Raw genomic sequence first — 57,671 nt, forward strand, 5'->3', positions numbered from 1 at the left:
AGGCCGGCGAAGGCCAACGGCAAAACGAACAGCGCCCCTAACGGCGGCAGGGCCGCAGCGGCCAGTGCCCCAGACAGGCAGCAAAGGCACCGCCTGCGCCACCCCCACGCCAGCAAGAACGTGTTCGGCACAACGGAAAGATATTGAGCGACCAATTGCATGCGATCCCGCACCCCTTCTTTTAGCGAAAAGGAGGGTTGGCGGAACCACACGGGCGGGTCAAGGCTGTTTGACCGTCATTCTTTTGTTTGAGTTGCAGACGGGTCCGGCTTGTCGTCTGCTGAAGCTGACTTTTGCGTCTCAGTTTCAGCACTGTCATCGGCCCGTTTGGGGCGGCGGCGTATGTCCTGCTGCCGGACTTCAGAGCGGCGGCGCCGGATCTTCAAGCGCTTAATCCGGCGCGGGTCCGCATCCATGATTTCGAACTCGAATCCATTCACATCAGATACATGCAACAATTCACCGCGCACCGGAACCCGGCCAACGGACACATAAAGAAGCCCGCCGAGTGTATCTACATCCTCCGACAAGCCACCTTCGATGAGCTTGGTGCCGAGCGCTTCATCAACGTCTTCCAGAGGCAAACGTGGATCCGCGATCCAAAGGCCGTCGCCAGCCGGTGCCAGCATGGCCTCCTCATCTTCATCGTGCTCATCCTCGATGTCGCCGACCACTTCTTCGACAAGGTCTTCGAGCGACACGAGACCATCCGTTCCGCCATACTCATCAATGACCAATGCCATCTGGATGCGGCCGGCCTGCATCTTGGCCATCAAATCTGTCGCAGGCATGGATGGCGGCACGAACAGGACATTTCGCAGCAGCTGAGTGTCTTTGAGCGATACCGATAAATCGACACAGGACAGATCTAGCGCTGGCAGGTTGTGTCCGGGCCGGCCATTTGCCTCTGGTATCTTTGCCTCGCCATCGTCTGGTTTTTCCACAGAGGTTGCAGGACGGCCTTCTGATGCCTTTTCGGCAATATAGGCCATAAGGTCCTTGATATGGACCATTCCGCGCGGATCATCGAGCGTGTCGTCATAGACCGGCATACGTGAATGGCCGCTGTCTTCAAACAGCTCCATGACCCGGCTCAGTGATGTGCCATAATCTACCGCGTCAATATCAGCGCGCGGGATCATCACATCATCGACGCGCAATTCGCGAAGCCGCAAGATATTGCCCAGGAGCAAACGCTCCTCGGGGGAAAACGCCGTATCGGTGCCGCCTTCGCGCGACAGCTCGTCTTCCAGATTCTCCCGCAAGCTTGTGGCGGGACGCCCCAAGCGCAACAGGCGTTTGAGATTTTCGAAAAGGGCCGCAGGTCGCGGCTTGGTCTGTTGCGGGTCTTCCCCGTCTTGTCCCTGACTCGAGGAGGCCGTCTCCGCCCCGCTCGCCGGACTCTGCGTTTCAACTGCGTTCATCATCGTTCAACAAAAGAACCCAATGCTTTATCATGCCACTTAATCGTAATCCGCCACAAGGGGCCGATCCGCATAAGGGTCGTCTATGCCGAGCTTGGCCAGTATGGCCTTCTCCAAGCTTTCCATAAGCTCCGCTTCTTCACTGTCCTGATGATCATAGTCAAAAAGATGAAGCATTCCGTGAACCACCAGATGGGAAAGGTGATCGGAAAATTCAATTCCCAATTCTTCCGCTTCCCGGATGACTGTCTGACTGGCTATCACGATGTCCCCCAGCAGCGGTCCATATAAATCACCTTCAGGATCACTGCCAGGAAAAGAAAGAACGTTCGTTGGCTTATCCTTCTCGCGCCAGCGCTTGTTCAACTGCCGTACCGCCTCATCGTCAGTAAGGACAAACGAGATCTCTGATCCGGGAACCGCCTTCAAGCCGGCTTCAGCAACGGCGGCCGACACAGCGCGCTCCAGGAGCCCTGTCAGTTGATCTTGAGGAGGCCAGTCACCTGCTTCAACGGCAAGATCAATCTCAAGATCAAAGGGCACTTCAGAAGACATGCACGTCGCGCCTCAGGAAACAGCTGCGGTGCGATCGGCAGATTGGCCGCCATCCGGATCGCGGCGGCGTTGCTCATACCGGCGTTCGCGGGCTTCCGATTCTTCACGCGCTGCGTTGTCATAGGCCGTAACGATACGTCCCACCAGCTCGTGCCGGACCACATCCGTTTCCGTGAACCGGATATGGCTTACGGCTTCGATCCCGGTCAAAAGCCCAAGCGCCTCCCGAAGACCAGACTTTTGACCAGACGGCAGGTCAATCTGGCTCGGGTCGCCGGTCACGATCATCTTAGACCCTTCGCCCAAGCGCGTGAGGAACATTTTCATCTGCATCGATGTCGTGTTCTGCGCTTCATCCAGGAGAACAACAGCATTTGAAAGTGTCCGCCCGCGCATGAATGCCAGCGGGGCGACTTCGATCATCCCGGACTGCAGGCCTCTATCCACTTTTTCCGCCGGCATCATTTCGTAGAGCGCGTCGTAAATCGGGCGAAGGTAAGGATCAACCTTGTCCTTCATCTCGCCCGGCAAAAACCCGAGGCGCTCGCCGGCCTCGACCGCTGGCCGGGACAAGATAAGCCGCGCAACATCGCCGCGTTCAAGCAGAGCCGCGGCATAGGCAACCGCAAGAAACGTCTTGCCGGTGCCCGCAGGTCCCGTTCCGAAAATGAGATCGGCCCGGTCCATGGCCCGGATGTAGGCGTCCTGCGTCGCCGTGCGGGCAACTATGGTTTTCCGCCGGGTCGCAATTTGCGCAAAAGCCAGACGAGACTTCGGCTCGAGCGTTGGCAAAGGCAATTGCGCCTCGGCCGCGGCTGCCATCCGCAAGGCGCCATCCACATCACCCGGGTGAATTTCCTGGCCCTGCAAGAGACGTTGATACATGGCTTCTAGCGCGGTGCGGGCCTGGGCACAGCTTGCCTGAGACCCTTTCAAGGTGACCTGATTTCCCCGCGCCATCGCATCGATACCAAGACGCTGCTCGATCAGCGCGAGGTTCTGGTCAAATTGTCCAAACAAATCGCCAATCAGCCGGTTGTCCTCAAACGCCAAAACGATGTGCGTCATGTCTGAAGCCGATGCAGCCGTGGCTGGCGCGTCCGGTTGCTTGCGGGAAGAAGATTGGCTGTCGCGCGTCAAATGACGTCTCCCTTAGGCCGCCGGGGTCGGGATGGCCACGGACTGGTCATCGCTATCTTGCCCCGCATTCAGCCGCCCGAACAGGGAATTAGATCCAATGTCAACGATTTCCACCGCTTGTATTGACCCAATCAGATCGATGGGGGCGTCCAGTTGAACCGGCTGCAACCAAGGCGACTTGCCAACCAATTGACCTGGATTCCGCCCCGCCTTTTCAAGCAAGACATCGCACACCATCCCCTTCCTGGAGGCGTTGAAGGCTTTTTGCTGCTCACTCAAAAGCGCCTGCAATACCGCCAGGCGTTCACTTTTGACGTCTTCTGGCACCTGCGCATCCATAGTCGCACCGGGAGTTCCCGGCCGCTGACTGTATTTGAATGAAAACGCGGATCCGTATTCTACTCTGCGGATGAGATCGAGTGTGTCTTCGAAATCCTGATCCGTCTCCCCCGGAAAGCCAACGATAAAATCGCCAGAAAGCGCGATGTCAGGGGATGCTTCACGGATGCGGTCCAGAAGACGGAAATACTCATCACGGGTGTGGCGGCGGTTCATCGCTTTCAGGATCTTGTCCGAGCCCGACTGCACCGGCAGATGCAGGTAAGGCATAAGACTTTTCAACTCACGATGCGCCTCGATGAGATCATCGTCCATGTCTCTTGGGTGGCTGGTCGTATAGCGGAGGCGGTCCAATCCATCGATTTCCGCAAGACGGCGCAGCAGGCGGCCGAGCCCCCAGGTGGCGCCGTCTTCTGCTTCCCCATGATAGGCATTTACGTTTTGCCCCAGCAAGGTGACTTCCCGCACGCCGGAGGCGGCCATTTGTTCAGCCTCGGTCACGATCTGGGATACAGATCTGGATACCTCAGCACCGCGCGTATACGGAACAACGCAGAAGGTACAAAACTTGTCGCACCCTTCTTGAACAGTTAGAAAAGCAGCGGATGGACGCTTTGAAACCGGTCTGGCCGCGCGCGCAGACAATTGGTCGAATTTCGCATCGATATCGAATTCGGTTTCAACAACTTTCTTGCCGGACCGTACTTTTTCAAGAAGCGCGGGCAACTGGTGGTAGCTTTGGGGCCCGACGACCATATCGACAATGGGCGCACGGCGGGAAATTTCTTCTCCCTCGGCTTGCGCCACGCAACCAGCCACACCGACCATCATGTCCTTACCGGCCTTGGCACGCGCCTCCTTGACCTTCCGGATACGGCCAAGCTCGGAATACACTTTTTCCGCAGCCTTCTCCCGAATATGGCAGGTGTTCAAGATCACCAGATCAGCGTCTTCCAGATCTCCCGTCGCCTCAAAGCCTTCAGGCGCCAAAACATCCGTCATGCGTTCACTGTCATAGACGTTCATCTGGCAGCCGTAAGTGCGCACAAAAACCTTGCGCTTATTGCTGTTTGCAACGACCTCGGGTGTCGCGGCATTCGTGACCGCGTCTTGTTCTGTTTCCGGGCGGCTTGTCATTCGCTCCTCGTAGCCTTTCCAGGCTGCCGGCTTTTATGTGTGTTGTGCGCAGACCGGACGAATTATCGTCTCTGATCACCACCTGATCCCGAATTTGGATCTTGAGCGCGGCACGGCCTTAAATCAGCGGCCAGCTTTAGCCGGTTTTTCCTCGTTTTGGAAGAACTTCACAGGTTCATTCGCAAGAGAGATATCTTGCGGTTCCTGCTTCTGGCGCAAAGATGCCAGTGTCATGGAGCGCACTTCCTGCTCCAAGTGCCGGGTGAGCGCTTTCCGGTCCGTTGCGGCGTTGATCAGAATTGGGTCGCCCCAGGAAACAATCACATCCAGCGCCCCCCGTCTGAAGATGCCCCAAAGGTGGCCAGCAAGCTCCATCTCACCATACCAGGCAACATGTGGCCGGTGCGCACGGCCCATCGGAATGCCGTAAAAGCCCTGATATGCAATCGAAACCGGTTGAACCCAAACCTGTGTGCCGGCCCTTCCATTGCCGGCAGCCCGGGTTGCAGCCCCAATGAGGGCTGAGCGGAACGGCAGGACAGAATTACCATCGTTGGAAGTTCCTTCCGCAAACAGCACCATCGCGTCGCCGGCAGCCATACGTTCGGCAATCTCGTTGGCCACATTGCCCGTTTCCGATCGCTTTTCACGATTTACAAAAACGGTGCGCTGCAACTTGGCAAGAAGGCCAAATACCGGCCAGCCAGATACTTCCGACTTCGCAATGAAAGACAAAGGCATGAGCGAGCCAAAAACTGCAATGTCCAGCCAGGATGCATGATTGGATGTCAAAAGGAGCGGCCTGTCCCGGCACGGTTCTCCCATCTGCTGGATCTTGATACCCACCATCCGCGCAGCAATTTTATGCCACACGCACGGCAAGACCTTCTGGATGGGAAGTCTCAGCTTGATGGCAAGCCACTGAAGGGGAATAAAAACGAGAGAAACAAGGGCCAAAACGATGACAATCGATACGGCCTTGATGTCAGCCATCGTTTTTGGATTCCTTGGCCTTGTCCAACGGCACTCCGTAGAGCTCCAGTCTGTGATCGACCAGTTTATAGCCCAGTTTCTTGGCTATGAACTCCTGCAGGGCTTCAATTTCCTCATTTCGGAACTCGATCACCTGCCCGCTCCGCAGGTCAATGAGATGATCGTGGTGCTCATCGGGAACGGTTTCATACCGGGACCGGCCGTCGCGGAAGTCGTGCCGTTCGATCATACCTGCATCTTCGAACAGCTTTACGGTCCGGTAGACGGTAGAAATTGAGATTTTCGGATCAATCGAAACAGAACGGCGATAGAGCTCTTCGACATCCGGATGTTCATCTGAAGCCTCTTCTAGAACCGAAGCAATCACGCGCCGCTGCTCGGTCATGCGCATGCCCTTTTCGATGCACATGTCCGCCAGCGTGGATTGACGCTCGTCTGTCATGAGACCCTTTTCCGCTTCCTGTTTTCAGTGCAACAGCGCTTAACCAAGATCGACGCGCATGACAAGCGCCGTTCCATTTCCCCGGCTGCTTGAATAATAACCTTTGCGTTGCCCTACTTCCCGGAAACCCAGGCTGCGATACAACAGCACGGCGGAGCGATTGGCGGCGTCGACTTCCAGAAACAGGCTTTTGCAGCGGTCGCCATACAGACGGAAAAGGCCGGATTGCATCAACTGTTTTCCAATTCCCCGGCCCCGCTGACGCGGATGAACGGCAATCGTTATGACTTCTGCCTCGTCCGCGGCGGTTCGCAGGATCAAGAATCCAAGCGGCGCGCGTGTGCCATAGGGGCTTGCGCGCCGTGCAACCAATATGCTTGTTCCGGTCTGGCCCTGCATCCGCGCCAGGTCCTCCGCATCCCAAGCTTGAGGAAAGGAGGCAGCATGTATTTCGGCAAGTTTCGGCAGATCTTCGTCCAATGCGTCTTCAACGACGGGCGGCTGTGTCCAGAACCACCAGAAACTCATTGCCTTACGTTCCTTCTATTTGCTGGGATCCACGGCCCCGCAGTCCGGCGCATCCTATGCAAAGCTGTCTGCTGACCGCAAGTTTTGCCTCCTTCCTCTCCCCAAGAGTCGCTCCCATTGACCGTCCATAAAAAAACCCGGCCAGGGCCGGGTTTTTCAAAGACTATTCGTGGAACTCGATCAGATCGGCCGCACTTCCTCAACTTCCGGCACAAAATGGCGCAGAAGGTTCTGGATCCCGTGCTGAAGCGTTGCGGTTGAAGATGGACAGCCCGCGCATGCACCGCGCATGGACAGATAAACGATACCTTCCTTGAAGCCCTTGAAGGTGATGTCCCCCCCATCCTGAGCAACGGCCGGACGCACGCGGGTTTCTAGCAGCTCTTTAATGGTCGCGACTGTTTCCTGGTCGCCTTCCTCAAAGAATTCACCCTCTTCAATGTCTTCGCTCTGGCCGGCATTCATGACCGGTTGTCCCGACATGAACTGCTCCATGATCACGCCCAGGATGGCCGGTTTCATATGCTGCCAATCCGTGTCATCCTTGGTGACAGTGACAAAGTCATGGCCGAAAAAGACCGCAACAACGCCAGGTACGTCAAAGAGCTTTTCGGCTAAAGGCGACGCGCCCGCGTCCGCCTTGGACCGGAAGTCGTAAGTCCCTTCGGACAAAACGATGCGGCCGGGCAGGAATTTAAGCGTTGCCGGATTCGGAGTGGCTTCGGTTTGTATGAACATTGTTTCGTCCTTGCGCTGCGTTATCGCGCCCATCTATCGGCGGGTGTCATGCGCCCTCTCTCCAACCGCAAAACACCCAAAAAAACTTGATACCTGATCCTCAGGCAGTTTGGAACCATTAAAAACTAGATAGGTTCGCCGTCTATGATATCAAGCCAGTGCTGCGATGGAATCGTCATCCAGATTGCCGGGCACGATCGTTACCGGAATCGGAAAAGTCGCCGCTGACTTGCCTGCAATCGAAGACACCAGAGGACCCGGTCCATCCGACCCTGTGCTCGCGGCCAGAACCAGGATGGCAATATCAGCATCGGCCTCGATCAGTTCCATGATCTCTTCGGCCTTGCTGCCTTCCCGGACAACTGTTTCCGGTTCTGTACGGGCGACAGAACGGACCCGTTCCGCTGCCTTTGCAAGTGTCGATTCTGCTTCTTCCCGGGCTTCCGCCCGCATGATCTCTTCCACACCGAGCCAGTGCTGGAAATCACCGGCGGCGATGATGAATAGCAGCGTCACCACACCACCTGTCCGCGCGGCCCGCTTTGCTGCATAAACGATGGCCCGGTCACATTCCGGCGTATCGTCGACCACCACCAGAAACTTCCGGCGGTGACCTTCTTCATTACTTTTTCGAATTGCTACCATAGGCGCATGCTGCCACCGGCCTTAAGATATCGCAAGCGGCAAGCTTGCCGCCCGCGAAGCCGGATTTCCTCAAAGGATAAACTTTGAAAGATCAACGTTCTTGGCAAGGTCACCGATGTTGTCGCGAACAAACTCGGCTGAGATTTCAACCGTGTCGCCAGAGCGATCCGGTGCCGTGAACGAGATTTCGTCGAGGATCCTTTCCATCACGGTCTGGAGCCGGCGGGCACCAATGTTTTCAACGGATGCATTGAGATCAACCGCGACCGACGCGATTTCTTCGATTGCATCTTCGGTAAAGGACAGGGTGACATTCTCCGTCTCCATAAGCGCGACGTACTGCTTGATCAAGCTCGCCTCAGGTTCGGTCAAAATGGCCCGGAAATCTTCTTTGGTTAGCGCCCGCAGTTCCACGCGGATGGGCAACCGTCCTTGAAGTTCAGGCAACAAGTCTGAAGGCTTGGCAACGTGGAAGGCCCCTGAGGCGATGAACAGAATATGGTCGGTCTTAACCGGGCCGTGCTTTGTGGACACCACCGTGCCCTCGATCAGAGGGAGCAGGTCGCGTTGAACCCCTTCGCGGGAGACGTCGCCGCCGGTACGGCCTTCGCGCGCGCAGATCTTGTCGATCTCATCCAAAAATACGATGCCGGAATTCTCGACCAGCGAAATCGCCTCTTCGGTGATTTTGTCTTCATCGAGGAGTTTGTCGGATTCCTCGTTGATGAGCAGCGAATAGGATTCACTCACCGTTGTCCGTTTGGTTTTGGTTTGCCCGCCGAACGCCTTGCCGAGAAGGTCCGATACATTCATGACGCCGACGCTTGCGCCCGGCATGCCAGGCAGATCAAAGCTCGGCATTTGCGCCTGTGCCCGGACTTCAACCTCGATTTCCTTATCATCCAACTCGCCGTTGCGGAGTTTTGTCCGGAAACTGTCACGGGTCGATGGGCTCGCATTCGCACCAACAAGCGAGTCCAGAACACGTTCTTCGGCCAGAACATGCGCTTTCGCTTTTACCGCTTCGCGTTTTTGTTCGCGGACCAGCGACAAACCGGCCTCAACGAGGTCCCGTACAATCTGCTCAACGTCCCGGCCCACATATCCGACTTCCGTAAATTTGGTCGCCTCGACTTTTGTAAACGGCGCATTGGCAAGCTTTGCCAGACGCCGCGAGATCTCCGTCTTCCCGACACCGGTGGGCCCAATCATGAGGATGTTCTTCGGCAGAACTTCTTCGCGCATCTGGCCTTCGAGCTGCTGGCGGCGCCAGCGGTTGCGCAAGGCAATGGCTACCGCCCGTTTGGCATCTTTCTGGCCAACGATGTAACGGTCGAGTTCGGATACAATTTCACGCGGAGAAAAGTCGGTCATTCAGGAGTGTCACTCGCACAGAAGTAGATGATGATTGCCGGTTATGTGGTCGCAGGAAGGTAGCGCAGCAAGGGCTGCCCTGAAAAGGGCGCCAAAAGCACGCGCCTCAACAGGCCCCAACCGGAGCCAATCAATAAGATGAAACCGCCCAGCAACAAGAGCGTTACGGCAAATGCGGCCTCTTCGGAAACGTTGGCTTCCAGGATCAGGTACCCGATTGCAAAGCCAAGGTAACTCATCGCGGAGACCAGAAGGGCACGCCGGTCAACAACCAGCGCGACGATTGCCAGGATTACAAACAGCGCGATAACGGCGATTGAGTATCCGACCGAACCTTGGCCTGAGTAATTGGAGACCAAGGCGAGAATCGAATGCACAATAAACGGTGCTGCCATCAGATGGAGCCAGAACGCCTTGTCAGAATTTAGCGTGACCCGGGCCGGGTCCTTGACATCGTAGCTCATGGCCAAAGCAAAAGTGACCAGCCCAAGGGCCAGGAAAAAGACAACGTTGTACTGGTCGATCAGGCCGGGCGCTGCCATTTCTATCAGCACAGCCACGATGAACAGGCACCCGCCTGTGATCCCGGCAATCCCGACCGGCACCTTGAAGCGCAGGTAAAACAAAACGGCACCGGCAAGGGCTACCAATGAGGTGGGGATTACCAGCCAGGTTTCATAGTTTTGCCGCCAGCCGCCAAGGCTCAAGCCCGTCAGGTCCTGATCAACAATCAGTCCGAAACAGGCCATGAAGAAAAAGGGGGTGAATGCCAAGCTCAGCAGGAAGGATGGCAGAGCCAGCCGCATGCGCTGGGAAAAAACCTCTGCCAGCCCCCAAATAGACACAGCGCCAACGGCGGAGATGGCCCAAGCAGGCAACAGATTCTGTAAACCATATATCAGCCCCACCATCAGGATTCCGATCCCCAGGCTGATGAATATGTCATGAAACCCGCGCACAAAGCGCACATCTTCGATGTCCGCATGCGGCAATGCTTCGGCCACTGGGCTGGTGACGCCACGGCGGGTCCAGAAATCAGTGAGCCTCTCAGCCTGGTCTTCGGTCAAAATGCCTTCGGAAACGGCGGCAGCTAAACGCACTGAATCCAGCGGGCTCTCTTTGTCGTTCGATTGTTGGCTCGCCTCGCTCAAGGATCCCTCCATCCGGCATACAAGAAGTCTATTAAAGCATCGGGCGTTTTGTTCGAAACGGCCAAAGCTGATCTCGTCCGCTTTTTTAGGCTCCCACCAGCCGGTCGTGCAGGCAAAGCGGTAGCACAGCAATCGGTTTTTTCGATTTCGCCCGATTGCTTGTGCGTTGCATTGATCTGGATCGTTCGGGAGGCTTGGAAGGCCAGCTTATTCAGCAGTTTCGAGCGTTTCGACCGTGACGCTTTCGTTTGTGTAGACACAGATTTCCGCAGCAACAGCCATGGCCTTGCGGGCTATGGTTTCTGCGTCAAAGTCGGTATCTACCAACGCCCGGCCAGCGGCCAAGGCATAATTTCCACCAGACCCAATGCCCATGACACCGCCCTCCGGCTCCAGGACATCGCCGGTTCCAGTCAGCACCAGAGAAATATTCTTGTCCGCTACGAGCATCATGGCTTCCAGCTTGCGCAAGTAACGATCTGTCCGCCAATCCTTGGCCAGCTCCACACAGGCGCGCATCAATTGGCCAGGATACTGCTCAAGTTTGGCTTCCAGGCGCTCGAACAAGGTGAAGGCGTCCGCTGTCGCGCCAGCAAATCCGGCGATGACATCACCCTTGGCAAGTGGACGGACCTTGCGGGCTGTGTGCTTGATCACTGTTTGCCCCAAGGACACCTGTCCGTCACCTGCAATCACGACCTTTCCGCCTTTGCGGACCATCATGATTGTGGTTCCATGCCAGGATGCCGGTTCATGCGTTTCGCTCATAAATGCCTCACTCGTCTGTCGATCCGCCCTATTTAGGCCGAGCCAGCTTTCATTCCAAGCGTTAGGTTGATTTCATGCCTGACACCGACCGAACCGTCCCTTGCCCCAAAAAGGACTCAGTGAGACAGCTCGATCCGTGTTGCCCGCAAGAGCGCATTGACCACGCCATCAAGCTGGGCGGCGGTCCGCTCGTCAACCAGATCGCCTTTGTCGTCAAATGCGCTGGAGGCCCTGGCAACGGAAACCATCTGCGGCAGGACCAGTGCACCGAGCCCGACCTCCAGGATTGTCCGTGTGCCGATGAGGCCCCGCATTCCGCCAAAGCCTCCGGGGGATGCCGCACCAACAGCAAATACCTTGCCCTTGAAGGCCTCCCCGCTTCCGCTAACGCGGCTGATCCAATCGAGCGTGTTTTTCAACAAGGGTGTGATACCGGCATTGTATTCAGGGCACGCTATGAAAACGCCATCGTTCTCCGAAAACAGCCGGTGCAGCTTGACAGCATTGTCCGGCTGGCCGTTTTTGTCTTCGTAATCTCCATCGTAAATGGGCAGCGGATAGTCCTTTAAAGACAATCGCGTCGTGCTTGCGTCCAGCAATGCGAGTTTTTTGGCGGCCAACGCCGCAAGTTTTCCGTTAATCGAAGCTGCGCGGGATGATCCCGAGAGAACAAGTATTTTCGGATTACGCATGAAGGACGCCTTTCAGATGAGCAACGGATCAACCAAGATTTCTTTGGACGTCATAGCCCATGCCACCCATACCTAATGTCCTTTGCGGAAAACCCAAACCCGGGCCGGCGGAAGATTTTTCCAGATCCACTCTGAACTGAAAATCGAGACACCGGCACCAACCGGTTTCACTGGGGTGGCAAATCCATAGGAGAACTGAATAAAGGGCGCGCCTGGCTTCAGAATATCCAGCGCTTCGGAGAGCAACTGTTGTCTTTCCGTTTCCGGGCGGGTCAGCAGCGGGAGCGAAGAAACGATACCGTCGAAAGCACCGAGGAGAGGCTTCTTAGGGCCGGTTTCATGATACGCCGCCGCCAATGTTGCTTGCAGGGAATAGGCGTCCCCTTGGATGACGTTCAGGCCAGGGTACCGTTTTGCCAAAAGAGTGCAAAATGCGGGACTGAACTCGACGGCGGTGATGTTTTTCTGAGCTATGCCCTGATCAAACAGGGCTTTGGTGACAACACCTGTCCCAGGGCCCAACTCAATCACATTAGTATGCGGTCCTGGCACCAGGTAGGATGCCATCTTAGCCGCAAGCTCAGGCCTTGATGGGCTCACGGCCCCGGTACGCAAGGGGTTCTGCGCCCAGGACCGCAGGAACTTCACCTCGTCAAGCATCTTGGAACGGACCAGGTTTGCCTTCACAAGTTTGCTTTTAACAAAGTCCCGCTCGGCACCGAACCGCTTCAACATCCACTGTCACTCCCAAATCCTTCTCACAGAATATAGGAGTGTTTATAGGAGGTTACCAGCACCACGCGCACATGTTGCACATCTATGCGCCGAGATTGTCGATGAAGTCTTTCACCTTTGAAAAGAACCCGGCAGATTCGGGGTGATTTTCGCCCGACGATTCTTTTTCGAACTCAGCCAGCAATTCGCGCTGGCGTTTGGTCAGATTGCTTGGCGTTTCGACTGTCACCTGAATGTACATGTCGCCATGCTGACTGGACCGCATGATCGGCATGCCCTTGCCGCGCAGCCGGAACTGCTTGCCCGCCTGGGTGCCTTCCGGAACCTTGACCCGGCTGGTTGCGCCATCGACCGTTGGAACATCGAATTGCCCGCCCAGCGCAGCTGTTGTCATTGAAATCGGCACCCGGCAATAAAGATCGGCACCGTCGCGTTGAAACAGATCATGCGGCTTAATCGACAAGAAGATGTACAAATCGCCGGTCGGACCACCCCGAACCCCGGCCTCACCCTCACCAGCAAGCCGAATGCGGGTTCCGTCTTCGATCCCAGCCGGAATGTTCACCGACAGCGTTCGTTCCTGAGTCTTGCGCCCAGACCCGCCGCAGCTTGTGCACGGATCGGAAATCACCTGTCCGCGGCCCTGACAGCTTGGGCAGGTGCGCTCGAGTGTGAAGAAACCTTGTGCGGCCCGTACCCGTCCGGCACCGCCACATGTACGGCAAGTGGTCGGGCTTGTGCCAGGCTTTGCTCCGGACCCATCACAGGTGTCACAGGTAACGCTGGTTGGAACCTCAATCTCGACCGTCTTGCCGACAAACGCATCTTCAAGCGAGATGTCGAGGTTGTATCTGAGGTCCGCTCCGCGCTCGCGGCCACCCGAACGGCGGCCACCACCGCCACCCATTCCGAAAAACTCTTCGAAGATATCGGACATGGTGGAGGAGAAATCGTGTGCACTGGCTCCACCGCCTCCGCCGCCAAAACCTCCGTTTTCGAAAGCTGCATGGCCGAAGCGATCATACGCGGCACGCTTCTGCCCGTCCTTCAAGGTGTCATAGGCTTCGTTGACTTCCTTGAACTTGGCTTCGGCTTCTGCGTCACCGGGATTGCGATCCGGGTGGAACTGCATGGCCATCTTGCGGTAGGCGCTCTTCAATGCCTTTTCGTCGGCATCACGGGCCACACCCAGAACATCGTAGAAATCACGTTTGGACATCAAGATCTCTCGGTCTTGCTGCACCGCTGGCTGCCTGGATTCTCCGGCGCCAAATACGGCGAAAGCGCCGGGTCCCTGAGCCCGTGATGATCGAGCGGATGGAAACCGGCGCCGGGACGTTAACAGCCAGCCGGTGGACCGGCTGGCTGTCAGGTTTCAGTTTAAGCGGATTTCTTGTCGTCGTCGTCTTTGACTTCTTCAAAATCCGCATCAACGACATCATCCTTGGCTTCTTCGGCGGCCTCTTCACCACCTTCTGCAGCCGCGTCGGCCTGTGCCGCCTGATACATGGCTTCACCAAGTTTCATGGACGCTTCAGCAAGGGCCTGGGTCTTGGCCTTGATGTCTTCAAGGTCGTCGCCTTCAAGTGACGTTTTCAGGGCAGCGAGTGCATCCTCGATTGCAGACTTGTCGTCACCCGATACCTTGTCGCCATAGTCGGCAAGAGACTTTTCAGTCGAATGGACCAGGGATTCGCCCTGGTTCTTGGCTTCCACCAGTTCCTTGCGCTTCTTGTCCTCATCCGCATGGGACTCGGCATCCTTGATCATCTGATCGATATCCGCATCGGACAATCCACCAGAGGCCTGGATGCGGATCTGCTGCTCCTTGCCGGTTCCCTTGTCTTTCGCCGATACGTTGACGATACCGTTCGCATCGATGTCAAACGTCACTTCGATCTGCGGAACACCGCGCGGTGCGGGCGGAAGGCCGACCAGGTCAAACTGACCGAGGACCTTGTTGTCCGCGGCCATCTCACGCTCGCCCTGGAAAACCCGGATGGTCACAGCCGTCTGATTGTCCTCAGCCGTTGAGAAGACCTGGCTTTTCTTAGTCGGGATCGTCGTGTTCCGGTCGATCAAACGTGTGAACACGCCACCAAGTGTTTCGATGCCGAGGGACAACGGCGTGACATCAAGCAGAAGAACGTCCTTAACATCGCCCTGCAAAACACCTGCCTGAATGGCTGCACCCATGGCAACCACTTCATCCGGGTTCACGCCCTTGTGCGGCTCTTTGCCGAAGAAGTTTTTGACGGTCTCCTGAACTTTCGGCATGCGTGTCATGCCGCCAACGAGCACCACTTCGTCGATTTCGCCAGCGGCCATGCCGGCGTCTTTCAAAGCAGCTTCCATCGGCTTGACGGTGCGCTTCACCAAGTCCTCGACCAGGGACTCGAATTTTGCCCGGGTCAGTTTCAAGGTCAGGTGTTTCGGACCAGACGCGTCCGCCGTAATGAACGGGAGGTTGATCTCGGTCTGCGAAGAAGACGACAGTTCAATCTTGGCCTTTTCGGCAGCTTCCTTCAGCCGCTGCAAGGCCAGCTTGTCGTTCTTCAGGTCGATGCCCTGCTCTTTTTTGAATTCAGAAGCAAGATAGTCGACCAAGACCATGTCAAAGTCTTCACCGCCGAGGAACGTATCACCGTTGGTCGACTTCACTTCGAACACGCCGTCGCCGATTTCCAGAACGGACACATCGAATGTACCGCCGCCAAGGTCATACACCGCGATGGTCTTGCCGTCGTTCTTGTCCAGACCATACGCAAGAGCAGCAGCTGTCGGCTCGTTGATAATCCGAAGGACTTCAAGTCCGGCAATCTTACCGGCGTCCTTGGTAGCCTGACGCTGCGCATCATTGAAGTAGGCCGGTACCGTGATCACTGCCTGGGTGACCTTCTCGCCCAAATAGCTCTCAGCGGTCTCTTTCATCTTCTGCAGGATGAAAGCAGACACTTGGGACGGTGAATATTTTTCGCCATCAGCCTCAACCCAAGCATCGCCGTTGTCCGCCTTGACGATGTTGAACGGGACCAGCTTCTGATCCTTCGCAACGGTAGGGTCATCGAACCGGCGGCCGATCAGTCGCTTTACTGCGAACAGGGTATTGGTTGGGTTGGTGACGGCCTGCCGTTTTGCCGGCTGACCTACGAGGCGCTCGCCATCGTCGGAGAATGCGACCATGGACGGAGTTGTCCGGGCGCCTTCTGCGTTTTCAATTACTTTAGAATCTTTACCGTCCATGACGGCTACGCACGAGTTGGTCGTGCCGAGGTCGATACCAATGACCTTTGCCATATTAAGCCTCTCTTTCTAGCAAACCGGAAAAACCCAATCAGGCGTTTATCCGGCTCCTTTCACATGTATTCCGGGAAGACCCGGACATTGCGGCCGAGCAGCCTGCTCGAGATTGGGTGCAACGCTTGCCCGCTATATAGGAGGATGAAACTTTGCCTGCAAGACATCTATCCAAGAGCAAATGCCTGATCTTAACAGCTTGACGCTCCTTTAATGATACGCCAATCGCGTCGTAAGCCAGACAAATAGCGAAACAATTAAAGCGTGGGCTCTTCCAGACGCTTTCTTGCGCAAAATAACTACACGATGTTAATTTAATAACGAGCTTAATGGAACAGGTCCTCATAATGTTGAAAACCTTTGGAACCGCCGCGGTTGCTGCACTGATACCCGTTGCGGCCGTTGCAGCTGACATCAACAGTATCAACACCCTTGATCTTGAGACCCAGACAACAAATTGGAGTGGTTTCAACGCTGCCATTCTTGCAGGCGGTGGCTACCTGAGGGCGACCGACAGCCTGGGGCTTGATACTGACAATCACTCTGCGGTGTTCGGTGCGTCGGTCGGATATGACTACCAGATCGACAGTTTTGTGTTCGGCGCTTCGTTCGAGGGATTTTACACCAACTTCCGTGAGACCACGAACTCCGGTTATGTCCATCAGCGCGCCCGCTGGCTCGGGTCGGCCACCGTTCGCGGCGGTGTCGATGTAGGCCGCTTCCTGCCCTACGTCTCGGTCGGTGCCGGCATTGGAACTTATGAAGTCGATATCGATATTCTCGATACCACAGAGAAATACACCGACTATTGGTTCGTTGCCGGTGCAGGCGTTGAGATGAAGGTCACAGACAACCTGTTCGCCAGACTTGATTACAAGCATTACCACTTCGCCGAGCGGGAGTTCGAAGTCTCGAACTTCACGAATTTTACCGCCCAAGGCGACACAGACGTAGTAACCGTCGGGCTTGGTTACCGGTTCTGAGAAGCTGACGGCTCTTTTGATCAGCGCCACGAAGCACAGAACCGCCTAACTCATGGTCAAAAAGCAATCGATGGAAATCAATGGCCTGACGGGGCTCGATTATTATCCGGCGTATTTAGACCGGACCGATCAATCGCGGCTCGTCGATACATTCCGTTCCATCGTAGAAAGCGCTCCGCTTTTCCAGCCGGTGATGCCCAAAACGGCCAAGCCGTTCAGTGTCAGGATGAGCAATTGCGGACCACTTGGCTGGGTCTCGGATGTGAACGGATACCGGTACCAGCCAGCACATCCGGTGACGGGCCTGCCGTGGCCGCCAATTCCCCAAAGCCTGATTGAACTGTGGAGCAGCTGCGCGCCCCAGGCTCCAGAGCCTGAAGCCTGCCTGATCAACTTTTATACGCCGGGCGCAAAAATGGGGCTTCATCAGGACAAGGATGAACAAACATTTGAAGCTCCGGTGGTCTCTGTTTCGCTTGGCGACACGGCCACTTTCCGGGTGGGCGGTTTGTCCCGCAAGGATCCCACCCGGTCCTTCAAGCTGGCTTCAGGAGACGTTGTAGTCATGGGCGGTGAAGCCCGGCTTTGCTATCATGGAATTGACAAGGTTCTGGAGGGGACGTCCACACTGCTCAAGAACGGCGGACGCATCAACCTAACTCTCAGGCGCGTCACACCTCCCAGCTCAAACTCCGGCTAAAGCATCTTTGGGCCGTCAATCGGGTCAGATTTTCGACCATTAATCTAAAGAGACTTTAATTCCAATTTTGCCAACGTTGCGCTTGGACAGGAAATCCTCCTGCGCAGCCCTCAGGTCTTTGAGATCGTAGGTGCGCGCAAGCGATGGCCGTATTTCACCGCGCTCGATATATCCAACCAGATCGGTGAACACCGAAGCCTTTTGCCGGGTGCATCCGAAAAATGAGATGTCTTGCAAATACAAAGTCCGCAGATCCAGCTCGACGACCGGTCCGGCTATCGCACCGGAAACAGCATAGCGCCCACCGGACACGAGACCTTCAACCAAGCCCGGAAACCCAGGACCGCCGACAAGGTCAAGCACCACATCGAACACTCTTTTCGGTACAACGTCATCCCGGTTGAGTGTAGCGTCAGCGCCAAGTGCGCGCAGGTCACCAGCTTTGCCGGGCGTTGTCATCGCGGTTACATGAGCCCCCCGGCGCTTCGCCAACTGGATCGCCGCAGAGCCGACACCGCCGGACGCCCCCGTAATCAAGACACTCTCTGCGCCAAGTCCGCTGCGCTGAATCATGCCTTCAGCAGTGGAATAGGCACACGGAAACGAGGCAAGCTCCACGTCGGACAATTCCGAAGTCACCGTGATCGCATCTTCTGCGTAGGTGACTGCAAATTGCGCAAACCCTCCGTCGTATTCCGACCCGAAAGTCACAAGAGGGAGATCCCCATGCTCTGCTTTCGGTGCCTGCATGGGCCGCACCAGGACCCTTTCGCCAACCCGGCTCGGCGCGACACCCTCTCCAACCTGGACGATTTCCGCGCAACAATCGGCACCTTGAATACGCGGGAAAGTCAAAGCGCTACCGCTCCAGCTCCCGCCCCCAGCCGCACGCGCCGCATAACCACCGCTAAGGCCTGATGCCGTATCACCCCGGACCGCCTTCGCGTACCAGCCAATGCGGGTGTTGACATCAGTGTTGTTCACCGCAGCGGCTTTCACCTTCAAAAGCACCTGACCAGGAGCCGGAGTTGGAACCGGCAAGTCCTCGCGCCATTCAAGGCATGACAAGTCTCCATGCCCGGTCAGGACCATGCCGCTCATAACGCCCGGAATATCTTGCATAACGCCCCACAAGTAGAATGACCATTCTACCTTTCGATATAGAAGCGCCGGACCGGCGTCAAGCAAGTCAAAGCCGGAACACCACAATAGATTACCTGTCAGGCAAGCCCTTGCAGACTATCTGCTGGCATGATCAGTTGGTCACCTCGGTAAACACTTCAACCGGCGTAAAGAAGAGATCCTGAGCGAGCGCCTCACCCAGACTCAAACGGCGCAGCGACCAGAACACCTGCTGCCCCATGGCATAGAAATTCTGCCCTACATTTCCTTGCGACAATCCCCACCGCAGGTATTCAAGCTGCACCTTCGATGCATCACCACTGATGATGACTTTCTTGCGGGAACGAAGGTCATATTTAAAAGGGTTGATTACCTCTGCATAGTGCCTCGATTTTTGTGGCCACCAACCCGCGGAAATCACAAGATCAACATGCGGGTTCAGCAAACCATACCTGAGCTGCTTCAGGGCAAGCTCATAGTCCCCTCCGGAATACAACGGTGACCGCCGGTCTTCAGACCATGGTGAGGGAGTACCGGCGCGCCCTTTACGATCGAGTATTTGCCGGACGCCAGCAATCCGATCCGCGATACTTTGATGACCTTCAGCCCCTGCCAAAATCAAGTATCGCCCGCCTTCCGGCAGCAACTGGTTCGCAAGACGGCCAAGCGCACGGCCCATTTCGAGACCGTTGGTTCCAACAAAACCGTCCCGAAGATGCCGGTACTGGGCAGGAAAATCAGATTCGAACAATACAACTGGAATTTGCCGGCGGATCAACTCCTGAAAAGCATGGCTTTTGATAATGGGCTCCGGATTCAGTGGGGCCAAGCCAACACCGTCTACGCCAAGTTCCAACGCCTCTTGTATCGCTTGAATCTGTCCGAGAGCATGAGCTGTTTCAGGCTTTCCGATAAATACAATATCGTATCCAGCCGCCTCGGCACCTTGCCGAGCGCCAGCAAAAGCTGCTTGGAAATTTTCATCGCTTGTACTGTGGGGAATAATTGCAAACCGCTTTGATTCAGCGGCGGCAAAACCATAAGAAAAAAGAGCAATAAAAAGAATTGCAACCAGGCGCAGCAAATGCATCACCATGACAATTCAACCCTTCTTTCCTATTCATTCAAAGGATATCCAACCATAGCAAATAAAACGAGTGGCTTCAAAACAACAGAACATTCGCTATTGGCTTTACCGCTGCCTGAACACCACGTGAAACCGTCCAGGAAGCCTGCCCGTGGCCAGTAGTCTAGCTCACTTGAACATAAAGCAAGGCAACTGAAGAAAGCGCTATTATCCAGAGCGCGATACGCCCGGAACGTGTATGGCGGGCTTCGGCCTTGCCGATCGCTTCTGCAGTCTCGGAATCGAAACGTAGACCCCGGCTGGTCATTTTCTCCAGTTCTTCTGACATACGTCCAATCCGGTCCGCGAAAAGGGGCATATCATTCGCAATACGGGCCAAAGACGAAATCGCATCGCCAGCGTCGCGCAACTTCCCGGCAGGACCGAGATGCTCTTTTATCCATGACCCGACAACCGGCTCGGCCGTCTTCCACATATCGAGATTTGGGTTGAGGGTGCGCGCAACCCCTTCAACAACAACCATGGTTTTCTGCAACATGATCAGCTGGGTTTGTGTGCGCATCTCAAAGAGTTCAGTCACTTCGAACAATTGCGTCAACAATCTCGCCATGGAAATCTCGCTGGCGTCGTGACCATGAATTGGTTCGCCAATCGCACGGATTGCCTGGGCGAACATGTCGACGTCCTGATGAGCGGGCACATAACCCGCCTCGAAATGCACTTCGGCTACTCGCCTGTAGTTGCGTGTGATAAAGCCGAAGAGGATCTCGGCCAGAAAGCGGCGCTCGCGCTTGCTCAGCCGGCCGGTGATCCCAAAATCGACCGCGACGAGCGTGCCACCCGGCTCAACGAACAAATTGCCCTGGTGCATGTCCGCGTGGAAGAACCCATCGCGCAGTGTATGCCGCAAAAAGCTCTGGATCACTGACGCCCCAAGCGCTTCCAGGTCCTGACCATCCGCGACCAGGCCAGGAACATCCGACATCTTGCGGCCGTCTATCCACTCCATTGTCAGAACGCCTTTGGCGGTCCGCAGCCAATCGACGTCCGGCACCCGGAAACCGGGATCCTGCGCGACATTCTCGCTCATTTCAGACAGGCCGGCCGCCTCCAGACGAAAGTCCATTTCCATGGCGACGGACTGAGCAAGCGTATCGACGACGGCAACGGGCCTTAGACGCCGGGACGGGGCATGGAACTTCTCGGCCAGCCGCGCAACGAGATAATAGCTTTCCAGATCCCGCTGAAACCGCCGCTGGACACCTGGCCGCAAGACCTTGACGGCCACACTGCGCTCCGACCCGTCTTTGTCCCGCACCGTGGCGGGATGCACCTGCGCAATCGAGGCCGCTGCAACCGCAGGCCCAAACTCAAGAAACACGTCTTCCACTGGTTGACCGAGTTGTTCGGCGACAACTCTTTTCGCTGTTTGCAGATCAAAGGGTGCCAACTGGTCTTGCAAAGCCGACAAGTCACGCGCCGCCTCCTTGCCGACCACATCCGCGCGCGTCGCCAGAAACTGGCCAAGCTTCACATAAGACGGACCAAGCCTGTTAAGCGCGTCGGACAGGCGAAGCTCAGCACTTTTGGTTTTTACGGACCGCCGCTCAAAGAGCCGTGCAAAACGAATGGCCAGTCTTGGGCCTGTCGGCAGATCCGGCAGATGGGCCAGGCCGAACACCCCTTCCCGCGCCATAACAAATCCCGCCCGTGCCAGACGGAAAAACGGCATGATCGCAAAGGCCATGAACTAGAACTTCCAACCTGTGTGCATTGCGGCGATCCCGCCGGAGTAATTGCGGTAGCTCACGCGCTCGAAACCGGCTTCGCGGATCATTTCCGCAAACCGTTCCTGGCTCGGGAATTTGCGGATGGATTCCACCAGATATTGATAAGGATCACCGTCGCCAGTTACCCACTTTCCCATTGCCGGGATCGCGTTAAACGAAAAACCATCATAGATCCGGTCAAGTCCGGGAACGTCGACCTCCGAAAACTCCAGGCACAGAAACCGCCCCCCACGCTTCAAGACCCGGCGCGCTTCGCGCAAGGCCTTGGGAATATCCGGAACATTGCGGATGCCGAAAGCGATTGTATAAGCGTCAAAGTGCTTGTCTGGGAAAGGGAGCTCTTCCGCGTTTCCGAGCGAAAAGGTGATTGCATCGGATAAGCCAGCCTTTTCGGCCCGGTCGCGGCCAACACTCAGCATGCTTTCATTAATGTCGCAAACGATCGCGCGGGCTGTCCGGTTTGATTTTTCAATAACCCGTGTTGCAATGTCGCCGGTTCCGCCAGCGACATCCAAGAGCTGCCAAGAGGACGCAGGCGATTTCGGCGGCGCCAGGAACGATACCATTGCATCCTTCCAAACCCGGTGGAGGCCGCCGGACATCAAATCGTTCATCAGGTCATAACGGCTCGCAACCTTATGGAACACATCGTCGACGAGAGCCTGTTTTTGCCCTTCGGCAACCGTTGTGAACCCGAAGCTGGTCGGCATGTCTTCTGGAGCCCGGTCTGCCGGGGCCCCTTGCCGCGCTGCTTCGTCCGTCATGTCACGTCTCCTGACCGCTGTCACGATTTCCATACTTGAACCGCCGACGGACCATAGTACATGCGTTGTCAAAGCGCTATCTATGGGCCACTGGCCATATGCCGCAGGCCTATAACGTGCCGCAACTCAGGAAACCAGCCCGAAATGCCAGAACTGCCGGAAGTGGAAACGGTCAAGCGCGGATTGGCGCCAACCTTCGAAAGCTCGATCATTACAAAGGTGGATCAGAACCGTCCGGATTTGCGCTTTCCATTTCCCGGCGAATTTGCAAACCGGCTGACAAACCGAAAAGTTACGGCCCTCTCCCGCCGGTCAAAGTATCTGCTGGCAGACCTCGACAATGGTGATGTTCTGGTCATGCATCTCGGCATGTCCGGATCCTTCCGTGTTGAAGCTGATTTGGACAGCCTGACACCCGGCACGTTTGCGCATGAGCGCAGCAAAGACCCAAAACATGACCATGTGGTGTTTCATCTCCAGACACCGGGCAAAGAAAGAGCACGGATTGTCTACAATGACCCGCGCCGTTTCGGGTTCATGACACTTATTCCCCGCGAAACGCTCAGCGAGCATCCGCTGTTTCGGGAACTTGGAATGGAGCCGCTTGGCAACAGCCTGGATGGATACGCAATCGCCCGCCTGTTTGCCGGCCGGAAAACACCGCTCAAGGCTGCACTTCTTAATCAAAAACTGATTGCGGGCCTCGGCAACATTTACGTCTGCGAAGCGCTATGGCGGACTGGCCTTAATCCGGAGAGGGCGGCCGGGAGCCTTGTCACCAAGTCCGGCCGGCCTACCAAAAAAGCAACGGAACTGGCCAACAACATCCGTGCAACCCTTGAAGAGGCCATAAGGGCAGGCGGCTCGTCATTGAGGGATCACGCGCAAACGGATGGCAGCCTTGGCTACTTTCAGCATTCGTTCGCTGTATATGACCGGGAGAACCAGCCCTGTAGTTCCGAGGGGTGCAAGGGAACCGTGGTTCGTGCAGTGCATTCAAACCGGTCAACTTTCTACTGCCCGTCATGCCAAAGGTGATTATTCAAGCACAAGTTGGATGCGCTGCCTTGCCAGACCGGCACGGGGTCGGCTACCCATGACCCGTTAGTCAAACATGTCCTGGCACTGGGAGCGGGCAAAATGGGATATGAAAACATTCGTGTCGAAAAACGCGGCAAGGTCGGCTGGATAACTCTTGACCGGCCGAAGGCACTGAACGCCCTCAATGCCGCACTCATCAATGAGCTCGGCACGGCGCTTGATGGATTTGATGCGGATGAGCGGATCGGCTGCATCGTCATCACGGGGTCGGAAAAGGCATTTGCCGCCGGCGCCGACATCAAGGAAATGCAACCGCATAATTTTTCTTCAGCTTACCAAAAAGACCTGATTACGCCATTTGATCGCGTTTCCCAAAACCGGAAGCCAATCATTGCGGCTGTTGCAGGTTATGCTTTGGGGGGCGGGTGCGAATTGGCCATGCTGTGCGACTTCATTATCGCAGCGGACACGGCCAAGTTCGGACAGCCGGAAATTACGCTGGGTGTCATTCCCGGAGCAGGCGGCACCCAGCGGCTGACACGCTTTGTTGGAAAGTCGAAAGCTATGGAGATGGTGCTCACCGGCCGCATGATGGATGCGGAAGAAGCTGAGCGCAGCGGCCTTGTGAGCCGGATCGTAGCGGCGGATGACCTTTTGGAAGAGGCCTTGAAGGCGGCAGAAAAGATCGCCGAATTCTCATTGCCGGTGGTCATGATGGCCAAGGAGAGTGTGGACCGGGCCTACGAGACAACCTTGTCTGAAGGGGTCCGGTTCGAACGCCGTGTTTTCCAGGCCATGTTTGCCCTGGAGGACCAGAAGGAAGGCATGACAGCGTTTATCGAAAAACGGTCACCGCAGTTCGACAACAAATAAATGTCGGACATTCCGGCACAAAGCCGTTGACGTCCCGGCCCTGCACGCTTATAAGCAGCGCCCAATCGGTGGCGGTTTTCCGCCGCCGTTATTGTTTGATCGGGCCGAGCAGATTATGTGTTCATCCCGATCGCCAACGGACACATGTCCCCCTTACCGATCAGGATTGAGCCCATGGCCAACACACCATCGGCCAAGAAGGCGGCCCGCAAGATTGCCCGCCGGACGGCCACGAACAAAGCTCGCCGGAGCCGCGTGCGCACCTTCCTCCGTACTGTCGAGGAAGCGATTGCGTCAGGCGACAAGAGCGCTGCAACAGAAGCCTTCAAGGCAGCGCAGCCGGAAATCATGCGCGCAGCCTCCAAAGGCGTGATGCACGCGAACACTGCATCGCGGAAGGTTTCCCGTCTCAATGCCCGCATTAAGGCAATCAGCGCTTAACCATTCCGCCATCGAAACGTTAATTAAACCCGGCCTCAGTGCCGGGTTTTTTTTAGCCGCGCAATTTTGTGGATGACCGGAAACATCCATCAGGCGCCGTGCAATTGGTAAAATTGCCACCCTGAGCAATGGCAAAAATTTTCTATATTTTTCAACATCTTATAAGCATGTAGCTTCCATCCAATTGCTTCAAACCGGATTCGATACGAGTCAAGATATCCCTTTCAAATTTTTTTTTAAAAGCTGCGTTTTTGCGGTGCTGCAGCGCTTCGAATGGCAAAAAGTTATTGCAGGAAAAAGCATTTGCTCGCTCACCCACAGCTGGCAAAAAGTTAATGACGCTAGGGCAGAAACCGCCATTTTGGATGCACCGCCAAATGACCCTGTTGAACCCAGCAGCTGGTCTGTATATGTTCAAACAGCTGGCGACGGAAAGACTAGCGAAACAACAAAAAATGGTGCTTGGATCAACAATGTATAAGTTAAAAGATAACATAGCTGGGCACACTCACCCCTGTCACCGCGACGAATACAGAAACGTATTCGATTTAAGACGCTCTTAGCGGCGTCAAAGTCTTTATAACCTTCCTATTTTCTAAGAATCTAATCAACAGCGGCTCGTCCGCTGCCGGGGGATTATTGTGCAAACGAACATTGGATACGCTAGTGACTTGACCGCTTTGGAAACGTACACGCGTCTTCAAGACAATAACCCGGCCGCTCTTGTTGATGTTCGCACTCAGGCCGAATGGACATTTGTTGGTGTGCCAGATCTTCGTTCGATCGCGGGCGAGCCGATTTTGGTGGAATGGCAGGGATTTCCGTCTTCTGGCCCCAATCCGTACTTCGTGCGGGATCTTTCTGAGCTTCTTGCGCAGAAAGGACTTGACCAAGACGCGTCAATCTATTTTCTGTGCCGCTCCGGCGCGCGCAGCCAAGCAGCGGCAATCGCGCTCACTCAAGCCGGTTATTCCCGTTGCTTCAATATATCAGATGGTTTCGAAGGTCCGCTTGACGGAGATGGCCACCGCGGAACCAATTCAGGCTGGAAGGCCGCCGGGTTACCCTGGATCCAAAGTTAAAAGTGCACCGGTAAAACCGGGCTTCGGCGAGAGAGTATTTCTGTCGTCAATCTAATAACCGTCCCAAAAGGGACATCATAAGCTGCAAAAGCAGCAAGGCGTAGAAGAGTGGCTGTGGCGGACCGTTCTTCTTATTGTACAGGAGGCAGATGATATGCAGGTTCAGGAGGCAGGCGGCTCCGAACAATGGAAGCGGGTCAAGAAGCAGCTCCGCGCAGAGCTGGGGGACGATGTGTTCACCAGCTGGTTTGCACGGGTTGACCTTGAAGAACATCAAGATGGAACCGTAAGGCTGTCCGTCCCAACCCGCTTTCTCAAGCAATGGATCCAGAACAACTACAACGATCAGCTCATGGGCTTGTGGCAACGCGAGTGTGATGATGTGCATCGCATCGAGTTGACAGTGCGCGGCGCCATCCGGCCGCGTCAGGCCCCGGTGGTTAAGCCAAGCCTTGCCGCTCCGGCAAATGTTGCGGCCGTTCAGCCGGATGCACGCGGGGACACCCTGGCCGATGTATCTCCAGTAGCACGTGCGCAAGCAGCAACGGCTGCTCTGGGGCGCGGTGACAGCAACACCGGCGACAGCGCGCGCGATGTCCTACAAGGCGCTGCGCTGGATCCCAAATATACGTTCGACACATTTGTTGAAGGCGAGTCTAACAACCTTGCGCTTGCCGCAGCACGCCAAGTTGCCTCCGGCGGTGCGGTGACATTCAATCCGCTTTATCTGCATGCCTCCGTCGGCTTGGGCAAAACCCACCTGATGCAAGCCGTGGCCGCAAAGGCGCGGGCGAGCGGCCGGAAAGTCCTGTACCTGACGGCCGAGCACTTCATGTATAAGTTTGTTGCGGCGCTAAAATCTCAATCGGCCCTTGCGTTTAAGGATACGCTTCGCACAATCGACCTGCTCCTGATCGATGACATGCAATTCCTGCATGGGAAGCAGGTCCAACAAGAATTCTGCCATACGCTGAACGCATTGATTGACGGTGCACGTCAAGTAATCGTTGCGGCAGACCGGGCTCCGTCTGAACTGGACACACTCGATGACCGGGTCCGCTCGCGTCTGTCCGGCGGTCTTGTGGTTGGCATACAGGAACCGGATTTTGTTCTGCGCCGGAATATCCTCACCTCCCGCGTGGAACAGGCCCGAAAATCCTACCCGCAATTCGATGTGCCTGATGGGGTGCTGGACTATATCGCCCGTCACGTTGCGTCTTCCGGCCGGGATCTTGAAGGTGCCTTGAACCGCCTGATTGCGCACAATCAGCTGACGAACCAGCCGATCACCCAGGAAATGGCCGAGATGACCTTACGGGATCTCGTCCGGTCCAGCGAACCGCGGCGGGTCAAGATCGAGGACATCCAGCGGGTGGTTAGCAAGCATTACAATGTGACCAAGGCTGATCTGCTGTCTGCCCGCAGGACCCGCACGATTGTTCGGCCCCGCCAGATAGCAATGTATCTGGCAAAGGTTATGACCCCGCGGTCTCTGCCGGAAATCGGACGGCGATTTGGCAACCGGGACCACACCACAGTCCTTCATGCAGTGCGGAAAATCGAGGAAATGGCCCGTGCAGACTACGCACTTGCGCAAGAGCTTGAGCTGCTGAAGCGTATGCTCGACGCCTAAAGGATACAATACCCGATTTTCTACGGTTTTTGGGGGCGTTCTGAATGGACGCCCCCTTGCTTTTGACAGCTGTTAAGGGCAGTGTCGGTGCCCCGCTTACGAGCGGAAAAACAGCATTATTTGCCGGACAGTTCTGTCCGGCCTTTCATCAGTACGGAACGAGTGTATGAAAGCGACCCTCGAGCGGACCGACCTCCTCAAGTCCTTGACCCACGTTCACAGGGTGGTCGAGCGCCGAAATACAATACCCATTCTGTCAAACGTTCTGCTAAGGGCTGACGGCGGAGCACTGAACCTCAAGGCCACGGACTTGGATCTCGAAATCATCGAGACGGTGCCGGCCTTGGTTGAAATGCCAGGAGCCACTACGGTTCCCGCCCATATGTTTTACGATATCGTCCGGAAACTGCCCGAGGGTTCACAGGTGGTTCTGGAAACAACCGGTGATGAAAGCACGCTGGAAATCCGCGCCGGCAGATCCCGGTTTACGCTGCAGATGTTGCCAGAAGCCGATTTCCCGGACCTCACAGCCGGTGAGTTCAGCCATGGCTTTTCATTGACAGCTGCAGATATCCGCAAGCTGATCGATACCACGCAGTTTGCGATTTCGACCGAAGAGACGCGCTATTATCTGAACGGTATCTACCTGCACACTGTTGACGGGACAAACGAACAGCAGTTCCGCGCTGTGGCAACAGATGGCCACCGCCTGGCCCAGGCTGAGGTGCCCGCACCTTCCGGATCCTCTGGAATGCCGGGCATAATTGTGCCCCGGAAAACAGTCGGCGAGATCCAGAAGCTTCTGGAAACGCCGGACGCCGACGTTCAGATCGAGCTGTCGGACACAAAGATCCGGCTGACGACAGGTCCGATTATCCTGACCTCGAAACTCATCGACGGCACATTTCCCGACTATGGCCGCGTTATCCCGCAAGGCAATGACAAGGAAATGCGGGTCGACCGGGACGAGTTCAAGGAGGCTGTTGATCGAGTTTCGACGATTTCCTCCGAACGTGGCCGCGCGGTGAAGATTTCGTTGTCCGATGGCCGCATGGTCTTGACGGTGAACAATCCGGATTCCGGCAGTGCGACCGAAGAATTGGCGGTTGAGTATGGGTCTGACTCACTCGATATCGGGTTTAACTCCAAGTACCTTCTGGATATCGCCAATCAGCTCAGCAGCGATACAGCTCTGTTCCGTTTGGCAGATTCAGGATCGCCCACGCTCATACAGGACAATACGGTCGATGATTGCCTGTTCGTCCTGATGCCAATGCGCGTGTGATCTGCGCGAACGCTCAAACTGTTCTGGAAACAGGCTCATGACGGACTTCCGGTCGGCGCAGCTGAGCCGTTTGACACTGACCGGCTTCCGAAACTACGAGACGCTCACGCTTTCAATGGCGGCAAAACTGATCGCCTTTGTTGGTCCCAACGGCGCAGGTAAAACCAATATTCTGGAGGCGGTGTCATTTCTGACCGCCGGCCGGGGCCTGCGCCGGGCGGCCCTGGCCGATATCGCAAGAAGTGGCGGCGACGGGGGCTGGAGTGTTGCCGCGACCGTTCTCCTGGACGGTCTCGAGACAAAGATCGGCACCGGGCTGATTTCCGGCACCTCGGGCCGGAAAGTCCGCATCGACGGACAAGATGTCAAAGGCTCCGAAAGCCTGCTGGATTACATGCGGGTTCTCTGGCTGGTCCCATCCATGGATGGCCTGTTCACCGGCGGGGCCTCTGACCGGCGGCGTTTTCTCGACCGCCTGACGCTCGCACTCGACCCCGGCCATGGCCGCCGTGTTGGCGACTTTGAAACGTCCCTGCGCCAAAGAAACCGGCTTTTGGAAAACGGCGGAGACGATGCCTACCTAACGGCACTTGAACAGCAGGTGGCCGAACTGGGCGCAGCAGTCTCTCTGGCCCGGCTTGAGACCGTCGATTTGCTTGGCAAAATGCTCAAAGCCCAAGCAGAAGAGGCCTGCACGCCGTTTCCCACAGCAGCAGTCACTCTCGAAGGGGCCTACGAAACCGAAATGGCCGGCCTTCCCGCCTCTGACCAGGAAGACCACTACAGACACCTCCTGCGCTCTGGCCGGTACCGGGACCGCGCTGCCGGACGGACATTGACTGGCCCGCACCTGAGCGACCTGAAAGTGGTCCACTTGGCCAAGAACATGCCGGCGGCTCAATCCTCGACCGGGGAACAAAAGGCTCTCTTGATAGGGCTGATCCTTGCCCATGCGGAACTAACGGCAAAGGTATCGGGCATGACGCCGGTGCTGCTGCTGGACGAAGTTGCCGCCCACCTCGATCCGGACCGGCGGGCGGCGCTTTTTGACAAGCTTGATGTATTGGGTGGTCAGGTCTTCATGACCGGGACAGACACCGCTCTTTTTGAAGCCCTGCCGGGCGGGTCGGAGCTGTTTGAAATACGCGATCATTCCGCCCAGCGCTTGTGAACCGCCAGCACCCCTTAAATCCGCCAGAATCTTGTGGTTTTCCACCATATTCCCTTCGCCGGCTTGGCGTTGGCACGCCGGTGGTTGAACCCCCGCTGGAACCCCGTATAACGGGGAGAAACAGATAAACCGATTGGTGATTGATTCGCATGAGCGACACGTCCACGTCCGAACCGACCCTCACTCCGGAACAGACTGCCGGTGGTGAGTATGGCGCAGATTCGATCAAGGTCCTGAAAGGCCTCGATGCGGTGCGCAAACGTCCTGGAATGTATATCGGCGACACCGATGACGGTTCTGGCTTGCACCACATGGTCTACGAGGTGGTTGACAACGCGATCGACGAGGCGCTCGCCGGACACGCGGACCATGTGACAGTGACGTTGAACCCGGACGGGTCTGTAACCGTTTCAGACAATGGCCGCGGCATTCCGACCGACATGCACGCCGAGGAAGGCGTTTCAGCGGCCGAGGTCATCATGACCCAGCTTCATGCCGGCGGTAAGTTCGACCAGAATTCCTACAAGGTTTCCGGCGGGCTGCACGGCGTCGGCGTTTCCGTTGTGAATGCGCTGTCCACGCAGCTGGACCTGAGAATCTGGCGGAACGACCAAGAACACCACATGACTTTTGCCCACGGTGACGCGCAAGGTCCGCTGAGCGTCGTCGGCCCCGCGAACGGCAAAAAGGGGACGGAAGTTACCTTCCTGCCCTCCCCTCAAACGTTCACCAAGACCGAGTTCGACTTCAGCACGCTGGAGCACCGGCTGCGGGAACTCGCCTTCCTGAATTCAGGCGTCCGTATCATCTTGACCGACAAGCGCGGTGTCGAGGATGTGGTCGAAGAGCTCTTCTACGAGGGCGGGCTTGAAGCCTTTGTTCAGTATCTGGACCGCGCCAAGCATCCCCTGATCGAAAACCCCATCAGTGTGCGTGCTGAAAAGGACGGGATAACGGTCGAAGCCGCCATGTGGTGGAACGACAGCTACCACGAGCAGGTTCTGTGCTTTACCAATAACATTCCGCAACGCGATGGCGGCACACACCTGGCCGGCTTCCGGGCAGCGCTCACGCGTCAGGTGACAGGCTATGCTGAAGCCACCGGCCTGATGAAAAAGGAAAAGGTCTCTCTGTCGGGTGACGATTGCCGCGAGGGCTTGACCTGTGTCCTGTCAGTCAAAGTGCCGGACCCGAAATTCTCCTCTCAGACCAAAGACAAACTCGTCTCGTCCGAGGTGCGTCCGGTGGTCGAAAACCTGATTTCGCAGACGCTCAGCGAATGGCTTGAGGAAAATCCGGCACCTGCCAAAACGATTGTCTCCAAGGTTGTCGAGGCCGCATCCGCACGTGAAGCCGCCCGGCGGGCCCGTGAACTCACGCGGCGGAAAGGGGCGCTCGATGTTGCCTCGCTGCCCGGCAAACTGGCCGATTGCCAGGAGCGGGACGCCTCCAAAGCCGAACTCTTCCTGGTGGAGGGTGACTCTGCGGGCGGCTCTGCGAAACAGGGCCGCCACCGCGAAAACCAGGCTGTGCTTCCCTTGCGGGGCAAGATCCTGAACGTTGAACGCGCCCGTTTTGACAAGATGCTGTCCTCGAACGAGATCGGCACCCTGATTACGGCACTTGGAACCGGAATCGGCAAAGAAGAGTTCAATATCGAGAAGTTGCGCTATCACAAGATCATCATCATGACCGATGCTGATGTCGATGGTGCACACATCCGCACACTGCTTCTGACTTTCTTCTTCCGGCAGATGCCGGACTTGATCGAAAACGGTTACGTCTACATTGCTCAGCCGCCGCTTTACAAAGTCAAACGCGGCCAATCGGAACAGTATCTGAAGGATCAGAAGGCGCTAGAGGATTATCTGATTGGCCAGGGCCTCGACGATGCTTCGCTGACCCTTTCCGGCGGCGAAGTCCGGACCGGCCAGGACCTTCTGGCGGTCGTTGAAACGGCACGGACCATTTCCGATATCTTCGACGGACTCCACTCGCGCTACAACCGCGATGTGGTTGAGCAGGCGGCGATTGCAGGGGCTCTCAACACAGACATCCTCGATGATCAGGAAAAAGCGAATGAGGCCGCCGCTTACATTGCCCGGCGGCTGGATATCCTCGCAGATGAGTTTGAACGCGGCTGGACCGGTGAAGCGCGGGACGATGGAAGCCTCGTCTTCAAACGCACCGTGAGAGGCGTCGAAGAGGCCGCAACGATTGACCCAGCCCTGCTGGGCTCCTCTGACGCGCGCCGGCTTGCAGCTCATGCGGAACACTTGAACGAAGTCTATGGCAAGGCGGCAATTTTGCGCCGCAAAGACACACCAACGGAAATCCGCGGCCCGCGGGCCATGCTGCAGCAAGTCTATGCGTTCGGGCAGAAGGGGATCTCGCTACAACGCTATAAAGGGCTGGGTGAGATGAACCCTGATCAGCTCTGGGAAACGACCCTTGACCCGAACGTCCGGTCGCTTCTGCAGGTCAAGGTCAAGGAAGCCGATGACGCGGATGACATCTTCACAAAACTGATGGGTGATGAAGTGGATCCGCGGCGTGAGTTCATTCAAGACAACGCGCTGTCTGTGGCTAACCTGGACATCTGACACACATGTAATCAAGCGATCAAAAAAAGCGGCGAGATTTTCGCCGCTTTTTTATTACCAGAACCGCTTCGCTACGACGCCTCTGGCCAAGGCTCGGGACGTCCGAAATAGAAACCCTGCGCGGCTTCCACATTCAGCTCTTTCAACAAGGATGCTTCTGCTGCTGTCTCAACATGCTTGGCAATCACCTTGATCCCAAGCTCATGGGCTGCGCGCACCAAACCACTCAAGATTGCGGTTTTCGCTGGCGCTTCTACCACTTGCTGCGTGAGACTGGCTTCAAGTTTCAACCAATCCACCCGCAATGCGGTCAGGCGGGACAAGACGGGCCAATGTCCTGCAAAATCGTCGATGGCTGTTTGACACCCGAGATCCGAAACAAACTGGAAGAAGTTCTCAACAGTCACAGGTTCACGCAGGAAATCCTTCTCAGCGATTTCCAGGCATAGTTTCGAGGCAAGCAGAGGATTGGGGCTCAGCCGGTTAAACAAACAATCCCTGAAATTCGGATCCCGCGCTGATTCAGCTGAAACATTCATGGTCAACAAAGACCGCACTGGACTGCGTTCAGCGACATCAAGTACCTTGTCCAGGGTCCACGCGTCCACTTGGGCGATGAAGCCCGAGCGTTCCGCAGCAGAGATCCACGCACGTGACGACAATCCCTCTGCCCGCTCGCCCTGCAGGCGAAGCAATATTTCCGATCCGCAAAATTGCTGCCGCCGCAAACAGACGATCGGCATTGAGTAAAGTGCCAACTCATTTGCCCGGAAACTCCCCGGTTCCGGCAAATCCCGCAGGGCCATTTCATTTGCGGCGCAGTCGCCGGAAACGACGGAATGGACCTGCACAGACCGGCCGCCGAATCGTTTTCCGCGTAGGCAGGCTCTGTCCGCTATCGCCAGCAAGGATGCCGGGTCGGTATCATCCAAGGAAATGCCGGGGGCCAAGTACGCGACACCGATCGATCCACCAATCGTAAAGACACGATCGGCGATCTCCAGCCGGATCCTATCAAAGCCGTCGAGGATCCGTTCAGCGATCTCGTGCGCCGCCTCCTTGCTGGCAACGGGCAGCATACCCGCGAACTCATCACCACCGATCCGGGCTGCCGTTCCAAACTCACCAAGTGTCAGTGTCAGGCATGCGGCAACCCGCAAAAGCATGTCATCGCCTGCATCGTGACCCCCGAGATCATTGACCTTCTTGAACTCATCCAGATCGATATAGATGATCGCAAGCCCGGACTCAGGTTCAAGGCGCAGGCGCTGCAGCTCCTGGTCAAGTGCCCGGGTTAAAGACCGGCGGTTGGCAAGACCGGTCAGGGGATCCTGATAAGCAAGGCGCCGGTTTTCCGCCACTTCATAAGGGCAGTCCACATTTCTCCTCAAGATCGCCATCATGGGCGCATCCTGATCACGGCCCGATCCGGTTTGGGGCAGGGGAGCAAGACGGATTTCACACATCCTGCGATCAACAGGGAAGGCTGAACTGTCCTTGCCCTGCCGCTCGGGCAAGTAAAGTGTTTGAGTGGACCCGGCAGGCAGATCCCGGAGCGCTTCTGTCACCAAGCTGACATCGTAGGCACTCCGGGCAGCGGTTACCAGCTTTGCGGCCCGTTGCTCGAGTGTATCGTCCGGCTCCAGGATGACCACTTCATCGGGAAAGCCCGCGAGAAGTTGATTCAAGTCCCGCAGTCCAAAATCCCTTCTGGAATCTTGCGGTTGTTCATCGACAGCTTTTGGTTCTACCGCGTCCGTCTCGAACTGGATCAGAACTGCGCGATGACCATTGCTGAACGAAACAAAAGACGTGCACAAAAGATGAGTACACAACAACTGACCGGATTTTAAGTAAATTGCGCCGGTGATCTGGGAGGGGACCCCGTTGAATGAGGCCGACAGTGCCTTTCCGCACCGTTTCCAGCTTGCGTCATCCATTAGGGATTGCAAGGAAACCGGAACCGGACTCATATCATTCGAACGGCACATAGACTTCAGAAGTTTGTTATGTACCAATATGTTACCATCGCGGCCGACATAGGCCGCAGCATGGGGCAACACCTCCAGCAAGGAGGAATGGAACGCCGTCAGCGTAATACTGTCTTCATAGCCGGAAGCTTCCCGCCGGCTGCTGTCTAACCGTTGGCTGACTTGCACCAGACCGCCCTTTCAATATCCGCTTGAATGACGCTCAACTCAAAACAGATACGCGCGCCTCACTATTTGGAGATTATTAGCATATAAAAATTGCCAATCTTGGCGATTGAGAACTACCCACAAGAGTTCGAATTTTTATCCTTAATGAAATGTTAATTTTTACTTCTGTTTTTTGCTTAAATTTTTAATTAACTCCCCTAGGTAAGGTCTGTGTTTTGCCTTTCCAGCCATATTTTCATCACGCACCGTGAGTATGAAGGGCGCAAGCAGCAAACGAATCTGGCGGGTGTGCCCAAAGCCAGACCTATGACCTCGCCAACTGTTCCAACGATGACCGGGTAGAGACTTTGAAACCGAAAACGCCATTTCTAGTCATGATCGCATTCGCCTTCGGTGCTTTCATAACCACGCCAGCCATCGCAGAGCCCTTTCAACAATGCGGGAAGGCCTCCTGGTACAATTTGACGAGTATGACCGCCAGCGGCGAGCGCGCTAATCCCGAAGCGATGACGGCCGCGCACCGGACCCTTCCATTTGGAACAAAAGTCAAAGTTGTAAACCTGTCGAATGGCCGGTCAGTGACAGTAAGGATCAACGACCGCGGACCATTTGCCAAAGGAAGGGTTATTGACGTAACGCAAGCGGCTGCGGAAGAGCTTGGTTTCAAAAGAAAAGGGATAACGCGCGTGCGGGTCGTAACCCTTGGCAGTCATTCAGCCGAATTACCTAGTAATAAATGCCAATAAATACTCAAAACAACCCTTATTATTCTGAAATTTGTGACGTTCCATTCATATTTTCTTTGCGCTTACGCGCTTGAAAAAAAATGACTTTCCCGCCCGAACACTGAAGGGCCGATTTTATTCAGCATGAATAACGATCAGTCGCATTACGGTGAATCAAAAAATAAAATATTTTACGGTAATGACTTTCCCAGGAGATATCGCTAGAGTTGCCGCCGTGGTCGATGGGGCCACGTGCACAGTAACTTTATTCGCGCAGTCTTCGTGGCTGCGCGTTTTTTTTGGATACTGAAATAACCCCAGAAATCTGCCACGCAGCGCAAGCCAAGGATGCACCCGGGGCGCTAGACGTCTTGGCCAGTATCCAATAGGTTGAGAAACTCCGCTGCGCTTTTCCGGTAAGCATCCTGTTTATCTCCGCCCATACGCTGCCATGTGGCATAAGCCTGGTTCAGACGCAGATTTCCTTTCAAGGTGCTCGCGTTTCGCGCAAGGAAATCCCAGTAGAGGGCATTGAACGGACAAGCACCGTCACCGGTCTTTGCTTTGACATCGAAATGGCAATTGCCGCAATAGTCGGACATCTTGTTGATGTAGTTACCGCCCGACATGTAAGGTTTTGAGGCGAGCAGCCCTCCATCGGCAAACTGGCTCATTCCAAGCACATTTGGGAGCTCAACCCATTCATATGCATCGGCGTAGACCATTAAATACCATTCATGGACCTGCTGAGGCTCTACACCGGCCAGCAAAGCGAAGTTGCCGGTCACCATCAAACGCTGGATATGGTGGGCGTAGGCTTCCTCGATTGTCTGGTTGACCGCCTCAGACAGGCAGCGCATGCGCGTTTTTCCCGTCCAATAAAACTCAGGCAAATCCCGTGACGCGCCCAAGGCATTTTCTTCGACGTAGTCCGGCATCTTGAGCCAATAAATACCCCGGACATATTCGCGCCATCCTAGGACCTGACGAATGTACCCCTCGACAGCGTTCAACGGCGCCCGTCCATCCTGATAAGCCTGCTCGACTTTTCTGCACAGGGTCCGGGCATCCAGAAGACCCGCATTCAGATATGCCGATATGACCGAATGATAGAGGAACCGCTCCCCGGCCAGCATGGCATCCTGATAGGTTCCGAAATCAGCCAAGGCGTCGTTAAGAAAGCTGTCAAACGCTTCCTCGGCCTGAGATCGCGTGACTGCAAACCAGAAAGGCTCCAGCGTGCCGAAATGTTCCGGGAACCGCTCTTCGACAAGCTTCAGCACTTCTTTTGTAATCGCATCAGGCGCAAACCGCTTCGGCTCAGGCATGAAAAGGTCTTGAGCTGCCGGCTTCCTGTTCTCAGCATCATAATTCCACTTACCGCCTTCGGGCTTCCCGCCATCCATCAAAAGTCCGGTCTTCTTGCGCATTTCCCGATAAAACATCTCCATGCGCAGCTGCTTGCGCCCGTCCGCCCACGCGCGGAAGCGATCGGTTGAACAGAAAAAGCGTGTGTCGGTGAGAAGATCGAGCCGGATCGCCAGGTCGTTTTCCCAGGCCCGCATATCCTCCAGCACCCGCCATTCGCCCGGCTCCGTTACGACCAGCCGCTCCGGGGTCAAGCGCTCGCACGCACGGGACACTTCTTCCCGGAAGCTACCGCGATTGCCCTCATCATCAATTTTGACGTAGTCGACCGTCCAGCCATTGCCGCGCAGCTCGTCGGCAAAGTGGCGCATGGCGGAAAAAAGAAACGCGATCTTCTTTTTGTGATGGCGTACATATGTTGCCTCTTCCATCACCTCGACCATGAGGACACGATCCTTGTCCGGCGCCCCCTGGCGCAAGCTCGAAAGCGCGGGTGTCAATTGATCCCCCAGAACCAGGATGAGGTTGCGCGTATTGGATGTCCCAGACATGACGGCTTTTTGTTTGTTGATGACAGCTCTGGTACGCAAACCGGGCGACGCCCTATCACTTTTTGTGGGATTTTCTGCCGCCACCCCCGGTTTTCTAAACGGGCTCCTTACAGCTTTTACGCAGCGAAGACCGTCGGGCACTAGGCGGATCGGCTTTTTGCCGACTCCGGCCCGGATCGGCGCTCAGGCAGGCCTAACTGCGTGGAACTGAGTGGGAACCTGCACAATCAGCGGCGTGGCCGTCGTTCGCGCCAGGCAAGGCAATCCTGTTTTTTCGCGCGTGCGGCGGCTTTCCTGTGGTGCAGATCCAGCGAATTTAGGTGCGCCGGACCATGCAGCTGCGCTTCTGCGCCAGAAGCACACAGACCCCTTTCGCGGCCTCAAAGACTTACTTGTCCAAATCTGCAGAAAGCGATTGCCGACAGCCGCGGGATCTTGTATCAGACGCATCTATCGAACGCAGGCTCCTCGCCCGCGCGTCTGCACCCGTAGCTCAGCTGGATAGAGCGCTGCCCTCCGAAGGCAGAGGTCAGAGGTTCGAATCCTCTCGGGTGCGCCAAAAATCCGCAGAAAACTCAAGAACTTATAAAAGTCCGCAAGATGCTCAAAACGAGCATTGTTCGCAGTATGTACGAGAAACGACCTTTGTTCGCGTTTTCTCCCTAGCCACGACCGCCGCGCGTCTGCGGGTAGCGAGGCTATTCCAGGGAGGCGCACATGGCTGAGCGTCGTCCGTTTCGGGAAGTGAAACTTCAGTGGCTGCGTCTGCTGAGCTGTGATGCCAATATCAACGACAATGCCAAGTGCGTTGCGCTCTACATCGTGACAGCACATGTAAACGGCCACACCGGAAAGGCGTGGCCGTCCTACAAGACCATTGCCGAAGCAACCGGCAAGAGTGTCAAATCCATCCAGCGTGCCATCCGAGATCTCGAAATCGGTGGATGGCTCGGCGTTCAACGCGGGAATGGTGTCGGGCACAATACGGAGTATCGCCCTACCGACGCTTCGATCATAAAGGCCTCGCAGCTTCGGGAAAAGACGGACAAATCTGTCCCCCTTAACCACGCTGAAGGCGGACAGATCTGTCCCGAAAGGCGGTCAGATGTGTCCGGCAAAGGCGGTCAAATCTGTCCACCAAACTTAGAGAAAGAAATAAATAAAAAACCTAACGGGCGTGAGGCGCGCGCGAAGGCCGTCGCTGGCCGTGCTGTTCCCGTCGTCAACGTCCCCGTCAGCCACGGTCACATGATCCGGGAATGGAATGCTTGGCTTGCCAGGAAGTCTCTACCCGACCTGGTTCGTTTCAATCTCAACTCAGCGTCGCCTGGAACTGGTTGGTATCGACTTCCTGGCCGTTGGCCGCCGGAAGATGGCTCGGAAAAAGAGCAGGACTGCCTGTCGTATTTCCTGAGCAGACTGCCAGCAATCGCGCACCAAACCGCCTCCCAGACAGCCTACAGGCAAGCGGCATGACTGCGGCGGATCTAACAAGAGCAAGGCGACCCGTGTCATACGACACAGGACCTTGCGAGGGGCGGCACGCCTCCCCTTCGAACCCCTCAGGACCGCAAACGGCCCGTCTCGATGAGACAGTTGTTATGCGCTGTACGACGGAGGAAAAGAGACATCTCAAGCGCCGCGCCGCCGCGGACAAAATCTCCGTCTCAGAGCTGTTGCGCGGAGCCTTGGGGCAGATCAAGGCTCCTCGCCGCCGTGCCACGCCGCAGGCCGATCCGCAGCTTGTGACAGCGCTCAGCCGCATCGGCACCAACCTGAACCAGATCGCCCGTGCCGTGAACGCCGACCAGGCCGCTGGCGACATGCGCCAGATCGAAGGCCTGCAGCTGCTCGCCGAGCTGATCGGCATCGAGCGCCAAATGTCGGTCCTCCTCGCCAGCCACACACGGCGGGACGCGGATCATGCTGATTAAACTCTTCCGAAGCGGCAAGGGCGGTGGTGCGGCGCCGGTTGATTACCTAATCGCGTCACAGGTGCTCGCCTACGACGGCAATCGCGATCACGTGCGCGACGACGAAGGCGTTCCCCTGATGAAGGCGCGTGATCCGCTGCCGGAAGTGCTGGCGGGCGATCCGGACCACACCCGGGCGCTGATTGATGCTTGCCCGCACGCCTGGACGTACCGGGCGGGTGTGATCAGCTTCGATAAGGACGATCATCCGACCGAACATCAGCAACAGGCCGTCATGGATGCCTTTGACGAGCTCGCTTTTGCCGGTCTGGACCGCGACCAGGTCGACATGCTCTGGGTCCGGCACAGCCATGAAGGCCGCGTGGAATTGCATTTCTGCACACCGCGCATGGAACTCACGTCGGGCAAGAGCCTGAACATTGCTCCTCCCGGCTACCAGAAGGCCATGGATGCTCTGCGCGACATGCTCAACAAAGAGCATGGCTGGGCCGATCCGCAAGATCCGGCCAGGTCACAGGACACCAAGCAGCTTCCGGAAAAGAAGCTTCGGGCCCAGGACCGCGAGGACATCCGAAACTGGCTCGAAGACCTGATCGTGGCCGGTTGCATCTCATCCCGGCCGGACATGGTCGCCGCGCTCGAAGGTGCCGGCTTCGAACTGCCCCGCCAGGGCAAAACCTATCTCACAGTCAAGGACCCGGACAGCGAAACACGCTGGCGGCTCAAGGGAGACATTTTCCATGCAGATTGGACCAGAGAGAAGACCGCTCAGAGAGCGGCTGAGCGAGAATATCGAGCAGATGCACCAGGAGGATCAGAACGCCTCGCTGCTCGAAGCCATTCAGACCTCCGAGACGAATATCGAGCGCATGTTGAAAGGCGCAAGCTCTACAATGAGCAACGATATCCGCTCATCCCAAGAGAAACTGAACGCGACCTTAGAAGGACACTTGAGGTCGAGCGAGGAACAGCTCTTTCAACTGAAAACGAGCTTGGAGCAAAACGCGAAACTAGCCACGAAGAACCGCATGTTGAAGCTGTCGACGGCAGTCCTGATCTCGGCCGTCCTGACCCTCGGCAGTGTCCTTTTCCTGGAGAGCCACTTGAGAGGGGCGCTGATCGCCTCGGCATTCAATCACGCGACATTCTCAGAGTTTCCGGTCCTGATCTTCAACACAAAGACCGGCACCTATCAGCGCTGCCAGCGCACACCAGAGCGGTTCATCTGCCAGGAAACGAAGTAAAGCCCCATGACAGAAACCAATCCCCCCTCACCGAACTTGCCTTCCCGGCAAACCCTGACGCCGCTCGAGCGCGGGTTGCTGAGCTTGGTCGAACAATTGACCAACGCCTTCGAACATTCGACCGCTCAGCTGGAGCACTTGGAAAGACGCTCGACCGGCTCACTGGAAGAGCGGCTGACCGAGCTCGAGACGTTGCTCGACAGGTCCATCAGCTCACAACGAGCCTTCAACGAGGCCTTGCTCGACTTGCTCAGTGCGCCGGAGTCCTCCGGCAGATCGGTGGACGCGCTTTGCAGGATCATAGACAATCCCAGCAGTGTTTACGGAAAAGAGCCATAGCGCCGGATCTGCGCCGCAACATGGAGCGTTAAACCGATAGGCGAGATTTCTCTGACCAGTGCACCTTTGCAAAGACAACAAAAAGCCTGGGAGCGGAATGTCGGGTTAATATATGGGTTGGCAAGCTGACGCTGATCTTTCTGATACCGTTGGTGAATTTCGGCTCACACCGGACTTTCATTCTGAGCGCAACAGTTTTCCGGTACGAGCCCAGAGTGACCGATGCTGCGATGTCTACCAAGGGCCGCTTTGACGTCTGAGGTTTTTCAGATGATGATGGCACTTACTGATCAAAGAACTGGAAAAAACGACGGTGCGATGTTTGAAAAAGCAAAAATCCTGATACCAGCGCCAATGGACAAAATAGTGGCTGACATAGGACTCAGCTCCCCTACGAACCTCATCAACGAATATGTAGACATCAGCGTAACGGCCAACCTTAGGCGCAACTCTGTCAGGATTCCCCTTAACGAGGGTGGCTACATCGAATAGGATTTCGCACTCAAACGAGCCCTAATACAGTTTGCTTGGGCAAACTGTGAGCTGATGCCGACGAGTTCAACGGAGGGGGCCTTAACCGGGCAATTTGAGAACATGGACACCTCCGGATATCGGGCTGGCGCCGTTGAGGCGATCGTAATTCCGTCGGATTGAGGCGAGAACGGGTGAGGTAAGCATGGCGGGACGACAGGCTGGGGTCTTCGATGTCGAGCATCGGCTGCAGGAACTCTCCGAACATGGCGATCCGCTGGAGAAGCTCAGCGGGACGGTGGATTTCGAGATCTTCCGGCCGGACCTGGTCAGGGCCTTCGGATCGCGGGGTACCTCGAGGGGTGGCCGCCCGGCGTTCGATCCGGTTCTGAGTTTCGGATGCTCGTGCTCCAGGCGATGCACGGTCTTTCGTTGGCACAGACCGAGTACCTGGTCGCGGAGCGGCTGAGCTGGATGCGGTTCTGCGGGGTCGGACCGGGCGACGCGGTGCCGGACGCGAACACGCTCTGGGACTTCCGCAAGGCGCTGATCGCGGCCGGCGCGATCGACGCCCTGTTCGCGAGGCTCGGGCGGGCGGCGACAATGGAGGGTGCTACGACAGCGTTCCGTAACGAGGAAAAGCTGACATCCCAGGACCGAGAGTTCGTTCAGCAACTGATCGATCAGATGGCGGACAAGCGAGGTGGAAAGTCATGAGCGCGCCTCGCCTGATACTCGCCGCGAATGCAGCGCAGAAAGTCGTTCAAGAGTCCGCGCAGACTGACCTGCCGATCTGCCCATTCGCGATTGCGGAGAAGGAATGTATCGAAGTCGTCGCGAAACCGGCCGACGTCGAGGGCGTCAGCGGAGGAATGGTCTTCCAGGACCCACCGATCATCTTTTACTCGACCACCATCCGAAGCCGAGCATTCCAGCGCTTCACCGTCGCGCATGAGCTTGGCCACTACTTCGTGGACGGGCACTGGGACCGGATGGGGACGGCTGGCATGCACGTATCCCGCGCTGGCTTCGGCAGGTCGAGAGATCCGTTTGAGACTGAGGCCGATCACTTCGCGGCATCCTTGCTGATGCCTCGCGCTCACGTGCGGCGCCTACTGAACCGGGCGCCGAACGGCCTCGCAGCTGTTCGAGCCTTGGCGCGGGACGCGGAGACGTCGCTGACGTCGTCCGCAATCCGCATCGCAGAGTGCAGCGACGAGCCATTTGCCATGGTCATGAGCCAGCAGGGGAAGATCGGCCACGTGTTCATGTCCGCAGCATTCAAGCGCCTGAAGCCTCGTTCGTGGCTAAGGAAGGGCGATGCCGTTCCGGAGAGCGCGACGCGCCGGTTCAGCGCCGATCCGGGCCGCGTCACCCGCTCTGACGAGCTCTGTGTGCAGACGCGGATGGAGCATTGGTTCGGCAGCGGCGATAGGGGTCTTGACGAGGAAATCATCGGCCTCGGTAGCTATGGCAGGACGCTCACAATCCTGTCGTGTAATGGCGATCCCGAAACAAATGTAGAGGAAGAGAACGAGGAGGAACGGCTACTAGATAGTTGGACGCCGCGGCACGCATACGGACGCTGAAGAGTCTTTTTGGAGAGAACCACGGTCTTCTCGTGTTCGTCTGTCCAGAACTGGATAATCGCGCTATTCTTAGGGCGTGATCTTTAACGACGCAGTTCACGGCGAGCCTTTGGCTAGTCAGTTAAACAAACGCCGACGCCCAGCGGCGAACGCCTTTTCTTCGAAAGCTGAATTGTAACGCATCTCTAACGGCAGCTATGGACCGTCTGCTCATGCCCCATGTTTGGGCGTAGGCTCAATCCTCAGCGAGCAGCCGGAACGCGCCACTTCCTGCCGTTGGTTGAACGTGCAGCGAGTGACCGCATGGATGAAGGTTTTTCAACGCGGGCCACAGGCAGCCCAAACCGAAACGTTGCACTATGGCCCGCGTCGAAAAACCTTCATCGAAACAGCCAGGGAGCGTGGATCTGCCAATGGCTTCCGGTGCGGCGCTGTCGCGAACTGCACCAGACATTGGGTGGTCGCAGCTATGCGTCTTGGATGGATCTGATATCAGGCGTCAAGCCGTTCGCCGTCCCGACGGTATCGCTTCAAGCGCCGTGAGGATGCGCTCTTGGAGATAGGCGGGCTTACCGAATATCTCGAATGTGCCTTCCAGAAAGACCATGGGATCGCCGTACGCCTCAATGTACTGCTTTAGGCATTCATCGGCTTCGTCGAGGCGTCCGAGCAGGGAGAGGCAAATGGCCTCATAGAGCTCGGGCCCTGTCCAAAGGGCGTCCCCAATCTTCCGCGTCGCCTCCAGCGCCAGATCATACCGCTCCTCGATGAACTCGACGAGCAAGGTCGCTGCGTGGAACCAGCCGGGCGGGTTCGGGCAAAGATCAAACGCTCGAGTGATCGCGGCACGCGCCGCGGCGACGTCGCCCGCGAACCCATGACAGATCGAGAGGTCCGCCAGCATATCGGGATAATTGGGGTTCGCCTCCACGGCGCGTCGGGCGGCCTCTTCGAAGGCTGAAAGGTTACCCCGGATGTGGTGGATCAGAAAGAGGGCGTGCAGACCCGTTGCGTTGGACGCATCAAGGTCGACCGCGCGTTGGGCTGCTGCGAGGGCGCGGTCCAAGGTCGGACTTTCTTCCTTGGTGTACCCATGACGTAGTGTGTCGAGATAGATGATGGCGAGGGTACCCCAAGCGCCAGCGTAGTCTGGATCGAGTTCCAATGCGCGTTCAAGCATCGACTGGATACGGGCGTGCGCTTCGGGCGATGGCGCCCGCCAATACTCGGTGGCCAGGAGCCGTGCTTCATAGGCATCCAGATTGTCTGTCTCGGTGCAACACCAGCTGCCTACGCGATGGATCATCCCGTGGGGCGCTGCGATCTTCGCCGCCGTCCGCCCGGCCACATCGTCCTGGATCTCGAAATGGCTCTGGGCCGACAGATCCCGATCGAAGCTTTCCGACAGGACCGCGTCGCCGGTCCTGGTGCAGACCAGATGCACGGTGACGCGAACGGCGGTCTCTGTCCGTCGGTAGGTGCCTTCGACGAGGTACCCAACACCGAGGTCTGCCCTGAGTGCCTTGGGCTCTGGCCTCGCATCGATGTAGCGCCAGGTGACGTGGCGCGAGAGCACCCGCAGTTCGCGAAACCGGGACAGAGCCGTCAGGATATCGACGCTAAACGCAAGGGCAAGATTCTGCAGGGATGGATCTTCGCTCAGGTTTTCGAAGGGCATAACCGCCACGGACACACGGGCATCGCCTCTCTGGGCAAGGGACGCCGGGCCTAACTCGCGCTCTGCGATCTCGAAGATCGGCACATACTGGCCCTTGGGCAGCTTGATACGCACCGGGTCACGGCTGCCCTCCTGCGCATAGTAGGCCTCGAGCCGCGCGCGCAGCTTGCTTGCCTGGACCCGAACGATGGTATCGGTGCCGGGATCGAAGTCCGATGGCTTGTCGAAGACATCGACGCCGAGCGCATAGCCCTTGAGGCTTTCGGACCGCCCCTCGAGCGCCTCGGTCACGATATGTTTGAGAAAGCGCTTCAGGCGGGTCGTGTCTGCGAACTTTGAGCTTTGCACGATACGCGCGAGATGGGACTCGATCATTTTACGATCGGGCGCTTCGTCGGACCCTCTCAGCTGCTCCAACGGTAACGTATCGTTCACAGTGACTCACTCCTTGCGCCGTCTCTGATGTGCCCAGGTTGTCGCACTCGACACCTGGCACGCGACTATGGAACACGAAGGGCGCAAAATGACAACTGTAGGCTGGACGTCCATATACGGGCGCAACATTCGCACAGGCGCGATATCGACAACTGCGCTTGCCCTCGTTCTTCTCATGGGGCTGACGTCAGAGGAAGTGCACGCGGACACCCGAATTGTGATCGACAGCGGGCTCTCTCCTGAAGAATTGGAGATCTATGGGCACAGCGTCGAAATGGATGCGGCGGCCGATACGGGGCTGATCCGCGAAGCGTGGTTTCGCGCGCTCGAGGGTTATGATGGGGGTCTCCTGCTCGAGAACCTCGAACGCGAAGGTCTGACGCCAAACTTCACGGATCCGACTGGGATGCCCATCGGCTTTGGCACGCAGAACGGCTGGGTTGGCCGGAACTGCGCGGGCTGCCATTCGGCGGAGATCCACTACCAGGGCAAGGTTATGCTCGTACCCGGCGCGCCCAACATGCTGTCCAGCGGTTTTGTGCGTGAGCGGCTGACGCGCGCGCTGGCGGCAACCGCAGCGGATGGCGAGCGGTTGGCGGCGTTCCAGAACAGAGTGCTCGGCGCGGATGCGAGCGAGGCCGAACACAAGGCGCTAGCGGATGAGATCAGGGCCTGGCTCGACGCCTATTGGGGCGACACACCCGAGAATATGATGAAGGACTTCGCAGCCCAGGATCGTGCCTATGAGACAACGGGTACTCGCCCCGTTGTCGGTGATCACCCGTTCGAGGCGGTGCGCAACGCCTGGATGGGGCCACAGAATTATTTCGTGGGCGGAAGCGTCGTCGACATTCCTCAGATCTGGGACGTCGAAAAGCAGGCGAGCATCCATCACAACGGGAACACGAACTCCGTTCTCGGGCGCAACGTGATCTCGGCAATCGCGACCTTCTACGCGCCCTCGGTCGAGGCGGTGCTGGACGCCGATCCGCGCCAGTTGGATAAAATCGGGAAGGTCTCTGAAAAAATCGACGCGCCGCTTTATCCTGAGGATGTGTTCGGCCCGATCGATCGCGAGAAAGCGGCGCGTGGAGCCGACCTCTACGCCCAGTATTGCGCCGCGTGCCACGCGACGACCTTGCCTGAGGGCGAGGTGACCGACCTGCCGCGCTTTACGGCCGAGGAGAGCGGAACGGATGAGGCCTATTTCGACGTGTTCGAGAAGCCCGTTCTTGGCATCGCAGGTGTTGAGTCACAGTCCTACGGTGATGCGGTCTTGGCCGTGATGGCCGACTTCACCAAGAAATGGTTCGAGCGCTACGAAATTACGCCCGAAGAGGCAGCGCAGCTCGAAGTTCCCAATCCTTACTGGAAGTTCGATCGGGTCTGGATCAGCCGGCCCATGAGCGGGATCTGGGCGGCGGCACCGTATCTGCACAACGGCTCGGTACCGACGATGTATCACCTCTTGCTGCCCGTTTCCGAACGGCCCAAGAAGTTCACCTATTTCAGCAAGGAGTATGACCCGGTGAATATGGGCTTTCGGTCGGATCAGCCGCTCGATGCCGCCCCTCTTCTCGCGACCTACGACACGGCAGTTCGGGGCCAGGGGAACCAAGGGCACGAATACGGCACGTCGATGACCGACGACCAGCGTTACGCCCTGATCGAGTATCTCAAGACCATCGGAGAGTAGGGTCTTCAGATGCCCCCACCAGGTTCTGTCGAGGGCCTGGTGGGGATGATCGCCCCATGTCTCTCAGACCAAGAAGGACCGCGCCAATGCTGATCCGTCTTCTATCCGTGACCCTCATCGCCCTCGCTATTCCGACAAACCCGCAGGCGAGCGACCACATCGACCAAGTGGGAAAACTCGGCTCGCATGGGCAGGTCGATATCTCTGATCTCTACGCCTATTTCGGCGAGCGCGATTGCACGAACGCCTCCGATCTGGCGGCGTGCCTCCGCGACCGGCCGCTGACACTTGTGGTCAACACCTATCCGGGCGCTGTGGTGGGCAGCCATTTCTCGCACCACGTTGCCTATGAGATCGTCCTGTTGCCGGGACAGATCGTCGACGGGGAGATTTTACAGTACTCGGAGGCCCGTGCGGTCGTCATCCGCTGTACCTTTGACGATGACGTGACCCCGGTCGTGACCACTTGCGCCGTGGTCCGCGATGGCGAGACAAGCATGCGCGTCTCCGCCCCTGCAAGCGCTGTGGTCGAGGGCGATGGTATGCGCCTCTTCAGCGGACTGCGCGCTGATCCATTCTTTTACTCCCTCGGTCACTTCTTGGAGGTGACCGGCCGCCCCGATACCTTCCCCCCACCGGTTGCCCCGTACTCGGCCGAAAATCCCTTTGGTGGCAACTCGTTCGAGGGGATCAATGTCATTTCGATCGTGCTCGAGATTGACTGGGATGTGCTTGGTATCGAGGCGGACCTGGTTGGCATCGCCGCCCGCAGCGTCTATGGCCATGGCACCGCGCCGGAGCAGTTCGACTACTTCGGGCGGCCCGAGATCACCAATCTCACCTTGCACGACCACAGTGGATCGGCGCCGCTGCGATTGGCGTATAACACGGGCGTTCCGGACGCAGAGGCCTACCGGGCCCGCCTGCGAGAGAACATCGCCGCCTATGACATGATTGACGGCAAGCAGGACTGGCCACCCGCCCTTCTTGAACGCTTCGTCGATATACTGGCAGAGGATTTCACAGTGCTGAACCGTGCTGAACCCTGCGAAGGAGGCGGCGCCTACCTCTCCATCGAACGCGCTCTTCTAAGCGGCGGCGCCGCGCTCGGTTGTGGGGCGCGCGCCCTCGAAGAAGACATCTTCCGTACGATGTACACGCTGTTCATCGCCGGCGTTGATGGTGACGAGGCCGATTTCGGGATGGGAGTGGATGGCCCCTATAGCTCCAGCGAGAAGGCGCTCTCAGCCGTCTTCCCTTACCTCGCTGAGCCCTGGGAGGAGCAATGGCCGCATTGGCTGGAATTCTACCGAGGGGGGAAACGCCGGCAGACCATCGACTGAGCCGATCGCGGTCAAAGCTGCCTACTCAGGAAACCGTCATCCCGGACCGTCGAATTGCGAAGGAGACGTGGCGTGCCGATGTGCCGCAGGACGTCAAACACGTCGAAGCGGGAGCCCGGCCCGAGTTCCACAAGGCTTCAGCTTCTCATCATCTCCAGTACAGCTGGCGTCGCGCTGATCGGGGCAGGCGTGACGGCCTACTTCATGCGCGTCCTCCTCAACAACCAACAAGCTAAAACCAAACGTTGGCGCAAGCAATTGCGCGCGGCCATCGCCCACAAAACCAGCGAAAAGGGTGAACCGACATGACGGCGGAAGCGAAACCCGATTTTCCTTACGTGCAATCCTATTGGAGCCTTGACCAAGAACTAGAGGTTTCCCCGCCCCTGAATGAGGATCACAGGACAGAGGTCGTGGTCATGGGTGCCGGCTTTGCGGGGCTGGCATCAGCGTTGGGGCTGATCGAGGCACGACCAGATCTAAAGGTAACGGTGATAGAGGCGCATCACGCAGGATATGGCGCGAGCGGACGCAACTCGGGCCAGATTTTCAATTTGCCGCCTTTTGCGTGGTTCCTGCAAAATCTCTCCAACTACACGCATCGGACGAATGCGCGGCGGGCCGTGCGCTTGATCGACGATCAAATTGCCAAAACCTTCGCGCTCCTTGCAGAAGCTGGCCACGACTTTGAGTGCGAGAAGAGCGTTCTGCAGGTTGTTGCCCGCAATGCGGTCACGGCGGCAGGGGCGGCCTGGGTGTGCAAACGCTTGCAGAAGGCCGGCGTTGAGACATCGTTCTTTGACGGAAAGGCCGCGCAAGGTCGCGTCGGATCAGCGACCCGTGCAATCCTTGATGTGCCCGCATACAGGGTCCACCCCTTCAAACTTGCCCAAAGCTTGCGCAAAGTCCTGCTGTCTCGGGGTGTCAGCTTCTATGAGGATACCCCGGTTGATCATATCCATAGCCACACCGGCGGCGTGACCCTGCGCGGACCCGGCTATACCGTCGAGGCCGAAAAAGCCGTCATGACGACGAACGCCTATACCGCAGCGCACAATATCGATCTAGACTTCGCCTATCCGAAAGTGACAAACTCGCATACCTACATGATCGCCACCGAGGTGCTGTCCCAAGACGTACTCGACAAGATAACGGCAACCGGCGATGGTTTTGGTGACGCCGCGCTCAGGTTCTATTACGGGCGGTTGCATAATGGGCGGCTCCTCTTTGGGGGCGAGGACAGAAAATCGTCTGTCTTGCCGGAAGAGGATCGACACAAGGCCTCTTTTGCGTCGCTGCATGCGGAGATGCTCAGACGATTTCCATTCCTGGACCACGCAGAAATCTACGCGGCCTGGGGCGGGGCCTTCCAAAGCAATGTTCTGGAGATCCCACAAATCCGCCGGGCCGGTGTGGGGGGCAACGTGATTTTGAACGTCGCCTACGGTGGCAACGGTGTTTCTGGCACGCTTATGTCCGGGCGTCTCATGCGGCATCTCGTTCTTCACGTTCAGGACGACCCAGATACTCTGGCTCACCTCCAGCTGCTGGCCGACACCGGCGTACCGTGGGCGGGGCTTGTACCATCCGGTATCGGCCTCGCCGCAACGTTTCTTCGCCGATCTCTGGGCTTTCGGTATTAACCCGGAACGTAAACCGCGCGGTGAAAGCAATAGCGAGGGGTCAAACGCACGGTCCGGCAGCCTCGACGTTTCGGATGTCCTGGATGTCATCCAGATCGACCATACGACCGCCGATGTGATTGTCGTGGACCACGCCAACCCCAAGCCGCTGCAGCAGTCTCATCTGACCTTGGCGATCGATGTCGCCAGTCGGGTGCTTCTTGGCTTCTGCGTGAGCCTTGATCCCCGTTCGGTAATGTCGATTGCGGCGTGCCTAGACCACTGTGTCCAGTACAAGACCGCCCATATGGCTGAAGATCACGACGACCTATTCGGTGCAAGTTCCCAATAGACCGAACGGCAGGTTTCGGGAACATTCTCAATCAGCGATTTTTCGGCAGATGGCCGGTTTGTCTACCCTTCGGACGCTCATTCAATCTGCAACGAAAGCCTGCAATCCGCCCTTCCTGGACGTTCAATAACTCTGCAGCTTAAAGCTGAAAAGGTGCACTTAGCAGTCGAAAAGATACTTTCTCAGGAGCTATTGTGAAATTGGTACAGCCGTTGTTAATGTCCGGCCCCTTCGCTCAAGATGTCTAAGTACGCTCGATAGGCGAACACTCGACCGCGTTTCCGGCCGGTAACTTCCTCAATTAGGCCGAGGGTTTGCAGCTGCGCCAAAGCCGCATTGACCGTAGGCATAGTGAGCCCGCTTTGTTCCACTGCAGCACTCGCTGTCAGGAACGGTCGCGTACGCATTAGGTCATGGACCTGAAGGACAGAGCCTGTCCGATCCGCTTCTGCAATAATCCGCTCGCGATCTTCTGCCATTAGAGATGCAATCCGGTTCGCGGTTTCAAAGGCCTGATTAGCGGTGTCCGCCACACCATCAAGGAAGAATTCGAGCCAAGCTTCCCAGGCACCGCGCTCACGCACTTCCTGCAAGAGGCGGTAATAGTCTGCACGATTTGTCTTCAGATACAGCGAGAGATAGAGAAGCGGTTGACGCAGAACGCCCTCGGCACACAGAAACAGCGTGATCAACAAACGGCCAAGTCTTCCGTTTCCGTCCAGGAAAGGGTGGATCGTCTCGAACTGCACGTGAAGCAAACCCGCCTTGATGAGCGGCGGAATGTCTTGAGTATCAGCATGCAGAAACTGCTCCCAGTCACCGAGGCAATTCATGACCTCGTTTGGTGGTGGGGGCACGAACATTGCGTTGCCTGGACGGGTACCACCGATCCAGTTTTGGGAGCTGCGAAATTCACCAGGGTTTTGCGTGGCGCCGCGTCCGCTGTCGAGCAGCCTGCTGTGCATCTCACGAATTAAGCGAAGGGAAATCGGCAACGAGGCCATCCGGTCAAGCCCGTACATCATAGCGTCGACGTAGTTGGAAACTTCTCGAATGTCATCAAGCGGCGCACCCGCGACTGCTTCCGTTTCAAACCTTAAGAGATCGGACAGTGTCGATTGTGTGCCTTCGATCTGCGAGGACAAAACCGCTTCCTTGCGGACGTACATGTAGAGAAAGAGTTCCTTGTTCGGCAGAAGCACGGAAACTCCATCGAGCCGCCCCAAGGCCCGTTCTGCCGCGCTCAAGCGTGTCAGCAAGTTTGAGAGGTCAATAGAAGGCTTCGGTGGCAGTGGTGGGGGTACAAAGGCGCGCGCACGTTCACCGGCTACAGACGTCTCAACAAACTTTCCTAAACGTCCATCAAGTTCGCTGGTTTCGGACACGACAATGGCTCCAGAGCGTTGAGTACGGAGATTTAAATAACGAAGTTCGTTAATTAAGGAAACATCGATTTCGTTAATTAAGCGCCATCGCTAATTAAATTGGTGAAAGTAACGCTCTGTGTAACGGAGAGCCTCTAGCTGGCTGACGCGGATGGCAGTCGAGGAGTTTGCTTGACGGCAGAACTGAATTCCGCGGCAGCTATTCACTCAAAATTTCGTCACGCTCTATTCGCAAGGCCTCGATGAGTTCGAGATTGCGATACACTCTTCTGCATAGCTCTTGATAGCCGGCCCAATAGCCATAGTCATTTGCCTGCTTTTCAAAGCTGGACGGTTGCCACCAATCTAAAAACCAGGACGAAGAACGGGCCTGCTTGATTGCAAGAAGGGGATTAAGGTCTCCATGTATGAGCTGAACAAATGGCTCCGGCTCCAAGAGATACCCTGAAGAGTCAAACTTCCTATAGTCCGCACTCAGCTTTCTGCAGGTGTTAGAAAAACTGGCTTGATCATATTCGCCCGAGCCCCCCACCACTTCGCTGAGATTCAACGTAGTTTTAAAAATTTGGCAGTTGAACCCATCATGCATCGTAACAATCGCCACGTTGCCTTCCCTGGCCGTACTTCTGATAAATGCTATTTTCTTAGGGCTGAGTTTCGCCAGTTTTTCCGCCAATTTCACACCATAAGAGCCCAAGGCATCCACTTCGAAAGGGTGACCTTCGCCGTGCTTGAGCCAATCCGGACGAACATTCAGATATTTGGCAACTCGGTCGGAAAGCTCAAAAGGTGGATATGCGCTCCCACCAAAGACGCGTTCTAATTGCTCCGCCGTCTCTTCCGAAACAGCCTCAGCGACTTTCGAAACAGAAATTTTCGCATCGGCCGCGTCATTGATCTGCGCAAGTGACCATTTGTACCTGGCAGAAACGCTGGACAAAAAAGTCTCTTCTAGCCGGGCAACAATTTCAGCATTCATGGAACGATTGCTGAGTTTTGCTGCCTCGGCGATTTGATCGCGCATGCCGTTCGGAAGGCGAACGACAAATTGATCTTTATCTTTGGCTTTGGTCTGGCTCGTCATGGCCTGTTGATACTCGCGAAGTGCTATACAGAAAATACTAGCATAATGCGATCTTTATGGCATATGGTGCGCCGATAGATAGCACAATGCTACTAACTCGGAGCATGTCAAATGAATAAACAAAACTGGCCGCGGATTCTCGTGCGCCTGCCTGTTGAGACCAAGCGATTCTTGGAGTTGGAAACCCAGAAGAACGCGTCCTCGTTGAACAGCGAAATCGTGCGATGTATCCGGCATCGAATGGAGGAGCTCGGTAGATCCACACACTCTGTTCAAGGGAAAGGCTGAAATGAACCTAGAAACCCCGAAACAAGCCGCTGAACGCACAATCTTCACCGAGAAACGCATCCGTGCCTGGATCAGCCTGGGCAAGATCCGACACGTGAGGATCGATGGAAGCCTGTTCCTTCCAGAAGGAGCAATTGAAGAGTTGATTGAACGAAACACGATTGAGCCATGCCAAGACCCGCAGACCCACCAAAACTCAAAAAGCGCAAGAACCGGCCGTTCTTCTTCATTGTATTCCACGATGCCGAGACTGGAAAAAGACGTGAGTGTTCAACAGGTACTTCGAACCGTGACGAAGCTGAGGAAAAGCTCGAAGACTTCCTGAGGGATAGGCGTACCCAACGAACAGGGCGCCCCGTTCCGCCGCACAAAATGAAGATTGCTCAAACGTTGGACGACTATGCAAACTTCAAAATGGGAAAGAAAGCGGCAGAACGCTTGAGCTACTCGTTGTCCAATCTCCTTACCTTCTGGCAGGATAAAACCGTTGATCAGATCAACCCGGAGACGGTCGAGCAGTATTGGAGGTCGAGTTCTCGCAAGCGGTCGACCTGCCGCCGCGAACTTACGGACCTTAGATCCGCAGTCAATCATTCAATCAAAATGAACCGCTTGCAGGAGTTTCGTTTTCCAGAACTTCCAAAGGACAGCAAACCCAGGAAGCGATGGCTGACACAATCCGAGTATGTCCGCCTGTTTTGGGCTGCTGGCGACGAATACCGGAGCAAATTCACTTTGCGGCTGTTTTTGATGATTGCATTCTACACGGGAGCCCGCAAGAGCGCGATCATGGAGCTGGAATGGACGCAAATCGATTTCAAAGCGGGAAAACTGAACTTCAACAAAGACGGCGCGGAGTTCGATGAGGAAGTTGATTCCGAGGGCGGCAAACCTCGGTCTCACATCCCGATGCCACCGGAGCTATTACGGCATCTGAAACGTCGGTTCGACCTATATGGCAAAAAGACCGACTTCGTCTTTCATCAAAAACACAATCCGGCCAGACGCGTCAAAAGCATCGATAGAGGCTTTCGGCAAGCTGCCAAAAAAGCAGGCTTGAAACAGGTCACCCCGCACACTCTTCGCCATACCCGCGTGAGTCTTCTGGTTCAGGCGGGCGAAAAAATCTCTGACGTCTCAGAGTACATGGCGATGAGCTTCCAGACCTTGGAGAAGGTCTATTCCCATTTCAACAACGACCATATTCGTGAAATGGCACAGCGCTTGGGACGTTCGCGAAATGCTCGCAGAACCAATTCCACGGAAAGAGAAATCCGGGAAAAATCGGAAATTTTCGAGAACACGAAAAATCGAGAAATCTCATGAATTCAATATCTTATAGATTTATACAATCCTCCGAAGGCAGAGGTCAGAGGTTCGAATCCTCTCGGGTGCGCCAATTTTTCCAATCTAAATTACAGTAAATCAAGCGTCAGTTAGCCTTTGCTTTGACGGTCTTGAAACTGGCTGAGCCGCTTCTGGGCACAGTCACGAGGTAGGATGCCCACAGCAGTCTTGCGGAGAGAAGACGCATGATAGCGAGCGCGTCGGCGTGCTGGATCTCAACCAGGCGCAAAGCCCATAAACCCGGCGCGGACCCTATGCTTTCGCTAGCTCGTGATACCATAGGAGCGGCTGGAGTCTGCCTCGCTGCCAATTGCCGGTTCCAGCCATGTGATCGTAAAGCAGATACCGTGGAAGTCACGGCTCTCAATCACTGGGGCTCCGGTCATGGTCGATCAGTCGACTACGGCTTAAAGGAATGACGGCCGCAAGAGCTGACAGGAAAGGCAACAGCTGCCCAAAGTGATGGCGCTACTCAACACGAAACGCCTTCAAGCCCCAGGCGCAGAAGATGAGAAAAGCTCCAGTCGGCCGACCATCGGCAATTTGAGAGAAATGTCTTTCACATCAATCCCGTAGGTCAAGCCGAGAATGTTCAGCTCAAGCCCCTCTTCCAGGGCGAGCATGAGGCCGAACACCCCAAGCACTGAGATCTGATACCCTGTGCCGCTGGGGGCTCTTGCCCAAAACCCTTCTTCGAGGAAGTCCTTGCCGATGGCCGTAGGCGGCAAATCGAGCCTCAGCTCGGGAACGGTACGGCCGAGATGGGCAATAAATGTATTGGAGTTCGGCCCCGGCCAAACCGTATACCGCCCATCGAACCGGTAATTCTGGATCGCATTCTGAAGTCGTGGGATCGCAGCGGCAGCAGTTTCTCCCCGAAGCTCTGCCAGCAATTGGGGCTCGGAGCCAAACCAGCGGCTGTCGGGAGCCCGGCGGGACGACGAGACGGCCCGCCCGCCATGACGGACGCGCCAGCCGGTCACTTCATAGGTGGTAAAGTGGGCTGCATCGGCTGGCTTGATCGAAATCCAGCTGTGAACGCCAAAATATCCGCGCCAGCTAAAAGCCTTGGCCGCATAGATCTGCACTATGGCCTGGCGGTCCCTGAGCGGATCAGGTGCGATGCCAAGAGGCTCCCTGCTCGCGGTGCTCCAATGGACCGCTCCGTTCTGCCCGCCCGTTACAAAGGCGAACAGGCCGAGCGCCCCGTTGAAAATCAAAAAGACGATTGTCCAGATAATGATCCGGCGCATGCACCACCTTGGCTAATAATCTGCCCACCTTGTACATGAATTGGGGCCGAATTCGGACTAACTCAGCGGGCATTGATCCGGATCGACAAACGCCCGAGGCGCTAAAACCCTTGCCCCATTGCTTGCAGGAGACCGGTGGTCCTTTCATTCTGCCGGTGCGGGTGCCGTAGCTGGCCCAGCCTTGGTGGTCTGCGTTACATCCACGGACAAGATGACCCGAAGCAAGGGCGGCACAGTCAAAAGGGTCAGGAAGGCGGACATGGATAGCCCTCCAACGACAACCGCACCCAAACCGCGATAAAGTTCCGACCCTGCGCCCGGGAAAAGCACCAGCGGCAACATCCCGCAGACCGATGTCAGCGTCGACATGAATATAGGCCGGATACGATTTCGCGTCGCTTCTTCAATCGCGTCGATTGGCGCCATTCCATCCTGCCGCAAATGATACAGCGTCTGATGGACGATGAGGATGGCATTGTTGACCACAATCCCGACCAGAATGACGAAGCCGAGCAGGGTCAGCATATCGAGTGGCTGGGTTTGAAACCGGTTTAACAGGGCAAGACCGCCAACGCCGCCGGCAGCCGCAACCGGGACCGATATCATCACGACAAGCGGCAGCAGGAACGACTCGAACAAGATCACCATAACAAGGAATACAATGATCATCGCGACCGCAAGGTTGATCTGGATGGCGTTCCACGTTTGCGAAAGCTGGTCCGCAGTTCCGGACACCGACAATTGGACCCCGGACGGCAACCCCTGGCTTTGAAGAACATCAACGACCTCCGACTGCAGTAATTCCACAGCCGCTTCCAGCGGCAGAGTGTCGGACGGCCGGACTTCCAAAGTGACGGTGCGCAACCGTTCGCGGTGAAGTATTTCGGTTGGGCCCGCGGTCAAACGGACCTCAGACAGTTCGGACACCGGGATAATCTGGCCGTCCGAGGTTACAACCGGGAATGCCCCAACATCCTGGGTCCGCAGACCTTCCAACGCGTCTTCATCGCCCAGCAGTTTCAGATCCAGCCTGCGGTTGCCAACGCTGATTTCAGCGATCCGGATCCCGTCATTATAGGCGTCTACGGTGCTTGCAAGTGCTTCCGTTGTCAGTCCCGCATCGGCCAGACGGACGCGGTCCGGAACCAAACGCAGCTCGGGTGCCCCAAGTTCAAGACCTGGAATCGGACGGAATTGATGGCCTTCCGTGCGTGGGAGGACGCCTGCGATTATTCCGGCAGCACGGCCCGCAACGCCAAGGATCTCCTCCAGTTCATCCCCGGACACGTTCAGCTCAATCGTTCGCCCGCCGCCGATCCCACGGCCAAACAGAGATGGCTGGGTCATAAATCCGAATGTTCCAGGCTCGGCGAATATCGGCCGGGACAGGACCGGGATCAGTTCAGCGACACGGGTTTCATCCACCGCCGAGGCGCCAACAAAGCTGCTCCCAGGTCTTGCAACAAAGAAAAAGCTATCAACTGCCGGAGTACCGTCATTTGTGGCGGTTTCGGGCCGTGCCTCCCAAAGAGGCTGAGCAACATTCTCAATACGCTCTGCGATGGTTTCTGTGGTGTCGAGATTGTATCCAGGGGGCGGTATCAAGAGCCCGAACACCAGGTTGCGGTTGCCCTCCGGCAAGTATTCAAGCTTGGGCAGGTAGGCCCAGGCGAGGGTTAGGGCGCCACCAGCAATGACGGCCACCATAACAAGCCCCACAGCCCGGAAACGAACTGTCAGCCGGACATAGGCCATCACGAGCCAACTGAAGCCGGCGGCTATATGGTCGATGCCGGGCAAACGGCGCTTGCCCACCTCAGCCCCGGACAATAGGCGCGACGACAGCGCGGGAATCACCGTGATGGCAACAACGAGCGACAAGAGGACCGACACGGAAATGGCAACGGCGATGTCGCGGAACAGCTGCCCGGCCTCAAGTTCCATGAGCAGGATCGGGATGAACACCATGACCGTGGTCAATGCCGACACAAGGATCGCCCCCCAGACCTGGCGGGTTCCCTCATAGGCAGCTTCCCGTTTGGACATGCCTTTTTCACGCAGCCGGTAGATGTTTTCGAGAACAACAATGGCAGCGTCCACGATCATGCCAACGGCAAATGCGATACCAGCGAGGGAAATCACATTCAAAGTCCGGCCGGTGGCTGCCATGGCTACAAATGTGGCAACGATAGACACTGGAATGGCGAGCGAGATCACCAGCGTTGCGCGGGGACTGCGCAGGAACAGCAGCAGGACGCCAGCCGCAAGCAAGCCA

Annotated in this window: 54 protein-coding genes and 1 tRNA gene (2 of these 55 cut by a window edge); 25 read left to right on the forward strand and 30 right to left on the reverse strand. The window is 56.6% G+C overall.

Annotation, left to right across the window (positions count from 1 at the left end; all coding sequences use genetic code 11):
* The 17 genes from lnt to dnaK all read right to left on the reverse strand — a co-directional run.
* Positions 1 to 161: the start of an apolipoprotein N-acyltransferase gene (gene lnt / locus E1180_RS15590; RefSeq protein WP_155192302.1), read on the reverse strand. It extends 1,456 nt beyond the left edge of the window; 161 of the gene's 1,617 nt are visible here — the first part of the coding sequence; the start codon lies at positions 159 to 161; its stop codon lies beyond the left edge, outside the window.
* A 75-nt stretch (positions 162 to 236) separates the two neighbouring features.
* Positions 237 to 1,427 (reverse strand): hemolysin family protein, encoded by a 1,191-nt coding sequence (locus tag E1180_RS15595; protein ID WP_155192304.1) that lies wholly within the window; start codon positions 1,425 to 1,427, stop codon positions 237 to 239.
* Between the two features lie 36 nt (positions 1,428 to 1,463).
* Positions 1,464 to 1,979 (reverse strand): rRNA maturation RNase YbeY, encoded by a 516-nt coding sequence (gene ybeY, locus E1180_RS15600; protein WP_155192306.1) that lies wholly within the window; start codon positions 1,977 to 1,979, stop codon positions 1,464 to 1,466.
* Between the two features lie 12 nt (positions 1,980 to 1,991).
* Positions 1,992 to 3,047: a PhoH family protein gene (locus E1180_RS15605; protein WP_155192611.1), complete on the reverse strand. Its 1,056-nt coding sequence runs from the start codon at positions 3,045 to 3,047 to the stop codon at positions 1,992 to 1,994.
* Positions 3,048 to 3,131: 84 nt separating this feature from the next.
* Positions 3,132 to 4,595, reverse strand: a complete 1,464-nt coding sequence (gene miaB, locus E1180_RS15610; protein ID WP_155192308.1) for a tRNA (N6-isopentenyl adenosine(37)-C2)-methylthiotransferase MiaB — start codon at positions 4,593 to 4,595, stop codon at positions 3,132 to 3,134.
* A gap of 123 nt (positions 4,596 to 4,718) precedes the next feature.
* The gene (olsA, locus tag E1180_RS15615; protein WP_155192310.1) at positions 4,719 to 5,588 is read right to left on the reverse strand and encodes a lyso-ornithine lipid O-acyltransferase; all 870 of its coding nucleotides are present in this window, start codon (positions 5,586 to 5,588) and stop codon (positions 4,719 to 4,721) included.
* Complete coding sequence (locus tag E1180_RS15620) at positions 5,581 to 6,030, reverse strand: Fur family transcriptional regulator (protein WP_155192312.1); 450 nt, start codon at positions 6,028 to 6,030, stop codon at positions 5,581 to 5,583. Before E1180_RS15620 ends, olsA begins: the two co-directional genes overlap by 8 nt.
* Positions 6,031 to 6,069: 39 nt before the next feature.
* Positions 6,070 to 6,558, reverse strand: a complete 489-nt coding sequence (gene rimI, locus E1180_RS15625; protein ID WP_155192314.1) for a ribosomal protein S18-alanine N-acetyltransferase — start codon at positions 6,556 to 6,558, stop codon at positions 6,070 to 6,072.
* 180 nt (positions 6,559 to 6,738) lie between these two features.
* Entirely contained in the window at positions 6,739 to 7,296 is a 558-nt protein-coding gene (locus E1180_RS15630; RefSeq protein ID WP_155192316.1) for a NifU family protein, read from the reverse strand.
* Between the two features lie 150 nt (positions 7,297 to 7,446).
* Positions 7,447 to 7,941, reverse strand: coding sequence for a universal stress protein (locus E1180_RS15635; RefSeq protein ID WP_155192318.1), 495 nt, complete (start codon positions 7,939 to 7,941; stop codon positions 7,447 to 7,449).
* A gap of 69 nt (positions 7,942 to 8,010) precedes the next feature.
* Complete coding sequence (gene hslU / locus E1180_RS15640) at positions 8,011 to 9,315, reverse strand: ATP-dependent protease ATPase subunit HslU (protein WP_155192321.1); 1,305 nt, start codon at positions 9,313 to 9,315, stop codon at positions 8,011 to 8,013.
* A 41-nt stretch (positions 9,316 to 9,356) separates the two neighbouring features.
* Complete coding sequence (locus tag E1180_RS15645; protein WP_155192323.1) at positions 9,357 to 10,466, reverse strand: hypothetical protein; 1,110 nt, start codon at positions 10,464 to 10,466, stop codon at positions 9,357 to 9,359.
* Between the two features lie 207 nt (positions 10,467 to 10,673).
* The gene (gene hslV, locus E1180_RS15650) at positions 10,674 to 11,234 is read right to left on the reverse strand and encodes an ATP-dependent protease subunit HslV (RefSeq protein ID WP_155192325.1); all 561 of its coding nucleotides are present in this window, start codon (positions 11,232 to 11,234) and stop codon (positions 10,674 to 10,676) included.
* Between the two features lie 116 nt (positions 11,235 to 11,350).
* On the reverse strand, positions 11,351 to 11,926 hold the full coding sequence (locus E1180_RS15655; protein ID WP_155192327.1) for an NADPH-dependent FMN reductase: 576 nt from the start codon (positions 11,924 to 11,926) through the stop codon (positions 11,351 to 11,353).
* A 72-nt stretch (positions 11,927 to 11,998) separates the two neighbouring features.
* Positions 11,999 to 12,661, reverse strand: coding sequence for a class I SAM-dependent methyltransferase (locus tag E1180_RS15660; RefSeq protein WP_155192329.1), 663 nt, complete (start codon positions 12,659 to 12,661; stop codon positions 11,999 to 12,001).
* An 82-nt stretch (positions 12,662 to 12,743) separates the two neighbouring features.
* Entirely contained in the window at positions 12,744 to 13,880 is a 1,137-nt protein-coding gene (gene dnaJ / locus E1180_RS15665) for a molecular chaperone DnaJ (protein WP_155192331.1), read from the reverse strand.
* 161 nt (positions 13,881 to 14,041) lie between these two features.
* Positions 14,042 to 15,958, reverse strand: coding sequence for a molecular chaperone DnaK (gene dnaK, locus E1180_RS15670; RefSeq protein WP_155192334.1), 1,917 nt, complete (start codon positions 15,956 to 15,958; stop codon positions 14,042 to 14,044).
* A 347-nt stretch (positions 15,959 to 16,305) separates the two neighbouring features.
* On the opposite strand from dnaK, the gene E1180_RS15675 reads away from it, so the two are divergent.
* Complete coding sequence (locus E1180_RS15675) at positions 16,306 to 16,941, forward strand: outer membrane protein (RefSeq protein WP_196220610.1); 636 nt, start codon at positions 16,306 to 16,308, stop codon at positions 16,939 to 16,941.
* A gap of 52 nt (positions 16,942 to 16,993) precedes the next feature.
* Positions 16,994 to 17,641, forward strand: coding sequence for an alpha-ketoglutarate-dependent dioxygenase AlkB family protein (locus E1180_RS15680; RefSeq protein WP_244314083.1), 648 nt, complete (start codon positions 16,994 to 16,996; stop codon positions 17,639 to 17,641).
* Between the two features lie 39 nt (positions 17,642 to 17,680).
* Here the strand turns inward: E1180_RS15680 and E1180_RS15685 are convergent, their stop codons facing one another.
* The 4 genes from E1180_RS15685 to ubiE all read right to left on the reverse strand — a co-directional run bounded on the left by E1180_RS15685 (position 17,681) and on the right by ubiE (position 22,350).
* Positions 17,681 to 18,763 (reverse strand): alcohol dehydrogenase family protein, encoded by a 1,083-nt coding sequence (locus E1180_RS15685; RefSeq protein WP_244314084.1) that lies wholly within the window; start codon positions 18,761 to 18,763, stop codon positions 17,681 to 17,683.
* Positions 18,764 to 18,896: 133 nt separating this feature from the next.
* Entirely contained in the window at positions 18,897 to 19,859 is a 963-nt protein-coding gene (locus E1180_RS15690) for a substrate-binding domain-containing protein (RefSeq protein WP_155192338.1), read from the reverse strand.
* 154 nt (positions 19,860 to 20,013) lie between these two features.
* Complete coding sequence (ubiB, locus tag E1180_RS15695) at positions 20,014 to 21,597, reverse strand: 2-polyprenylphenol 6-hydroxylase (protein WP_155192340.1); 1,584 nt, start codon at positions 21,595 to 21,597, stop codon at positions 20,014 to 20,016.
* A 3-nt stretch (positions 21,598 to 21,600) separates the two neighbouring features.
* Entirely contained in the window at positions 21,601 to 22,350 is a 750-nt protein-coding gene (gene ubiE, locus E1180_RS15700) for a bifunctional demethylmenaquinone methyltransferase/2-methoxy-6-polyprenyl-1,4-benzoquinol methylase UbiE (protein ID WP_196220622.1), read from the reverse strand.
* Between the two features lie 198 nt (positions 22,351 to 22,548).
* On the opposite strand from ubiE, the gene mutM reads away from it, so the two are divergent.
* From mutM to gyrB, 9 genes are all read left to right on the forward strand, one after another.
* Entirely contained in the window at positions 22,549 to 23,442 is an 894-nt protein-coding gene (gene mutM, locus E1180_RS15705; RefSeq protein WP_155192344.1) for a bifunctional DNA-formamidopyrimidine glycosylase/DNA-(apurinic or apyrimidinic site) lyase, read from the forward strand.
* A 102-nt stretch (positions 23,443 to 23,544) separates the two neighbouring features.
* Positions 23,545 to 24,318, forward strand: coding sequence for an enoyl-CoA hydratase (locus E1180_RS15710; protein ID WP_155192346.1), 774 nt, complete (start codon positions 23,545 to 23,547; stop codon positions 24,316 to 24,318).
* A gap of 174 nt (positions 24,319 to 24,492) precedes the next feature.
* Positions 24,493 to 24,759, forward strand: coding sequence for a 30S ribosomal protein S20 (gene rpsT / locus E1180_RS15715; RefSeq protein ID WP_155192347.1), 267 nt, complete (start codon positions 24,493 to 24,495; stop codon positions 24,757 to 24,759).
* Between the two features lie 184 nt (positions 24,760 to 24,943).
* Entirely contained in the window at positions 24,944 to 25,240 is a 297-nt protein-coding gene (locus E1180_RS15720) for a hypothetical protein (protein WP_155192349.1), read from the forward strand.
* A 190-nt stretch (positions 25,241 to 25,430) separates the two neighbouring features.
* The gene (locus E1180_RS15725) at positions 25,431 to 25,841 is read left to right on the forward strand and encodes a rhodanese-like domain-containing protein (protein WP_155192617.1); all 411 of its coding nucleotides are present in this window, start codon (positions 25,431 to 25,433) and stop codon (positions 25,839 to 25,841) included.
* 154 nt (positions 25,842 to 25,995) lie between these two features.
* Positions 25,996 to 27,474, forward strand: coding sequence for a chromosomal replication initiator protein DnaA (dnaA, locus tag E1180_RS15730; protein WP_155192350.1), 1,479 nt, complete (start codon positions 25,996 to 25,998; stop codon positions 27,472 to 27,474).
* Positions 27,475 to 27,640: 166 nt separating this feature from the next.
* Positions 27,641 to 28,759, forward strand: coding sequence for a DNA polymerase III subunit beta (gene dnaN / locus E1180_RS15735; RefSeq protein WP_155192352.1), 1,119 nt, complete (start codon positions 27,641 to 27,643; stop codon positions 28,757 to 28,759).
* Positions 28,760 to 28,796: 37 nt separating this feature from the next.
* Positions 28,797 to 29,930, forward strand: a complete 1,134-nt coding sequence (gene recF, locus E1180_RS15740; RefSeq protein WP_155192354.1) for a DNA replication/repair protein RecF — start codon at positions 28,797 to 28,799, stop codon at positions 29,928 to 29,930.
* 149 nt (positions 29,931 to 30,079) lie between these two features.
* A complete protein-coding gene (gyrB, locus tag E1180_RS15745; RefSeq protein WP_155192357.1) occupies positions 30,080 to 32,533 on the forward strand; it encodes a DNA topoisomerase (ATP-hydrolyzing) subunit B in 2,454 nt (817 codons plus the stop codon).
* A 71-nt stretch (positions 32,534 to 32,604) separates the two neighbouring features.
* Here gyrB and E1180_RS15750 read toward each other — a convergent pair whose 3' ends face one another.
* A complete protein-coding gene (locus E1180_RS15750) occupies positions 32,605 to 34,221 on the reverse strand; it encodes an EAL domain-containing protein (protein WP_208997179.1) in 1,617 nt (538 codons plus the stop codon).
* Positions 34,222 to 35,066: 845 nt separating this feature from the next.
* Here E1180_RS15750 and E1180_RS15755 point away from each other — a divergent pair.
* Positions 35,067 to 35,438: a septal ring lytic transglycosylase RlpA family protein gene (locus E1180_RS15755; protein WP_155192619.1), complete on the forward strand. Its 372-nt coding sequence runs from the start codon at positions 35,067 to 35,069 to the stop codon at positions 35,436 to 35,438.
* Between the two features lie 341 nt (positions 35,439 to 35,779).
* Here the strand turns inward: E1180_RS15755 and E1180_RS15760 are convergent, their stop codons facing one another.
* Entirely contained in the window at positions 35,780 to 37,336 is a 1,557-nt protein-coding gene (locus tag E1180_RS15760; protein WP_155192361.1) for a cryptochrome/photolyase family protein, read from the reverse strand.
* 482 nt (positions 37,337 to 37,818) lie between these two features.
* On the opposite strand from E1180_RS15760, the gene E1180_RS15765 reads away from it, so the two are divergent.
* From E1180_RS15765 to E1180_RS15775, 3 genes are all read left to right on the forward strand, one after another.
* Positions 37,819 to 37,895 (forward strand) — tRNA-Arg (locus E1180_RS15765).
* Positions 37,896 to 38,053: 158 nt separating this feature from the next.
* Positions 38,054 to 38,812 carry a helix-turn-helix domain-containing protein gene (locus E1180_RS15770; protein WP_155192363.1) on the forward strand — a complete coding sequence of 253 codons (759 nt, stop codon included), beginning with the start codon at positions 38,054 to 38,056 and terminating at the stop codon, positions 38,810 to 38,812.
* Positions 38,809 to 39,270: a plasmid mobilization protein gene (locus tag E1180_RS15775; protein WP_425280923.1), complete on the forward strand. Its 462-nt coding sequence runs from the start codon at positions 38,809 to 38,811 to the stop codon at positions 39,268 to 39,270. Before E1180_RS15770 ends, E1180_RS15775 begins: the two co-directional genes overlap by 4 nt.
* Positions 39,271 to 39,325: 55 nt before the next feature.
* Here the strand turns inward: E1180_RS15775 and E1180_RS22520 are convergent, their stop codons facing one another.
* Positions 39,326 to 39,751 (reverse strand): hypothetical protein, encoded by a 426-nt coding sequence (locus tag E1180_RS22520; RefSeq protein WP_244314085.1) that lies wholly within the window; start codon positions 39,749 to 39,751, stop codon positions 39,326 to 39,328.
* 259 nt (positions 39,752 to 40,010) lie between these two features.
* On the opposite strand from E1180_RS22520, the gene E1180_RS22525 reads away from it, so the two are divergent.
* From E1180_RS22525 to E1180_RS15790, 4 genes are all read left to right on the forward strand, one after another.
* Complete coding sequence (locus tag E1180_RS22525; protein WP_244314086.1) at positions 40,011 to 40,514, forward strand: hypothetical protein; 504 nt, start codon at positions 40,011 to 40,013, stop codon at positions 40,512 to 40,514.
* 6 nt (positions 40,515 to 40,520) lie between these two features.
* Positions 40,521 to 40,853 (forward strand): hypothetical protein, encoded by a 333-nt coding sequence (locus E1180_RS22530; RefSeq protein ID WP_244314087.1) that lies wholly within the window; start codon positions 40,521 to 40,523, stop codon positions 40,851 to 40,853.
* 870 nt (positions 40,854 to 41,723) lie between these two features.
* Positions 41,724 to 42,041 (forward strand): transposase, encoded by a 318-nt coding sequence (locus E1180_RS22255; protein WP_208997180.1) that lies wholly within the window; start codon positions 41,724 to 41,726, stop codon positions 42,039 to 42,041.
* Entirely contained in the window at positions 42,038 to 42,913 is an 876-nt protein-coding gene (locus E1180_RS15790; RefSeq protein ID WP_155192368.1) for an ImmA/IrrE family metallo-endopeptidase, read from the forward strand. The genes E1180_RS22255 and E1180_RS15790 overlap by 4 nt, the downstream gene beginning before the upstream one ends.
* A 499-nt stretch (positions 42,914 to 43,412) precedes the next feature.
* Here E1180_RS15790 and E1180_RS15795 read toward each other — a convergent pair whose 3' ends face one another.
* A complete protein-coding gene (locus E1180_RS15795) occupies positions 43,413 to 45,026 on the reverse strand; it encodes a tetratricopeptide repeat protein (RefSeq protein ID WP_155192370.1) in 1,614 nt (537 codons plus the stop codon).
* 88 nt (positions 45,027 to 45,114) lie between these two features.
* On the opposite strand from E1180_RS15795, the gene E1180_RS15800 reads away from it, so the two are divergent.
* The 5 genes from E1180_RS15800 (at position 45,115) to E1180_RS15820 (ending at position 50,039) form a co-directional block, all read left to right on the forward strand.
* Positions 45,115 to 46,722, forward strand: a complete 1,608-nt coding sequence (locus tag E1180_RS15800; protein ID WP_196220611.1) for a c-type cytochrome — start codon at positions 45,115 to 45,117, stop codon at positions 46,720 to 46,722.
* A gap of 86 nt (positions 46,723 to 46,808) precedes the next feature.
* Positions 46,809 to 48,065 (forward strand): DUF4331 family protein, encoded by a 1,257-nt coding sequence (locus E1180_RS15805; protein ID WP_196220612.1) that lies wholly within the window; start codon positions 46,809 to 46,811, stop codon positions 48,063 to 48,065.
* 72 nt (positions 48,066 to 48,137) lie between these two features.
* Complete coding sequence (locus tag E1180_RS15810) at positions 48,138 to 48,374, forward strand: hypothetical protein (protein WP_155192375.1); 237 nt, start codon at positions 48,138 to 48,140, stop codon at positions 48,372 to 48,374.
* Positions 48,371 to 49,708 carry an NAD(P)/FAD-dependent oxidoreductase gene (locus E1180_RS15815; RefSeq protein WP_155192378.1) on the forward strand — a complete coding sequence of 446 codons (1,338 nt, stop codon included), beginning with the start codon at positions 48,371 to 48,373 and terminating at the stop codon, positions 49,706 to 49,708. Before E1180_RS15810 ends, E1180_RS15815 begins: the two co-directional genes overlap by 4 nt.
* Positions 49,644 to 50,039: a hypothetical protein gene (locus E1180_RS15820; protein WP_155192380.1), complete on the forward strand. Its 396-nt coding sequence runs from the start codon at positions 49,644 to 49,646 to the stop codon at positions 50,037 to 50,039. Before E1180_RS15815 ends, E1180_RS15820 begins: the two co-directional genes overlap by 65 nt.
* Positions 50,040 to 50,254: 215 nt before the next feature.
* Here E1180_RS15820 and E1180_RS15825 read toward each other — a convergent pair whose 3' ends face one another.
* The gene (locus tag E1180_RS15825) at positions 50,255 to 51,424 is read right to left on the reverse strand and encodes a Fic family protein (protein WP_283404649.1); all 1,170 of its coding nucleotides are present in this window, start codon (positions 51,422 to 51,424) and stop codon (positions 50,255 to 50,257) included.
* A 199-nt stretch (positions 51,425 to 51,623) separates the two neighbouring features.
* Complete coding sequence (locus E1180_RS22655; protein ID WP_155192383.1) at positions 51,624 to 52,508, reverse strand: Arc family DNA-binding protein; 885 nt, start codon at positions 52,506 to 52,508, stop codon at positions 51,624 to 51,626.
* Positions 52,509 to 52,964: 456 nt separating this feature from the next.
* Between E1180_RS22655 and E1180_RS15835 the strand changes: the two genes are divergently transcribed.
* On the forward strand, positions 52,965 to 54,122 hold the full coding sequence (locus E1180_RS15835; RefSeq protein WP_155192385.1) for a tyrosine-type recombinase/integrase: 1,158 nt from the start codon (positions 52,965 to 52,967) through the stop codon (positions 54,120 to 54,122).
* 284 nt (positions 54,123 to 54,406) lie between these two features.
* Here E1180_RS15835 and E1180_RS22660 read toward each other — a convergent pair whose 3' ends face one another.
* The 3 genes from E1180_RS22660 to E1180_RS15845 all read right to left on the reverse strand — a co-directional run.
* A complete protein-coding gene (locus E1180_RS22660; protein WP_280115256.1) occupies positions 54,407 to 54,529 on the reverse strand; it encodes a hypothetical protein in 123 nt (40 codons plus the stop codon).
* A gap of 102 nt (positions 54,530 to 54,631) precedes the next feature.
* A complete protein-coding gene (locus E1180_RS15840) occupies positions 54,632 to 55,396 on the reverse strand; it encodes a DUF3750 domain-containing protein (RefSeq protein ID WP_155192387.1) in 765 nt (254 codons plus the stop codon).
* A gap of 144 nt (positions 55,397 to 55,540) precedes the next feature.
* A protein-coding gene (locus E1180_RS15845) for an efflux RND transporter permease subunit (RefSeq protein ID WP_155192389.1) crosses the window boundary here: on the reverse strand, positions 55,541 to 57,671 show its 3' portion. It continues 1,049 nt past the right edge of the window; the window shows 2,131 of its 3,180 coding nt (coding positions 1,050–3,180); the start codon falls outside the window, past its right edge — the gene reads right to left on this strand; its stop codon occupies positions 55,541 to 55,543.

The sequence above is a fragment of the Roseibium denhamense genome (assembly GCF_009711415.1).
Taxonomy (GTDB): domain Bacteria; phylum Pseudomonadota; class Alphaproteobacteria; order Rhizobiales; family Stappiaceae; genus Roseibium; species Roseibium denhamense.

Bases quoted from the DNA above. Each gene is read 5' to 3' on its own strand.
- mutM (WP_155192344.1), top strand. From the start codon at position 22,549: ATGCCAGAACTGCCGGAAGTGGAAACGGTCAAGCGCGGATTGGCGCCA.
- rpsT (WP_155192347.1), top strand. From the start codon at position 24,493: ATGGCCAACACACCATCGGCCAAGAAGGCGGCCCGCAAGATTGCCCGC.
- rimI (WP_155192314.1), bottom strand. From the start codon at position 6,558: ATGAGTTTCTGGTGGTTCTGGACACAGCCGCCCGTCGTTGAAGACGCA.
- E1180_RS22525 (WP_244314086.1), top strand. From the start codon at position 40,011: ATGCAGATTGGACCAGAGAGAAGACCGCTCAGAGAGCGGCTGAGCGAG.
- E1180_RS22530 (WP_244314087.1), top strand. From the start codon at position 40,521: ATGACAGAAACCAATCCCCCCTCACCGAACTTGCCTTCCCGGCAAACC.
- E1180_RS15815 (WP_155192378.1), top strand. From the start codon at position 48,371: ATGACGGCGGAAGCGAAACCCGATTTTCCTTACGTGCAATCCTATTGG.
- E1180_RS15620 (WP_155192312.1), bottom strand. From the start codon at position 6,030: ATGACAGACGAGCGTCAATCCACGCTGGCGGACATGTGCATCGAAAAG.
- E1180_RS22255 (WP_208997180.1), top strand. From the start codon at position 41,724: ATGCTCGTGCTCCAGGCGATGCACGGTCTTTCGTTGGCACAGACCGAG.
- E1180_RS15770 (WP_155192363.1), top strand. From the start codon at position 38,054: ATGGCTGAGCGTCGTCCGTTTCGGGAAGTGAAACTTCAGTGGCTGCGT.
- E1180_RS22520 (WP_244314085.1), bottom strand. From the start codon at position 39,751: ATGCTCTTTGTTGAGCATGTCGCGCAGAGCATCCATGGCCTTCTGGTA.
- ubiE (WP_196220622.1), bottom strand. From the start codon at position 22,350: ATGCCGACCAGCTTCGGGTTCACAACGGTTGCCGAAGGGCAAAAACAG.
- E1180_RS15680 (WP_244314083.1), top strand. From the start codon at position 16,994: ATGGTCAAAAAGCAATCGATGGAAATCAATGGCCTGACGGGGCTCGAT.
- ybeY (WP_155192306.1), bottom strand. From the start codon at position 1,979: ATGTCTTCTGAAGTGCCCTTTGATCTTGAGATTGATCTTGCCGTTGAA.
- gyrB (WP_155192357.1), top strand. From the start codon at position 30,080: ATGAGCGACACGTCCACGTCCGAACCGACCCTCACTCCGGAACAGACT.
- E1180_RS15800 (WP_196220611.1), top strand. From the start codon at position 45,115: ATGACAACTGTAGGCTGGACGTCCATATACGGGCGCAACATTCGCACA.
- dnaK (WP_155192334.1), bottom strand. From the start codon at position 15,958: ATGGCAAAGGTCATTGGTATCGACCTCGGCACGACCAACTCGTGCGTA.
- dnaA (WP_155192350.1), top strand. From the start codon at position 25,996: ATGCAGGTTCAGGAGGCAGGCGGCTCCGAACAATGGAAGCGGGTCAAG.
- E1180_RS15685 (WP_244314084.1), bottom strand. From the start codon at position 18,763: ATGCAAGATATTCCGGGCGTTATGAGCGGCATGGTCCTGACCGGGCAT.
- ubiB (WP_155192340.1), bottom strand. From the start codon at position 21,597: ATGGCCTTTGCGATCATGCCGTTTTTCCGTCTGGCACGGGCGGGATTT.
- E1180_RS15605 (WP_155192611.1), bottom strand. From the start codon at position 3,047: ATGACGCACATCGTTTTGGCGTTTGAGGACAACCGGCTGATTGGCGAT.
- E1180_RS15655 (WP_155192327.1), bottom strand. From the start codon at position 11,926: ATGCGTAATCCGAAAATACTTGTTCTCTCGGGATCATCCCGCGCAGCT.
- E1180_RS15630 (WP_155192316.1), bottom strand. From the start codon at position 7,296: ATGTTCATACAAACCGAAGCCACTCCGAATCCGGCAACGCTTAAATTC.
- olsA (WP_155192310.1), bottom strand. From the start codon at position 5,588: ATGGCTGACATCAAGGCCGTATCGATTGTCATCGTTTTGGCCCTTGTT.
- dnaN (WP_155192352.1), top strand. From the start codon at position 27,641: ATGAAAGCGACCCTCGAGCGGACCGACCTCCTCAAGTCCTTGACCCAC.
- E1180_RS15710 (WP_155192346.1), top strand. From the start codon at position 23,545: ATGGGATATGAAAACATTCGTGTCGAAAAACGCGGCAAGGTCGGCTGG.
- E1180_RS15675 (WP_196220610.1), top strand. From the start codon at position 16,306: ATGTTGAAAACCTTTGGAACCGCCGCGGTTGCTGCACTGATACCCGTT.
- E1180_RS15660 (WP_155192329.1), bottom strand. From the start codon at position 12,661: ATGTTGAAGCGGTTCGGTGCCGAGCGGGACTTTGTTAAAAGCAAACTT.
- miaB (WP_155192308.1), bottom strand. From the start codon at position 4,595: ATGACAAGCCGCCCGGAAACAGAACAAGACGCGGTCACGAATGCCGCG.
- E1180_RS15690 (WP_155192338.1), bottom strand. From the start codon at position 19,859: ATGGTGATGCATTTGCTGCGCCTGGTTGCAATTCTTTTTATTGCTCTT.
- E1180_RS15760 (WP_155192361.1), bottom strand. From the start codon at position 37,336: ATGTCTGGGACATCCAATACGCGCAACCTCATCCTGGTTCTGGGGGAT.
- hslV (WP_155192325.1), bottom strand. From the start codon at position 11,234: ATGAGCGAAACGCATGAACCGGCATCCTGGCATGGAACCACAATCATG.
- E1180_RS15755 (WP_155192619.1), top strand. From the start codon at position 35,067: ATGATCGCATTCGCCTTCGGTGCTTTCATAACCACGCCAGCCATCGCA.
- hslU (WP_155192321.1), bottom strand. From the start codon at position 9,315: ATGACCGACTTTTCTCCGCGTGAAATTGTATCCGAACTCGACCGTTAC.
- E1180_RS15775 (WP_425280923.1), top strand. From the start codon at position 38,809: ATGACTGCGGCGGATCTAACAAGAGCAAGGCGACCCGTGTCATACGAC.
- E1180_RS22655 (WP_155192383.1), bottom strand. From the start codon at position 52,508: ATGACGAGCCAGACCAAAGCCAAAGATAAAGATCAATTTGTCGTTCGC.
- E1180_RS15790 (WP_155192368.1), top strand. From the start codon at position 42,038: ATGAGCGCGCCTCGCCTGATACTCGCCGCGAATGCAGCGCAGAAAGTC.
- recF (WP_155192354.1), top strand. From the start codon at position 28,797: ATGACGGACTTCCGGTCGGCGCAGCTGAGCCGTTTGACACTGACCGGC.
- E1180_RS15805 (WP_196220612.1), top strand. From the start codon at position 46,809: ATGCTGATCCGTCTTCTATCCGTGACCCTCATCGCCCTCGCTATTCCG.
- dnaJ (WP_155192331.1), bottom strand. From the start codon at position 13,880: ATGTCCAAACGTGATTTCTACGATGTTCTGGGTGTGGCCCGTGATGCC.
- E1180_RS15835 (WP_155192385.1), top strand. From the start codon at position 52,965: ATGCCAAGACCCGCAGACCCACCAAAACTCAAAAAGCGCAAGAACCGG.
- E1180_RS15595 (WP_155192304.1), bottom strand. From the start codon at position 1,427: ATGATGAACGCAGTTGAAACGCAGAGTCCGGCGAGCGGGGCGGAGACG.
- E1180_RS15840 (WP_155192387.1), bottom strand. From the start codon at position 55,396: ATGCGCCGGATCATTATCTGGACAATCGTCTTTTTGATTTTCAACGGG.
- E1180_RS15635 (WP_155192318.1), bottom strand. From the start codon at position 7,941: ATGGTAGCAATTCGAAAAAGTAATGAAGAAGGTCACCGCCGGAAGTTT.
- E1180_RS22660 (WP_280115256.1), bottom strand. From the start codon at position 54,529: ATGACCGGAGCCCCAGTGATTGAGAGCCGTGACTTCCACGGTATCTGC.